Genomic DNA, 43,401 nt, shown 5'->3' with positions numbered 1-43,401 from the left:
GTGCGAGCGCCGTGTCGCGGCGTTCTACTGGAACCGAGGGCCGTCTGACATGCGAGGTTTGACCACGCTCGCACCCGAACCTACCTTCGTCAACACGGGCGTACACACGGTCCGTTGCTCACCTGTTTCTCGTAGTGAGGACGGTGCCTGCCATGAGTGCCATGGACATCTCCTTCCTCGGTGGCCCCCGCCCCCAGCGCGGTGTCGGAGTGGTCGCCCCGTTCGACTTCGCGCTGGACCGGGAGCTGTGGCGCTGGGTCCCCGACGAGGTCTCGCTGCATCTGACCCGGACGCCGTTCGTCCCGGTCGAGGTCAGCCTGGATCTGGCCCGCCTGGTCAGCGAACACGAGACGCTGAGCGACGGCGTCCGCACCCTGACCGCGATCAGTCCCGAGGTCGTCGCCTACGCCTGCACCTCCGGCAGTTTCGTCGGCGGCATCGCGGGCGAGCGGGCGATGTGCGCGGCCATGACCCGGGCGGGCGCGGTGCCGTCGGTCACCACGTCCGGGGCGCTGCTGGAGGCGCTGACCGAGCTGGGGGTGCGCCGGGTGGCGCTGGTGACGCCGTACACGGTGTCGGTGACGCGGGCCCTGGAGGACTACGTGGCCGAGGCGGGCGTCGTGGTCACGGGGTGCGCGTTCATGGGGCTGACGCGGCACATCTGGAAGGTGCCCTACCGCGACGTGGCCGAAATGGCGCGCAGGGCCGTGCGCCGGCGCCCGGTCGACGCGCTGTTCATCAGCTGCACCAACCTGCCCACCTACGACGTGATCCCCCAACTGGAGGCGGAGCTGCGCATGCCGGTTCTCTCGGCCAACCAGGTGACGATGTGGGCCGCGCTGCGCAGGGTGGGTACTCGCGCGGTGGGGCCTTATCAGGCGCTGATCGACCCGGCGGCGCGGCTCGACGAGGCGGCGCCGAGCGGACCCGTGCTTCCGGACGTGCCGGATGTTCCTGAGCAGGAACAGCAGTAGAAAGGCTGACATGACCGCACTCGGATTTCTCTACCCGGGCCACTCCGCCGAGGACGACTATCCGCGCATCGAGCAGCTGATCGGCAGCGACATCCGGATCGACCTGGTGCACACCGACATCGGCGAGGACGCGCACCGGGTGGACGCCCTGCTCCGGATGGGCTCGGCGGAGCGCCTCGCGACGGGCGTCGAGGCACTGCGGCTGACGGGCGCCGAGGCGGTCGTGTGGGCGTGCACGTCCGGCAGCTTCGTCTACGGCTGGGAGGGCGCCCACGACCAGGTGCGCAGCCTCGCCGTCACGGCGGGCATGCCGGCGTCCTCGACGTCCTTCGCCTTCGTGCACGCGGTACGGGAGCTCGGCGTGCGGCGGCTGGCGGTCGGGGCGACGTACCCGGACGACGTGGCCGCGCTCTTCGCCCGGTTCCTGACGGACGCGGGCGCGGAGGTCACGGCGCTTCGCGGCTCCGGGATCATCACGGCGGCGGAGGTCGGGACCTGGGGCGAGGCCGAGGTGTTCGCGCTGGCCAAGGAGGCGGACACGGCGGACGCCGAGGCGGTGCTCCTGCCGGACACGGCCCTGCACACGGCCGCCCACATTCCGGCCCTGGAACGCGAACTCGGCAAGCCGGTCCTCACCGCGAACCAGGTCACCGTGTGGGAGGCCCTGCGCCTGGCGGGCCGCCGCGTGAACGCGCCGGCCCTGGGTGCGCTGTTCACCCGGGAGCCGATCGTGCAGGTGTAGTCAGCCCGTCCGGCGTTTTTTGAGCGGGGGAGGGGAGGGACGGCGGGGGCGAAGGAATAAACCGGAGACTGCCTCCTGTTAACAGCTGACGCACACCGCACAGCGAAACGGCAGGAGGAACCGGTGACGGCAGACGAGATCCGAGGCGAGGTACAGGGCAACGCGCCCGTCCCCCTCTCCGTGCTGGACCTGGTCACGGTCAGCGCAGGCCGTACCGCCACCGAGGCCCTGCGCACCAGCGTGGAGCTGGCCCGGCTCGCGGAGTCCCGGGGCTTCCATCGCTTCTGGGTCGCCGAGCACCACTCGATGCCCGGCGTCGCGTCCTCGTCGCCCGCGGTGATCCTCGCCCACCTGGCCGCCCACACGGACCGCATCCGCCTCGGCTCCGGCGGCGTGATGCTCCCGAACCACGCCCCGCTGGTCATCGCGGAGCAGTTCGGCACCCTGGAGGCCATGGCCCCCGGCCGCATCGACCTGGGCCTGGGCCGCGCCCCCGGCACGGACGGGGCCACCGCGGCCGCCCTGCGCCGCACGGACCACCTGAACGAGGGCGCCGACGACTTCCCCGAGCAGCTCGCCGAGCTCACCCGCTTCCTCGACGACGACTTCCCCGACGGCCACCCCTACCGCCGTATCCACGCCGTCCCCGGCCCGGTCCAGGCGACCTCGCCCGGCGGCGTCCAGTCCCCGCACCGCCCGCCGGTCTGGCTGCTGGGCTCCTCCGGCTTCAGCGCCCGCCTGGCCGCCGTCCTCGGGCTGCCCTTCGCCTTCGCGCACCACTTCTCGGCGCGCAACACCGTCCCGGCCCTGGAGCTGTACCGGGAGTCCTTCCGGCCGTCCGCCGTCCTCGACCGGCCCTACGCCCTCATCGGCGTCTCCGCCCTCGCCACCGACGAGGAGAAGGAGGCCCGCCGCCAGGTGAAGGCCGCCGCCCTCAGCATGATCCGCCTGCGCACCGGACGCCCCGGCCTCATCCCCACCCCCGAGGAGGCCGAGGCCCATGAATTCAGCCCGATGGAGCGCGAGTTCGCCGACTCCTGGAACGCCAACGTCGTGCACGGCACTGTTGACGAGGTCCGGGCCGGCCTCGACGACCTCCAAAAGCGCACCGGCGCCGACGAGTTGATGATCACGAGCAACGCGCCCGGCACGGACGTGCGCCTGCGCTCCTACGAACTCATCGCCGACGCCTACGGATTGCCGGCCGCCTGACCGGACCCCGCACGCCACACCCGGCGCACGTCAGACGCGTGCGCCCATCAGCTCGGAGATACGATCCGGCGACACCGGCCGCGAGTACAGCCACCCCTGGCCGGTGTCGCAGCCGATCCGGCGCAGCCGCGAGGCCTGCGCCAGCGTCTCCACGCACTCCGCGGTGACCGTCAGACCCAGCCGGTGGGCCAGCTGGATCATCGCCTCGACGACGACCTCGTCGGCCGGGTTCGGCGGGACGGCGGCATTGTTGTCGCTCTCGTACTGGAAGCCCCGTACGAAGGAGCCGTCCAGCTTCAGCACCGAGACCGGCAGCCGGCTCAGGTACGCCAGATTCGAGTAGCCGGTGCCGAAGTCGTCGATGGCGATGCGCACACCCATGTCGCTGAGCGCCTGGAGGTCCTGGAGGGGCCTGCCCGACGAACCCATCACCGCGGACTCGGTCAGCTCCAACTGGAGCAGATGCGGCGCGAGTTCGGTCTCCTCCAGGATCCGCGCCACGTCCGCCACCAGGTCGGAGTCCCACACCTGGCGCACGGCGACGTTCACGCTCACGAAGATCGGCGGCTCGTCGGGGTGCGCCACCTGCCAGGCGCGTGCCTGGCGGCAGGCGGTCGCGAGGACCCAGCGGCCCAGCGGCACGATGGACCCGTCCTCCTCGGCCAGTCCGATGAACCGATTCGGCGCCAGTACGCCGAACTGAGGATGATTCCAGCGGACAAGCGCCTCGACACCGCGCAGCCGGCCGTCCTCCATCCCCACCAACGGCTGGTACTCCAGGGCGAACTCACCGCGATCGACGGCCGCACGGAGGGTCGCCGCGAGGGCCTGGCGGGTGATGAGGTGGGCGTTGCGCTCGGGGTCGAAGAGCGTCCAGCGGTCCTTGCCGTCGGCCTTCGCCCAGTACAGCGTCGTGTCCGCGGCCTGCATCAGGGCGGTCGGCGTGGTGCCGGCCGCCTGGCGTTCCACGACGCCGATCGAGGCCGACACCGACAGGCGCCGGCCGGACAGGTCGAAGGGGGCCCGCAGCGCCTCCAGCAACGACTCGGCCAGGTCGGCCAGTTGCTCGGTGCCCGTCGAGTCCTCGACGAGCAGAGCGAACTCGTCACCGCCGAGCCGGGCCACCAGGGGCGGGCTGGAGCGGGCGTAGCCGGCCTGTTCCGCGCAGCGCGTGAGCCGCTCGGCCACGGCCGCCAGCAGCTTGTCGCCGACGCGGTTGCCGAGGGTGTCGTTGATCGCCTTGAAACCGTCAAGGTCCAGGTAGCACAGGCCGATTCGGCCGGTGGTGCCGCTCTCCTCGTACGACTCCACCTCCAGCGCCGCCGTCAGCCGCTCGAAGAACAGCGTGCGGTTGGGCAGCCGGGTCACCGGGTCGTGCATCTGCAAGTGCCGCAGCCGGGCCTGGAGTTCGCGGTGGGCGCTGATGTCGGCGACGGAGAGCAGGACACCGCCCGACTCGTCGCCGGGCAGCGGCGCGACCGTGACCCGGACCCACAGGGAGTGGCCCTCGGGGTGCTTGATGCGGCGCGTGCACCGCAGTTCGGCCTGACGGCCGCGCAGCACCTCGCGGTACGTGTGCCAGGTGCGCGCGTCGGAGGCGAGGTCGACCAGGTCGGCGGCGGCGGTCCCGGTCAGCTCCTCGGCGGGTGTGCCGAGCAGGTCGGCGAAGGTGGAGTTGGCGTCGGCCACCAGGCCCTCGCGGTCGACCACGGCCATCGCCAGGGGCGCGGCGGAGAAGGCCGAGGAGTAGGGCGGCGAACCGGTACCGGGGGATGGCTGTGCGTTACTCTCTGTCACGGCTGGCCCGATGAGGTCTGCCGCGGGTGTCGGCCCTTCGGACGTTCCGCTCACCGCTCGCTCCCGCAGTGCACTCGATCTTCGGATGGGTCTCATCGCAATGGTCGGCCGGGTGGATGGGGGACGGCCGAGGGGCCGTGTCCATGCAGGAAAAGTGTCAGGAAAGTGTGCCGATCATAGAGGCTGGTCCCGGGCCCTTCCACCTACTGTCCAGTGTTCCCGCGCAAGGCGCGCATCCGACAGATCGTTTCTGCCCGCACCTGGACGGCTTCTTCGAGCCCCCGACCGCTTGTGACGTTCCGTGAGCGATTCGGGGGTGTCGATTCATGCGAACCCCCGGCTCGCTCACCCGTCCGGTGCAGCACAACAGGACGTAGTACGACAATCCGACACAGGCTGGGTGCGGTGTCCCGCGAACCGCTCCCGGAGGTCCACGTGCCGCGTCAGAACCCCCTGCTCCGTGGGATGGGTCTGCTGCGGGACCGGCCCCGACTGCGCAGTGCCGCCGCCGTGTTCACCACGATGTCGGCACTCGCCGCGACCTCCCTGGTCGTCGGCCCGTCGGTCGCGGAACCGTTCGACACGGCACCCTGTGCCCTCCAGCGCACCGACGCCCATCACTCCGAGGGCCTGGACACCTGGAACGCCGCCTATCCGCGTCCGGCCCGCAAGCTCGACGCGGTCATGGTGTTCCTGTCCTTCCCGGACTCGGCCCCCCTGACGACCCCCGCCGAACTGACGGCCGACCACTTCCCGGCCACCACCCACTTCTTCGAACGGGCCTCCTACGGCAGGTTCACCCTGCGCCCGCACCCGCTGCGGCACTGGCTGCGCATGCCGCGACCGTCGACGGCGTACGCCATACAGCGTGACTGGCGTGTCTCCGACCGGGCCGCCTACCTGCGGGACGCGCTCGCGGTGGCGGACCTGCAGGTGGACTTCTCCCGCTACGACGTCGTCTACTTCGTCGCCGACCCGGACGCGCCCGGCGTCGACTCGGACGCCACGAAGGTCGTCAACCTGGAGACACCGCTGCGGGCCGACGGCACGGACATCCGGCGTGTCGTCACCGTGTTCGAGAACCATCCGCCGGACCGGCTGGTCCTCGCGCACGAGACCGGCCATGTCTTCGACCTGCCGGACCTGTACCACCGTCCGGTGGACGGCAAGGGCGACTGGGACACCTACGTCGGTGACTGGGACCTGATGGGAAGCCAGTTCGGCATGGCGCCGGATCTCTTCGGCTGGCACAAGTGGAAGCTCGGGTGGCTGGAGCCACGACAGGTGGTGTGCGTGCAGGGCAGCGGCGCCGGGTCCGCCCGGCTGACGCTGGAGCCGCTGTCGGCGGGGCCGGGGCCTGCGGTGCGCACGGGTGCGGCCGGGGCGGGCAACGCCTTCGGCGCGAACGGCGACTACGACTCCTACGCCTCGCACGGCGCCGTGCCGGGGTTCGGGCTGGGCAACGGCATCAAGCTCGCCGTCGTCCGTACGGGTGCGGACAGCGCCCTCGCCTTCGAGGTGCGCGGTCAGGTGGGCAACGACGCGCAGACCTGCCGGCAGGGGTTGCTGGTGTACCGGGTGCGCAGCCGGACCGAGTCCGGGGGCGGGCCGGTCGAGGTGATCGACGCCCATCCACACAGCGAGGCCTGCTGGGAGGAGTCGGTGTACCCGCCGCTCGCGGACGCGCCGGTCGGACTCGGGGAGAGCATCAGCGGGTCCGGGGTTCGAGTCCCTGGCGGCGCACAGACAGTGAAGGCCCCTCGCAACCGCGGGGGCTTTTCGCATTCCGGGTGACTCCCCCCCCCGTCCTGGGTCCTCCCGAGTCCCACAGGAACGGCTTCGACGCCGTCGAGAGGGGCGCCGCGAGAGCGAGGGGCTTTCGCATGGTGCCGCCTGCCCGTCGCCACCCCCGCGCGGGCACTACCCCGCCCCGCCAGTCCTGCTCGCCGTTGCGATCTTCACCGTCCAGGCTCCCGAGGCCGTCCGCCAGGGACTCGAACCCCGGACCCGCTGATGCTGCATTTCCCGGGGGGTAACCCCCGGACCCCCAGCCGCGCCTGCYGGACCCGGGGGGTCTGGGAGGCGCGGGAGGCCGCGGGGGGAGTCACCCGAAATGCGAAAYGCCCCCCGCGGTTGCGAGGGGCRTTCACTGTCTGTGCGCCGCCAGGGACTCGAACCCCGGACCCGCTGATGCTGCATTTCCCGGGGGGTAACCCCCGGACCCCCAGCCGCGCCTGCYGGACCCGGGGGGTCTGGGGGCSCGGGAGGCCGCGGGGGAGTCACCCSAAATGCGAAAAGCCCCCCGCYGTTGCGAGGGGCCTTCACTGTCTGTGCGCCGCCAGGGACTCGAACCCCGGACCCGCTGATTAAGAGTCAGCTGCTCTAACCAACTGAGCTAGCGGCGCCTGCTGACGTCGTAGACCTTAGCATCCTGATCCGCGTGGGGAAAAATCGATATCCGAACGGCAGCGCGAGCCGCCCGCACGGCTGCCCAGAGCATGACCTCGGGGCCCGGCAGCCAGGGATTACGGGTGTCCGGGGCAACCAGCCAGCGGGAACCGCAGGGGGCCGGGGGTGCGGCGTCGCGATCCATCGGGGCCGGGACCGTCACCGCGTCGCCGGTGCCGTGGCACAGCAGCGACGGGATGCCGTCCGTGCGGCCGAACTCCTCCCAGCGCAGCAGCGAGGGCAGCCGCTGGGCGGTGCCCGGCGCGGCGAACATCAGGATCCGCCCCCGCAGGACGGCCACCGGTCCGGAGCCCGGGCCCTCGTCCCACAGCCGGGCGAGCATCCGGCGCCCGAAGAGCGCGGGGGCGCTGACGACGTCGAAGGCGGAGCCGCAGGGCAGGACCACCGGGGCCGCGGGGCGCTCCTCCCAGAGGGCGAGCGTGCTGCGCGGATACGTTCCTGCCGAGGCGAGCCAGGCGGCGCCGTCGGGGGTGGTCCCCGAGGTGACGTCGAAGCGGTCGTCGGAGAAGAGGTCGTCCCGTGTGCTGCTCATGACGTCTACATCTACCTGGCGTGATGGACCGATCCCGGAGGGTTGTCGAAAAGCCGGACAGGAGAGGGTGGGAGCGGGTATCTTGCCCGCCTGGCATATGCCAAAGGGTGGCTGTGGGTGAACGCCGTGGCGCTGCCGGTCACACCGGGTCGACGTGCCCCGGCCCCTCGACGCCCCGCATCAGATCCCTGCCGAACTCCACCATCTTCTTGGCGTAGTCCTCGGTCCACTCGGCCTGCTCGGCGATGTCGGCGGGCGTCAGCCGGTCGAACCGGCGGGGATCCGCCAGCTGGGCCGCCGCGATGGCCTGGAACTCCACCGCGCGGTCCGCGGCCGCCCGGAACGCCTGCGTCAGCTCGGTCGACCGCGCCAGCAGCGCACGCGGGTCGTCGATCGACTCCAGGTCGAAGAAGTGCTCCGGGTCCTCTGCCACCTGCGCGGGCTCGAAAAGCAGGGGCGCGGGGCGTAGCCGCGGTTCGTTCCGACGCGGCGTGGGCTCCGCCATGTCTTGTCCTCCTCGTACGTCACCGATCTCGTCGGTCACCTGCTACCCGACTGTGGTCCGGTCCACCGTCCATTGTCCCGCGCCTGCGCAAGTGGGCGTAGGAACAGGTCGAACAGCGCCGTCCCCCTCAAGGCCGCCACGGCACTCGATGTTCCGAGAGCCTGGCCAACACCGCGTGATTCGCCTCCCAACCGTCAGGGAACTTCACCACCGTCCCCAGCTGGACCGGCTCCGTCGACGGATAGTCGTCCAGGAGCTCGCTCACCCCCGCACGGCACACCACGATGCACGCGTGCCGGTGGCGGGAGGCCAGGACGCACAGGCGGCCCGTCTCCAGGTGGAAGGCGGTGGCGTCGGGGCGGCCGGAGAGCGGGTGCAGGACCACGGTCACGTCGTACTCGCGGCCCTGGAGCCGGTTCGCGGTGTCGACGATGACGTCCGTCACGCCCAGCTCGGCCAGCGCCGAACGGACGGCCGCCGCCTGGTCCCGGTGGGCCGTGCCGACGGCGATCCGGTCGGCGGTCAGGGGCGCGGCGTCGGGTGAGCGCTCCGACGTCGCCGCGCCTCCCCGGTCCAGCAGACGTCGTACGACCGTCGCCAGCGCGCGGACCGCCTCGGGATCGGTGCGCGGGGTGTGCCGGGCCGGCAGCTCCAGCAGCCCCCAGCCCGACTCCGCCGCCTCGTCGATCACCCGGTCGGGGCCCGAGCCGTCCGACGGGACCGCGAAGGAGAGGTGACGGTCGCCGTGGTCGGTACCGCTGCGGAAGGGGGTGTAGGGGTAGAAGGCGTCGGAGACCAGGGGCGCCGCCGACGCCGGGAGGCGCCAGGACACCGGCAGGCGGTGCTGGGGCAGCTCGGGGTTGTGCGCGAGAAGGGTCGTCACGGCGGACCCCGAGGGGTCGTACGACAGGCCCGCCCACTGCTCGCTGCCGACGATGGCGAAGGGGTCCAGCTGGCCCGGGTCGCCGACGAACAGCGCCCGTTCGAAGAGGCCGGCCACCGCGAGCAGGGAGTCCGAGCGCATCTGGTACGCCTCGTCGACGATCGCGTGCCGCCAGGGCTCGTCGACCTTGACATGCGCCCACTTGGCCGCGGTGGACACGACGACCGCCAGGCCCGCGAGATCGGCCGCCTTCGCCGACTTGCGTACGTTCGCCAGGTCGTCCAGCGCCTTGTCGTACGGGTCGGCGTCGCTGCTGTGCAGCCGCCCCACCGGCAGCTCCGGGTCCTTCTCGGCGAGCCGGAGCACCAGGTCGTCGACCTGGGCGTTGGTCTGCGCGACGATCATCAACGGGCGCCCGGCGTCCGCGAGTTCCAGGGCCGCGCGGACGACGAGCGTGGACTTGCCGGCGCCGGGCGGCGAGTCGACGACGACCCCGCGCGCCTCGCTGTGCAGGGTGTTGTGGAGGATCGCGTCGGTGGCCTCGGCCGCCGCGGCACCGGGGTCGAACACGACGGTCACAGCACGTCCTCCTGGGTCGGCGCATCGGCGGCCTCGGGCACCTGTTCCCCGGGCGGCCCGCCGTGCGTCCACGGCGTCTGCTCGGGTTCGGGCAGCTTCGCGCCGCCCCGCTGCTCGTGCTCGAACAGCGTGAAGCAGACCAGGTCGCCCTTCTGCGGCACAGACCCCTCCTCCGGCTCCTTGCCGCGGCCCATCTTGTCCAGCACACGCAGGACGAACAGCGCGCCACCGTCCTCGTCGAGGTCGCCCTCGTGGCCGACGAACTCCGCCGACTGCGGCTTCCCGCCCAGGGAGCGGAACACCTTGGCCCGCTCGCCCAGGTGCGGCCGGTCGTCCGTGCGCACGGTGACCAGGGGCCGCGGGCTCGGCCGCTTGCCCTCGCTGTACGCCATCACCACATCGGTGACCTCGCCCGCGAATGCCTCCCCGGTCAGCCGCCGCCCCGCCATCACCAGAGGATCGTCGAGCGCCTCCTGGGCCTCCAGACGGGCCTGTTCCCGCTCCCGCGCGGCGAGCTTGTTCGCGGCGGTGACCGCGTCGTCGCGGCGCGGCTGCGGGGGCTCACCGGCGAGGACACGGTCGCGGTGGGCGGTGAACGACCAGCGGTCGCGGGTCCACCGCTCCTCCACCCGCCCGGCCTGCGGCAGCTCGCGCAGCAGGTCGAGGCCCCGCCACACCGCGTCCCAGGTGGGCCGGGTCCGGCTCGCCACGAGGGCGCGGATCTCCCGCTCGGCGGCGGTGAGGTCCCCCAGCCGGTCGTCCGCCTCCAGCCCGTCCTCGGCGGCGGCGAGTGCCGTACGGGCGCGGTCGTAGCGCTCGATCGCGGGGGCGAGCAGCTTGTTGTCGAAGGCCGGGTCGGTGGCGGGACCGGCGGGCGGGCACAGCAGCTGGCCGTCCCGGTCGCGCGCCAGCTCCGCCCGCAGCGCCGCCTCGGCGCCCGTCTCGCCCTCGGGAGGGTCGATCCAGGCGAGCAGCGCGCCCAGGTGCTGGTCCTCCAGCGTGGACTGGCCGGTCGCCCAGTGCCGGGAGAGCAGGTCCGTCATGGCCGGCAGCAGCGAGGAGCCGGGCACGCGGGCCCGCTCGCCGAAGTGGGTCAGCCAGCGGCCGAGCAACGGCACGCGCGGGGGCGCGGGATAGGGAGTCTCCGGGTCCTGCTCCGCCGTACGCCTGAAACGCATGGAGCGACCCAGGAGCCGTACGAATGCGATGCCCGCGCGGCTCGGCATGATCAACTGCGGGGCGTCCGCGCACAGTTCGACCTCGACCTTGACCCGCTTGCCGGTCTCCGGATCGGTCTCGCTGCGCTCGGCGGCCTCCACGTCCTCGGCGTAGGCGTCGATGTACGGCAGGACGACGTCCGCCAGCTCGGACAGGAACGCGAACCTGAGGTCCCGGTCGCGCGGCTGCGGTACGACCAGCAGGTGCGGGGCGTCCCGGTCCGTGCCGACCAGCGCGCCGAGCGGGGCGCCGGCCTCACCGGCGGTGGTGAGGGGCACGAAGACGAGCGGGCGCTGCGACAGGTGCCGGTGGCGGACGGTCGCGGTGGGCTGGGCGCGACCTGTGCTGACGGCTTCCAGGCGGGCGAGGGTGGAGATCAGCGACACGCGGCCACCACCTGGTCGCCGAGGGCCTCCGCACGCAACCGGGCCGCCCTGCGCAGTGCCGCCACCGCCGGGTCGTCCGGGTCACCGGACTCGCCGCGGGACGCCGACAGGACGTCCTCGACGGTGGTCAGGCCGCCCAGCTCGGCCCGCACCGAGCGGCCCAGCGAGGTAACGGCGCCGGACGCCAGGGAGCGGGCACGGCAGTGGAAGGCCAGCTCGCAGGCGGACAGGCACTCGGGCGCGTACGTCGCCGGGACCGACTCGACGGCCGCCGTCAGGTCGGCCGCGGGCAGCTCGGGGGAGAAGCAGGTGCCGGCCGGGAGCGCGTCGGCGATGTCCTCGATGCGGGTCAGACGGTCCAGCTGGCGGGCGGTCACCGCGCGCTGCTTGCGCACGTCGACGGCCGAGGCGGTGGGCAGGTTGGAGAAGTCCTTGGGGCAGACCAGCAGGATGCGGTGGCGCACCCGCGGGGCGGGCTCCAGCCGGGCGGCGAGCTCCTCCAGCGCCAGCACGTACACCGCCGCCTGCCGTGCGGCCGCGCCCACCTTCGCCGGGTCCGCCGAACCGTCCAGCATCGGGAAGGACTTGATCTCCACGACCGTCCAGCTGCCGTCCGGGTGCACGACGACCGCGTCCGGCTCCAGGAAGGCGGGGGAGCCAGCGACGTCCAGCGCGAGCATGGGGTGGTCCAGCAGGGTCCACTCGCCGAGCGCCTCCGTGGCCTCGCGCAGCGCCAGTGCCGTACGGGCCGTGCGGCCCTCGGGGCCGGTCGCGGTGAGCTCGGGCACGCGCGCGGGGGCGGGCGGTTCGGCGCTGCGGTCCAGCTTCTCGCGCACCAGGCGCAGCAGCTCCGCGCCGCCGTCCGCCTTGACCTTGGCCTCGAAGGCATTGCCACGGGTGAGGGCGAACTGTGACTGTCCGAAGGCCGACGGCGAGCCCAGCGCGCCCGCCAGCGCCGCCTTGTTCACCCCGGCGCCGTCCAGGATCGCGCGCCGCTTGCAGCCGGGGTTGGCGGCGAGAGCGGCCAGGGCGCGCGCGTCCAGCGCCTTGGCCGGTACGTCGGGACCGCGCAGCTCAGCGAGCCGGTGCCGCAGCGCCGTCCCCCGCGTCCTGGGAAGAGGCACTCGGCTCGGCTCCGGATCCGAACCGGGACTCGCGCTGCCGTGGAATTCGCTCACCCGCGGAAGTCTGGCATCCGCCACTGACAATCGAGGAAGAAGTGGCGCCGGAACCCACCGTGACGGGGGCGACGGCGTCCCTTGCGACCGCGTTCCTCGCGACCGCGCCGGCGGCTGCCGCGACAGGCGTGGCCCCCACCCCGAACCGCTCCCGCGCCCGGTCCGTGATCCGCATCACATACGGCGCCAGCAGCAGCCCGACGCCCATCACGGCAGCGCCCGCGACCGCGTCGAGGAAGTAGTGGTTGGCGGTGCCCATCACCACGATCGTCGTGATCAGCGGGTAGGCGACCGCGGCGACCTTCGTCAGGCGCGTCCCGCCGAACCGCCACAGGATGACCCCGCACCACAGCGCCCAGCCGACGTGCAGGCTCGGCATGGCCGCGTACTGGTTCGTCATGCCGCCGAGGCCCTTCGGCGCACTGGCCTCACCGGCCCACCAGCCGTAGGAGCTGTACTGGGCCATCGTGTCGACGAAGCCGTGGCCGTCGGCGAGCAGCCGGGGCGGGCAGGTCGGCAGGAGGGTGAAGCCGATCAGGCCTATGAAGGTCGACGTCATCAGCCAGGTGCGGGCCGCGCGGTAGTGCACGGTGCGGGACCTGAAGAGCCACACCAGGAGCACGGGCGTGATCAGGTAGTGCAGTGACGCGTACCAGAAGTCGGCCGGGACGCCGAGCCAGGGCTCACTGGTGAAGAGGCGGTTGAGAGGGTGCTCCGCGTTGAGGTACAGGGCCTTCTCGATGTCCAGTATCGCCAGGCCGTGGTCGACGGCGGAGCTGACATCACCCCGGGCGAGCAGTCGGCCCGCCGAGTAGCAGGCGTAGACCAGCAATATCAGCGGCAGCTCGGTCCACCAGCGCAGGCGGGTCCGCGGCGTCGCCTCCACGCCAGCTGTCTCGGCGTGCGGCATCCGATCGCCTCCCCCTTCATCTCACCGCGTCCGGTGGACGGTCGCACCACTTTACGGTGTATGCGTGCGCCCCCTTCGGGCACCCTGGACCACTAGACGCAGAGATCGCCCACCGGGTTGCCCCGGCACAGCGTGCGCGATGATGGACGGGTTCCGCCTCTCATTTCTCCCGGAAGGCCCCCGCAATGGCACCGCGCATCCTGCTGGCCCGGCACGGACAGACGGCGTGGTCGCTGTCCGGGAAGCACACCGGCAGGACCGACGTGCCCCTCCTGGAGGAGGGCCGCCGGGGCGCGAAACTGCTCGGCGAGCGCCTGCACCGGCAGCCGTACGACGGGCTGGACGGGGTCGAGGTCCGCACCAGCCCGCTGTCACGCGCGCGTGAGACGTGCGAACTCGCCGGCTTCGGCGAACGCGCGCGTACCTGGGACACGCTCATGGAGTGGGACTACGGCGCCTATGAGGGCATGACACCGGCGGACATCCAGGCGATCCGCCCGGGCTGGCTCATCTGGCGCGACGGTGTGCCCGAGGGGGAGACCCTGTCCGAGATGACGGCCCGCGCCGACGAGGTGGTGGCCTGGGCCCGCGAGGCGGACCGGGATGTCCTGGTGTTCGCGCACGGGCACATCCTGCGGTCCATAGGCGCGCGCTGGCTGGGGCTGCCGCTCGACTTCGCGGCCCGCATCAGGCTGAACCCGACCTCACTGTCGGTGCTGGGGTGGGCCTACGGCGAGCCGGCGATCGAGAGCTGGAACGACTCGGGTCACCTGGCCGGCTAGCCCACGCACAGACCCGCCCCGCCGGTCACGCCGGACGGGGCGTCGACGCGTGCCGCTCCAGGAACGCCGATACCCCGCTCGCCCGCCGGTGGGGCAGCAGTACCCGGGCCGTGCCCGCGAGCATCGTCTGGACCCGCGACGACTGCACCAGGTCCAGGAGGTCCAGCACCCGCATCCCGGCCGCCGCCGCCTCGTCGGGGCGTCCGCCCCGCGCCAGGTCGTCCGCCAGCTGCGCGGTGTACAGGGCGATGTTGCGCGTGAAGTGGGGATCCTGCAGCTGGGCCGCCCGCCCTGCGTGCCGCGCCGCCCGCTGCCAGTTGCCCAGCGTCGACCAGCACTGCGCCTCCAGGACCTCCAGCTCGGCCTCGCCGTAGAAGCTCATCCACTCGGGGTCGGACTCCGAGCGGCCCCGCTCGAAGAGGGCGTGCGCACGGGCCAGGGACTGCTCGCAGCCGGTGCGGTCGGCGAGCCCAGCCCAGCCGCCGGCCTCGCGCAGTGCGAGCAGCGACATCAGCCGGGAGGAGCCCAGGGAGCGCCCGACGCGTTGCGCGGCCTGGGCTGCCCGCACCGCCTCACGGGGCCGGCCCGCGTCCCGCGCGAGGAAGGACGTGTTGCAGAAGGCGTGGGCCTCCAGAGCCGGGTCGCCCGCCATCCGGGCCGTCGCGAGCGCCTCCGCGTAGTGAGAGCGGGCGTCGTCGAAGCGGCCCGAGTCGTGGGCCAGCCATCCCACCGAGATGGCCAGTTCACCCGCGCCCGCGTGGAGCCGGTCGCTGGTCGCCTGCCGGGTCGTACCGGCGTCGAGCAGTGCGTAGGCGGCCCGCAGTGGCGCGGCGGCGCGCCGGTAGAGGCCGTCGGCGCCGTGCCGGTCGTCGAGCAGCCGGATGCGGCGTACGGCCTCTTCGAGCGCGTCCGCCTCACGCCCCCCGACACGTCGGACGGGACGCTCCGCGGCCGCGGCTTCGTAGGCGAGCCCCAGGGGGCTCAGCGAGGCGGCGGCTACCGTGGCGCCCCCGCCGGTCATGAATGCGCGACGTAGCACGTCGCTCTCCTCGTGGTTCTCGTGGTTCTGCGCTGTGCCGTACGCGTCACACGGGTCGTACGGGTCCTGCGGGTTCAGTGGGTCATACGGCTCGTGGGCCCCTTGCGTCTCACCGGTGGCGCACGCCGGGCTCGTGGTGCGTGCCAGGGGCGCGTCCTCGTCGGCGTGCGCCCGGCGTCCGCGTACGGACGAGCGGGGCGCAAAGCCCAGGTCGGTGAGTGTGCGGCCGGGGAACATGTGCAGGAACACCCGTTCGTACGCATAGTTGGGGCAGCGGATCTCGCCGGCCTCGACCCTGCCCACGTAGCGCGCGTCACAGCTGACCAGCTCCCCGATCTCGCGCGCGGCCCGTCGCACCGCCGCGGCGAACTCGGCCGGCGAGCGCTGTCCGCGCAACTGCCGGAACGCGAAGTTCGGCCTCGGTGGCCTGGTGGGCTGGGACGAGGTCAGCTCTGACGACGCCATGGCCGGGTCCTCTCGTGCGAACCGTCGAACCATGCCGGGACGAGGACGAGTTGAACCGAAAATTCGTGTGACGCCCTTGCGTCCGGCGGGCAAGAACGTACCTGCTGTAGCGGAGCCACCACGCAGGGTTTGGCTACAAACCGGATATCTCATACGTGATCTGCCATGAACTGCCATCCTTTGCGGCTGACTTCCGCCGTAGCCGTTGACGTCGCGCCGCGTTGAACTCTTCGGACTGCAAAAGGGGTTCCGTGGTGGAGGTCGGGATGGAGACCAGCCAGAGAGTCGTTCCTCGTACACCGTCGACAGCGGCGGGGCACGCGCCGACCGCAGAGTGCAGCGAGCCGCCGGGCGCGGGCTGCGACCCGGAGGCGGGCTGCGACGTGGTCAGCGTCCCGACCCGCCAGGGCCTGGAGGCGGTCGACATCCTGCGGCGGGGCGCCTGCGAGGCGGTGGGGCCCGTGCTGCACGACGACGGTGACGACACCCTCGGCTTCGTGGTCCCGCCGGGCACGGCCGCCGCCTGGGACGTGCCGGGCAGCACCTGCACGGAGACCGACGGGCGCGGGCTGAGCCTCGACCTGAACGTCGAGCCGCCGGTCGAGGGCTCGGACTGGCTCCTGCCGCCCGGGGAGGCGGACCTGGCGACCGATCCCGCGGTGCTGCGGGCGGCGCTGGGCGAGGCGGCCCGGCTGATCGAGGCGGCCGACAACTGTCGGTGACCGGCGCCCGGCGCCCGGCGCGATGCCGCGTCGCCGCCGTCCGCCCGCCCCCTCCGCGGCAGGCCGGTGATCAGGCACGTCCCGGCGGCAGGTGGGACCGCCCGGACCCCCTGATAATGGCCGAGTGGGAAAGTTCAAGAAGCCCCGGCGCTCAGCCGCCGAGCTCGCCTCCGTCGTCGAGAGCGTCGACGGCGGGCTCGCCGAGCTCATACCCGACCGCGACCGGGCGCGGGCCTGGACCCTGCTGATCGACGGGGCGCCGCAGTCGCACGTCGACCTGGACGACCCCGCCCACCTCTCCTTCGAGTACCAGCGCCGCCTCGGGCACGTCATCGACCTCGTCGCCCCGCCCGGCAAACCGGTACAGGCCGTGCACCTCGGCGGCGGTGCCCTCACCCTCGCCCGTTACGTCGCCGCCACCCGCCCCCGCTCTACCCAGCAGGTCGTCGAGCGCGACGCGGCCCTCGTCCAACTGGTCCGCCGCGAACTCCCCCTGGACCGCGCCGCCCGCGTCCGGGTGCGGTCCGCCGACGCGCGCGAAGGGCTCGCCAAGGTGCCCGACGGCTGGGCCGACCTCGTCATCGCCGACGTCTTCAGCGGGGCCCGCACCCCGGCCCACCTCACCTCGACGGAGTTCCTCGACGAGGTCCGCCGCGCGCTGCGGCCCGGTGGCTGGTACGCCGCCAACCTCGCCGACGGGCCGCCGCTCGCGCATCTGCGGGGCCAGATCGCCACCGCCGCCGCCCGGTTCGCCGAGTCGGCGCTGGTGGCCGACCCGACGGTGCTGCGCGGCAAGCGCTTCGGCAACGCGGTCCTCCTCGCCGCCGACCAGCCACTGCCGGTCGCCGAGCTGACCCGCCGCGCCGCCTCCGACCCGCACCCGGGCCGGGTCGAACACGGCCGGTCCCTCACGGACTTCACCGGGGGCGCCGTACCGGTCACGGACGCGGCGGCGGTGGCCTCACCGGCGCCACCGGCGTCCGTCTTCAGGTGAACTCGGCCCCGCGGTGAGTCAGTAGTTCCCGATCTCCACCCGCGGCGGCCCGTCGTGCCACGTGCAGAAGACCGACACCCGGTCCGCGCCCGCGCCGAACTCCACCCGGATCCACGTCTCCGTCTTCCACACCTGCATCGACCAGCCCGAGCCCGGGGTGGCGGAGACGAGGGTCGCGGAGGCGTCGCCGATGTCGAAGACCACCCGGCCGCCGTCGGTGTCGTAGCTCTTGACCTGGCCGGACGTGGTGGGGGAGGGGGCCGGGGTGCTCGCCGGCGGCTTCGAGGGAGTCGGCGTGCGGGGCGTTCCGGTCGGCTTCGGCGAGGGGCTCTTCGACGGGGTCGGCCGCTTCGGGGACCGCGTCGACGACGCCAGCGGCTTCGACTCCTGCGTGGTCGCGTCGGCCGCGGTGATGGGCAGGGCGCGCGGGCGGTCGTACACCGTGCCCGCCATCACCGTGTGGACACCCCACCACGACAGCGTGACCGCCGCGCCCGTGGCGAGCGACCAAGCCAGTACGTGTACGAGTCCTCTGCGCATCGCGGGCCATACTGCCTCACGCGTCCCAGCAGTGTCGCCCGGTTGTCCACAGGGAGCGAGTTGTCCACAGGCCCGGACCAGGCTCGGTGGCATGGCGTACGGTGCGGCGCATGGCAAGTGTGCTCGTGGTCGAGGACGACCCGTTCGTCCGCTCGGCGCTCATCCGGCACCTGACCGACGCGGCGCACACCGTACGCAGCGTCGGGACGGCGCTCGAGGCGCTGCGGGAGGTCGCCCATCTCCGTTTCGACGTGGTCATCCTGGACCTCGGTCTGCCCGATCTGGACGGCTCCGAGGCCCTGAAGATGCTGCGCGGAATCACCGACGTCCCTGTGATCATCGCCACCGCACGGGACGACGAGACGGAGATCGTCCGGCTGCTGAACGCCGGGGCCGACGACTACCTCACCAAGCCCTTCTCGGTCGAGCACCTCTCGGCCCGCATGGCGGCCGTCCTACGGCGGTCCCGTGCCGCCGCCGGTGACATGCCGCCGGAGACGGTGCTGCGCGTCGGCGGCCTGACCGTCGACCCGCTGCGCCGCCAGGCCGAGCTGGACGGCGTCCGACTCGACCTCACCCGACGCGAGTTCGACCTGCTCACCTTCCTGGCCACCCGGCCCGGAGTGGTCGTACCCCGCAAGGAACTGCTCGCCGAGGTGTGGCAGCAGGCGTACGGCGACGACCAGACGATCGACGTCCATCTGTCATGGCTCAGGCGCAAGCTCGGGGAGACGGCGGCGCGACCGCGCTATCTGCACACCCTGCGCGGCGTCGGGGTGAAGCTGGAACCACCCGGTGGGGAGCGCTCGCGATGAGATGGGCCCTGGTCAAGGTCTGCCTGGCGGTCACCATCATGGTCGTGGTCGCCTTCGCCGTCCCGCTCGGACTCGTCATCCGGGAGATGGCCCGCGACCGAGCCTTCTCCAACGCCGAGCGGGAGGCCGCCGCCGTCGCCCCGGCGCTGTCCATCACCACCGACCGGGACCAGCTGGAGCGGGTCGTCGCCTCGGCCGGGTCGGACGCGGGCATGGCCGTGCACATCCCGGCGTCCGCCGACAAGGCGTCCGGTGACACGGCCGCCGTCGACCTCGGCCGGCAGCGCGCCGCCGACGGCGACATCGCGACCGTACGGCGGCTCGGCCGCGCCTCGACCTCCGAGGTCCCCGGCGGTTCCACGCTGCTCCAGCCGGTCGCGCTGAGCTCCGGCGAGATAGCCGTCGTGGAGGTGTACGTCCCCGAGGCGGAGGTCACCAACGGGCTCACCACGGCCTGGACGGTGCTCGCCGGGGTCGGTCTCGCGCTGATCGTGGGGTCGGTCGCCGTGGCCGACCGGCTGGGTGTGCGGATGGTGCGGCCGGCGCGGCGCCTGGTCGAGGGCGCGCATGAACTGGGGGAGGGCAAGCTGGGCGCCCGGGTGCCCGAGGACGGGCCGAAGGAACTGCGGCTGGCGGCCGTGGCGTTCAACTCGATGGCCGACCAGGTCGTGCAACTCCTGGCGAACGAGCGGGAGTTGGCGGCCGACCTGTCCCATCGCCTGCGCACCCCGCTGACCGTGCTGCGGCTGAACGCGGCCTCGCTCGGGGACGGTCCGGCCGCCGACCAGACCCGCGCCGCCGTCGCCCAGCTGGAGCGCGAGGTCGACACCATCATCCGTACCGCCCGGGAGGCCAAGCCGCAGACGGTGGCCGCCGGTCCGGGCGCCGGGTGCGACGCGGCGGAGGTCGTGCGCGAGCGCATGACGTTCTGGTCGGCGCTCGCGGAGGACGAGGGCCGCAAGGTGCGGGTGGCCGGGGTGGACCGGCCGGTGCGCATCCCCGTGGCCCGGGCGGATCTGGCGGCCGCGCTGGACGCCCTGCTCGGCAATGTCTTCCGGCACACCGCCGAGGGCACGGCGTTCGCGGTCGACGTGCACAACGGCGAGGACGCGGTGATCGTGCTCGTCTCGGACGCGGGGCCCGGAATATCCGACCCCGAGGCGGCGATGGCGCGCGGGCGGGGCTCGGGCAGCGCCGGGTCGACCGGGCTCGGGCTTGACATCGTGCGGCGGCTCGCGGAGTCGACGGGCGGGGACGTACGGATCGGGTCGTCCGTGCTCGGTGGCACCGAGGTGCGGATCTGGATCCAGCTGGATGGCAGGGAGCCGGTGCGCCGCGGGCACCGCAGCTCGATGCGCCGGCGCCGGCCCGGCAGATTGGTCTCTACCTTTAACCGTCCCCGATCCCTTCCTTAAGGGCGCCATAAGCTCCTCAACCGCCGTCCGGATCAGGCACTTTGCCCGATTCGAGGCCGCTAGCGTGCTGCCGCACCCCACCCCCGAACAGCAAAGGCAGACACGCGATGAGCACGCACCGGCGCAGGGTCAGCGGCAGGAGCAAGGCGATAGGTGGTCTCGTCGCAGCGGCCGCGGTCGGCGGGGGCGCGATCGTGTTCACCGGCACGGCGCAGGCGGCCGGCATCGGAGCGGCGTACACGAAGACCAGCGACTGGTCGACGGGCTACACCGCGCAGTACGTCGTCACGAACAACAGCGGCCGGACGAAGAAGGACTGGACGCTGGAGTTCGACCTGCCGGCGGGCTCGAAGCTGAGCTCCCTGTGGAACGCCGAGTCGGGCGTGAGCGGCCGGCACGTCACCGTGACGCCGCCGAAGTGGGACACGGACGGCCTGGCCGCGGGCGAGTCGGTGACGGTCGGCTTCGTGGTCAACGGCACCGCCGCCCCGACGGGTTGTCTGATCGACGACGCGAAGTGTTCCACGGACGACACCGCGACCCCGGAGCCGACCGGCCGCCCGACGCAGGCACCGACACCGACACCGACACCGACGCCGACAACGACGGCCAAGCCCACCCCCACCCCCACCCAGTCAGCCCACGCAGACCCCCGGCACCGGCACGCCGGCCACCGCCGGCTTCGCCCCGTACATCGACACCTCCCTCTACCCGGCCTTCGACATGGCGGCGAGCGCCGAGGCGACCGGCGTGAAGAACTACAACCTCGCCTTCGTCACCGACGGCGGCGGCTGCACCCCGAAGTGGGGCGGCGTCACGGACCTCGGCGGCGACGCGGTGGCCGCGCAGATCGGTGACCTGCGCGCCAAGGGCGGCGACGTCCGCGTCTCCTTCGGCGGCGCGGCCGGCAGCGAGCTGGCCACGACCTGCTCCTCGGCGGACGCGCTGGCGGCGGCGTACGGCAAGGTCGTGGACGCCTACAAGCTGACCAAGGTCGACTTCGACGTCGAGGGCGGCGCGCTGCCGGACGGCGCGGCCAACACACGCCGCGCCCAGGCGATAGCAAAGCTCCAGCAGCAGCACCCGGACCTGGACGTCTCCTTCACCCTCCCCGTCATGCCGGAGGGCCTGACCCAGCCCGGCGTCGACCTTCTCTCCGACGCCAAGCAGAACGGCGTGCGGATCGACACCGTCAACATCATGGCGATGGACTACGGCCCCGCCTACAGCGGCGACATGGGCACCTACGCCGAACAGGCCGCCACCGCCACCCAGGCCCAGGTCAAGAGCGTCCTCGGCCTCTCCGACAGCGCCGCCTGGAAGACCGTTGCCGTCACCCCGATGATCGGTGTCAACGACGTCACGACCGAGATCTTCAAGGTCGACGACGCCACCCAGCTGGTGAACTTCGCCAAGTCCAAGGGCCTCGGCTGGCTGTCGATGTGGTCGGCCACCCGGGACAAGCAGTGCGCGGGCGGCGAGAAGCCGGCGGCCGACGCGACATGCAGCTCGATCCTCCAGGACAAGTTCGCCTTCTCGAAGGCGTTCGCGGCCTTCGGCAAGTAGCGCCGGGTCACCAACAGCCAACCAGAGCACGGGGGTCACGCGCCCCGGCCGGTCTTCCCCCCATCCGGCCGGGGCGCGGCACGTCCCCTCGGCGTGCCGCGCCCCTCCCCCGGTCGAGGACCCCGTTCCCTAGAACACCTCGTCCACCGCCGGCAGCGCCCCCGCCCGAGCAGCCTTCCCGTACCAGTACGCGCTCGACTTCGGCGTCCTGGCGAGGGTCGCGTAGTCGACGTACACCGCCCCGAACCTCTTCTCGTACCCGTACGCCCACTCGAAGTTGTCCATCAGGGACCACAGGTAGTAGCCCCGGACGTCCGCGCCGTCGGAGATCGCGCGGCGGACCGCGCCGAGGTGGCCGTGGAGGTAGGCGATGCGCTCCGGGTCGTGGACGCGGCCGTCCGGGTCGGGCTTGTCGTCGTAGGCCGCACCGTTCTCGGTGACGTACAGCGGCAGGCCCGGGGCCTCCCGGCTGTAGCGCATGATCAGCTCGTGCAGGCCCGTCGGGTCGATGGTCCAGCCCATCTCCGTGCGCTCACCCGGGGTCTGGTGGAACATCACGTCGTCCGCGCCGGGCCACGGCGAGTGTTCGCTCGCCCCATGGCCGTCGGCGCGCGGGCCGTTCACGTCGGACTCGGCCGCGGAGACCAGCGCGGGGGTGTAGTAGTTCAGGCCCAGGGCGTCCAGCGGCTGGTTCATCGCCGCCAGGTCGCCGTCCTGGACGTACGACCAGTCCGTCAGCAGCTCCGTCGCCGTGTACAGGGTCTCGGGGTAGGCGCCGTGCAGGATCGGGCCGTGGAAGATCCCGTTGGCCAGGTCGTCGATCTTGCGGGCCGCCGCCAGGTCCGCGGGGTCCTGCGAAACCGGCCGCACCACCGAGGAGTTGAGGCTGAGCGCCACCGAGTTGCGGGCCGGCATCACCGAGCGCAGGGCCTGCGTGCCCAGGCCATGGGCCAGGTTCAGATGGTGGGCCGCCCGCAGCGTGCCCGCAGGCTCGGTACGGCCCGGCGCGTGCACACCCGAGCCGTAGCCCAGGAACGCGCTGCACCACGGCTCGTTCAGCGTGATCCACTGCTCCACCCGGTCACCGAGCGCCTCGCCGACGATCTGCGCGTACTCGGCGAACCGGTACGCCGTGTCCCGCTCCGGCCAGCCGCCCGCGTCCTCCAGCTCCTGGGGCAGGTCCCAGTGGTAGAGGGTGACGGCGGGCTTGATGCCGTGCGCGAGCAGTTCGTCCACCAGGCGGCGGTAGAAGTCCAGGCCCACCTGCACCGCAGGGCCCCGGCCCGTCGGCTGCACCCGCGACCAGGAGATCGAGAAGCGGTACGCGTTCAGGCCGAGGTCGGCCATCAGCGCCACGTCGTCGCGGTAGCGGTGGTAGTGGTCGACAGCGATGTCACCGTGCTCGCCGCCGGCGGTCCGGCCCGGCGTATGGCTGAAGGTGTCCCAGATGGAGGGGGTGCGGCCACCCTCCCGCACCGCCCCCTCGATCTGGTACGCGGAGGTCGCGGCGCCCCAGAGGAACGCGGGGGGAAAGGACGCGGAGGACATGGGCTCTGGCATGGAAGCGCTCCCATTGGAGGTCGTGGAGACCGACGGGTACGGGTAGGAGGGGGGAGAGGGGAAAGAGGGAGGAAACCCGGGGCCGGGGCGGCGGTGACCCGGCCCCCGGGGGCATACGGCCGAAGCGGACGCGCGGGCGTCAGCCCTTGATCGCGCCCTGCATGATGCCGCCCACGATCTGCTTGCCGAACAGCAGGAAGGCGATCAGCAGGGGCAGCGTGCCGAGCAGGGCGCCGGCCATGATCACGGCCTGGTCGGGGACGTAACCGGTGCCCAGGGAGTTGAGGGCGACCTGCACGGTCGGGTTCTGCTGGTTGAGGGCGATGATCGGCCACAGGAAGTCGTTCCAGGCGAACACGAAGGTCAGCAGGCCGAGCACGGCCATCGCGGGCCGGGCCGCCGGGAACACCACGTGCCACACCACCCGCAGACTGCTCGCGCCGTCCACCCGCGCCGCCTCGATCAGCTCCGTCGGCAGCGCCTGCACCAGGTACTGCCGCATGAAGAACGTACCGAAGGCCGTGCACAGCGTCGGCAGGATGACCGTCTGGAGCTGGTTCGACCAGCCGAGGTCGGACATCCACAGATACAGCGGTACGACGGCCAGCTGCGGCGGGATCATCATCGTGCCGATCGTCAGCATCAGCAGAACCCCGGAGAACCGGAACCGCAGCTTGGCGAAGGCGAAGCCGGCGAGCGTGGCGAACAGCACCGTGCTGACGGTGATCGTGGCCGCGACGAACGTGGTGTTGAACATCGCGGTGCCGAGCCCGGCCTCGTCCCAGGCCCGCTCCATGTTCTTGAACAGGTTCCCGCCGAACCACAGCGGCGGCGGGGTCTCCGCGAGCCGCCGGTCGGTGCGCGAGGCCGCGATCGCCGTCCACACCAGCGGGGCCAGCGAGACCAGCGCGAAGACGGCCAGGACGACGTAGGTGAGCGGGCCGGCGTGCAGCTGCTTGCCCGCGCCCATCACGCGGGGGCGCCGGGGCTGTCGTACCTTCTGGGGCTCTGCCTGAGGAATCGTCAGTTCACTTGCTGTCATTGGGACTTCCTCAGCCGTCGGGAGACCAGCAGTTGGATCACGGCGACGATCAGCAGGATCAGGAACATCGACCAGGCGATGGCGGACGCCTTGCCGAGGTTGCCGATGATCCAGCCCTGGTCGTACATGTACAGGCCGAGCGTCTGGTACTGGTGCTCGGAGCCGCCCTTCGAACCGCTCACCCCGCCGAACAGCAGGGGCTCACCGAAGAGCTGGGTCGCGCCGATCGTCGAGACGACCACCGTGAACAGGATCGTCGGCCGCAGCTGCGGGATCGTCACATGGATGAACTGCTGCCAGCGGTTGGCGCCGTCGATCGCCGCGGACTCGTAGAGGTCGGTCGGGATCGCCTGCATCGCCGCCAGATAGATCAGCGCGTTGTAGCCGGTCCAGCGCCAGATCACGATCGACGACACCGCTACTTGCGAACCCCAGTCGGACTCACGCCAGTTGACCGGGTCGATGCCGACGAAGTCCAGCAGCCAGTTGATCATGCCGCCGTCCCAGGAGTACAGCAGCACGAACACCAGCGTCGCCGCCGCCACCGAGGTGGCGTACGGGGTGAGCATCACGACCCGCCACACGGTCGAGCCGCGCAGCTTGTAGTTGAGCAGGTGCGCCAGGCCGATGGCCATCAGCAGCTGCGGGACCGTGGAGATCACGCCGATGGTGAAGGTGTTCCCCAGCGCGTTCCAGAAGAAGTCCGAGGTCAGCAGGTTCTGGTAGTTGTCCAGGCCCGCCCAGGACTGGCCGTCCAGGTTCGCCAGCTGCACGTCGTGCAGCGAGTACCAGGCCGTATAGAGGAGCGGGATCAGCGAGAACGCCCCGAAGACGATGAAGAAGGGGGCGACGAACGCGTACGGCGACGCCTTCATGTCCCAGCGGTACAGCCGGCTGCGCCAGGAATCCTTCCCCGGCGGCGGCGTACCGCGACCGCGAGCGCGGCCGGCCGCGCCCGGCTGGTCACCGGGCGCGGCGTCGGCGCTCGACGCGGGATGCGCGAGGGCCTGCTTGGAGCTGCTCACTGGCCGAGCACGTCCTTGATCTCCGCGGAGGCGGCGTCCCAGCCCTCGTCGGGGCTCTTGCCCTTCTGCTCGACCTGGAGGATGCCGATGTCGGTCAGCGCGGTGTTGATCGCCTGGTCCTTGATGCCGAAGTACTGGGTCGGGATGGTCTCGGCGGAGGCCGAGAAGATCTCCGTGATCGGCGCGTCGGAGAAGTACTCCGTCGTGGCGGAGGCCGGCTTCAGGGTCGAGTACGCCGACGGGGTCGACGGGAAGCTGGCCTGCTTGGCGAAGACCTTCGCCTGCTGCTCGGGTGCGGTCAGCCACTTCGCCAGCGCGACGGCCTCCTTCTGGTGCTTGCTCGCCGTCGGCACGCCGAGGAACGAACCGCCCCAGTTGGCCGCGGTCGGCGCCGCCGCCACGTCCCACTTGCCCTTGCCCGCGTCACCGGACTTCTCCAGGATGTAGCCGATCATCCAGGCCGGGCAGGCCACCGTGGCGAAGGTGCCGTTCGCGTAGCCCTGGTCCCACGGCTTGTCGAACTGCTTCAGCTTCGCCGACATGTCGCTGGTCGCCACCTCCATGGAGACGTCCCAGGCCTGCTTGACGCCCTGGGACTTGTCCCAGTCGACGGTGCCGTCGTCCTTGTAGTAGCGCTCGGTCCCGCCTCCCAGGGCCGCGTTGTAGACCGAGGAGGCCGAGTCCACGAACTTGGTGCCCTTCAGCGCCTTCTTCATGTACTCCTTGCCGACGTCGACGTACTTGCCCCAGTCGCCCTTCCACTGCTCGGCGAGCTTGGTGCGGTCGGTCTCCAGGCCGGCCTTTTCGAACAGGTCCTTGCGGTAGCAGATCGCCATGGGCCCGATGTCCGTCCCCAGCCCGATCAGCTTGCCGTCCTTGGTGGTGGCCTGGGCGTTCTTCCAGTCCAGCCACTGGGACTTGTCGACCTCCTTGCCGAGGTCGACGAACTTGTCGGCCTGCGTCTGCACGGCCTCGGTGACGTTCATGACCTCGATCGCCTGGATGTCGTCGGCACCGGCGCCGGCCTGCAGCCGGGTGAGGACCTTGGGCCAGTAGACGTCGGTACGGGTGGTGACGTTCTCCTTGATGGTGATGTCGGGGTTCTGCTTCATGTACTCGTCGTAGAGGCCGGCCTGCTTGTAGCCGAAGGTGCCGAAGGTGCCGATGGTGAGCGTGGTCTTGCCACCCCCGCCGTTGCCACCGCCCTCGTTCGAAGAGCCGTCGTCCGAGTCCTCGGCGCAGCCGGCGAGCAGCCCTGTCGTCAGCGCGGCCGCGGCCACGAGGGCCATCAGCCGGCGGGACCCGCGGGTACTCGTGCGCATTGCGTCCTCCTGTTGCCTGACGTGCCGACCCCCCGGCCAACTGCACTGTTGGGCCCGTTAGTTCGTCATCTTGCGTCGCTGCGGCGCGGGCGGGGAACGTGCGGGATGTGTATGTGTCAGGTACTGTGGGAGCGCTCCCACCTGTGATGTGTTGAAGGTTCGTCGGTCCGGGCGGGGGTGTCAAGGGAGTGGACGCGCAGAGATGCGTTCAGTTATCGGGCCGTTAACTGGACCCACTTCAGCCCGTCCCGGGGTCCCCCTGCTCGAACGGCGTGGGGGAGTTTGAGACGCGGCTGTTAAATTCCAGGCCGGCGTATGGACAACGGCGGGAAGGCGGAGCCCATGGCAACCCACGGAGCGCGGGGCCGGAGCGGCGGCCGACCCACCCTCGAAGAGGTGGCGGCCCGGGCGGGCGTCGGCCGCGGCACCGTCTCCCGGGTGATCAACGGCTCGCCCCGGGTCAGCGACGCGACCCGCGCGGCGGTGGAGGCGGCGGTCGCGGAGCTCGGCTACGTCCCGAACACGGCCGCCCGGGCGCTGGCGGCGAACCGCACGGACGCCATCGCGCTGGTCGTGCCCGAGCCGGAGACCCGGTTCTTCGCGGAGCCGTACTTCTCGGACATGCTCAAGGGCGTGGGCGCCGAGCTCGCGGACACCGAGATGCAGCTCCTGCTGATCTTCGCGGGCAGCGACAAGGAACGGCGCCGCCTGGCCCAGTACCTGGCCGCCCACCGCGTGGACGGCGTCCTGCTGGTCTCGGTCCACGCGGACGACCCGCTGCCCGACCTGCTCTCGCAGCTGGAGATCCCCGCGGTGATCAGCGGCCCAAGATCCGCCGCGGAGAGCCTGACCTCGGTGGACTCGGACAACTACGGCGGTGCCCGCTCGGCGGTGGAGCACCTGATGGACCGCGGCCGCACCCGCATCGCCCACATCACCGGCCGCCTCGACGTCTACGGCGCCCAGCGCCGCGTCGACGGCTACCGCGAGGCCCTGCGCGACGCGGGGCGCGCGGCGGACGAGCGGCTGATCGAGCCGGGCGACTTCACCGAGGAGGGCGGCGCCCGCGCGATGCGGGCCCTCCTCGAACGCTGCCCCGACCTCGACGCCGTCTTCGCGGGATCGGACGTCACGGCGGCCGGCGCCCGCCAGGTCCTGCGCGAGGCGGGCCGCCGTATCCCGGACGACGTGGCCCTCGTCGGCTACGACGACTCCGCCATCGCCCGCCACATGGACCCGCCCCTGACCAGCGTCCGCCAGCCCATCGAGGAGATGGGCCGCCGCATGATCGACCTGCTCCTCACCGAGATCGCGGACCGTCGTCCGGCGGCGTCGAGGGGCCTGGAGCGCACACAGGCGGTCCTGGCCACGGAGTTGGTGACACGGGCTTCGTCGTGAGGGGGCGGGTTCCGCCCGGGCCCGGCGCGCGGTCAAGGCCGGTGCAGCCGACGGAGCCAGCGAATCTCGCCGTCCTGTCGGTGCTCGGTCGGGGCCATGCCGGCCGCCGTCGCGACCGAGGCCGAGGCGCGGTGGGCGGGGTGGATGTGGGCGACGACCGTATGGACGGCGCCCCGGCTCAGCCAGGCGACCAGCGCGCGGGCCGCCTCGGAGGCGAAGCCGCGCCGCTGCCACGGCGCTCCGATCACCCAGGCGATCTCGGCGCCGCCGTCCACGGTGATCGTGGCCTGGACCGTCCCCACCAGGCAGGACTCGGCGCGCAGCCACAGCGCCCAGTTGCACCAGGAGACGGCCGGGTCGGGGGAGCCGGCGACGAGACGTTCGTAGCGGGTGCGCAGGGCGTCGGGGGAGAGCGGGGTCCCGCCGATGAAGCGGTGCAGCGCCGGGTCCGACAGCACGACGGCCYTCTCCTCGGCGTGCTCGACGCGCAGGGGGAGGAGGTCGAGACGGTCGGCGGCGAGGGGCTCGGCGGCTACGCGGGGCTCGGACATCGTCGGCAGCCTAGGGCCTGCCCCCGAGGCGATCGGCGGGTTGACCCGATGTTCACCGTGCTTCCGGGCACCCTCATCGCCAACTCCGTGCCAGTGCTGGGTGAGAAAAAGAATCAGCCGGTGACTTCTTTGACGAAGTCACCGGCTGATCATCAGGGTGAGTGACGGGACTCGAACCCGCGGCATCCTGGACCACAACCAGGTGCTCTACCAGCTGAGCTACACCCACCATGCCCGGTTGTTGACTTCCGTAGAGTCCCCGACCGGCCGAGAAAAAGTGTACAGGGTCCGAAGGGGTGCTCGCGCACGCCTTTTACGGCGCCTTTGCGCGACCCCCCTCGCACGCCTACTGAGCAGGGAGAACGTGCTTCGCGGCGATCGACTTCGCGGTGTCGGAGTCGGGGCCGGGCTGGGGCACGAAGATGGCCTCGCGGTAGTAGCGGAGCTCGGCGATGGACTCGCGGATGTCGGCGAGGGCGCGGTGGTTGCCGTTCTTCTCGGGGCTGTTGAAGTAGGCACGCGGGTACCAGCGCCGGGCCAGCTCCTTGATGGAGCTGACGTCCACGATCCGGTAGTGGAGGTAGTCCTCCAGCGTCGGCATGTCACGCAGCAGGAAGCCGCGGTCGGTGCCGACGGAGTTGCCGCACAGCGGCGCCTTGCCGGGTTCCTTGACGTGTTCGCGGACGTAGCTGAGGACCTGGTCCTCGGCGTCCTTGAGGGTCGTACCGGCGGCGAGTTCGTCGAGGAGTCCGGACGCGGTGTGCATCTGACGCACCACCTCCGGCATCGTCTCCAGCGCCGCGTCCGGCGGGCGGACGACGATGTCGATGCCCTCGCCGAGGATGTTCAGCTCGGAGTCGGTGACGAGGGCGGCAACCTCAATGAGCGCGTCGTCGGACAGCGAGAGGCCGGTCATCTCGCAGTCGATCCACACCATGCGATCGTTCATGCGACCACCCTAAGGCTGACGTCCCCTTGTCGGGTGCCCCGCGTCGGTGTGGACGTCACCGGGGCCGGCGCCCCCGGACCCCTGCTTCGGCCCTGAAGGGGCCTCGGGCTCGGACGCCGGACGGGCACGGTTGGGCAGCCCGTCCGGCGTTGTGCGGCGTTACGCGGTCACGATCCGCTGCGCTGGCCCGGCAGGCTTGCCCGGCTCGTCGCGTAGGCCTCGCGGCCGTTGTCCGATGCCACCGACAGGGGCGCCGAGGTGCCCAGGGGCGCGGGAGTGCGCCGGGTCTGGAGCGGGACCGGGCCGGCGTCCGGGTACGCGGAGGGCGGTGGGCCCTGTGGCGCGGTCGGCCCGACCGGCGGCTCCGCTTCCGTCGGCTTCTCACTCTGCGGGCGCCGGGCACGGTAGGCCGCCCGGTACGCGGCCGGCGACGATCCGAGCTGGCGGCGGAAGTGGCCGCGCAGCGCGACCGGCGAGCGGAAGCCGCAACGGCCCGCGACCTCGTCCACCGAGTAGTCGGACGTCTCCAGCAGACGCTGGGCCTGCAGCACCCGCTGGGTGATCAGCCACTGGAGCGGAGCGCTGCCGGTCAGCGAGCGGAAGCGGCGGTCGAAGGTCCGGCGGCTCATGTACGCGCGTGCCGCCAGCGTCTCCACGTCGAACTGCTCGTGCAGGTGCTCCAGCGCCCAGGCGACGACCTCGGCCAGCGGGTCGGCGCCGATCTCCTCTGGTAAAGATCGATCGAGGTAGCGCTCCTGACCGCCGGATCGGCGCGGCGGGACCACCAGACGGCGGGCCAGAGCTCCGGCCGCCTCGTTGCCGTGGTCCGTCCGCACGATGTGGAGGCACAGGTCGATGCCCGCCGCTGTGCCCGCCGACGTCAGGACGTCGCCGTCGTCGACGAACAGTTCGCGCGGATCCACGTGCACCGACGGATAGCGCTTGGCCAGCGTCGGTGCGTACATCCAGTGTGTCGTCGCGGGGCGGCCGTCCAGCAGGCCGGCCGCCGCGAGGACGAAGGCGCCGGTGCACAGCCCGACTATGCGGGCGCCTTCCTCGTGCGCCCGGCGCAGTGCGTCGAGCGCATCCTCGGGCGGTGGAGAAGTGATCGAGCGCCAGGCCGGTACGACGACCGTGCCCGCCCTCGAGATCGCCTCCAGGCCATGTGGCGCGGTGAGTTCCAGGCCCCCTGTGGTCCGCAGCGGGCCTTCCTCGCCTCCGCACACCAGCAAGCGGTAGCGCGGTACGCCGGCGTCCTGGCGGTCTATCCCGAACACCGACAGCGGTATGGAACTCTCGAAGATGGGGCCGCCGCTGAACAGCAGCACCGCGACGATCTCCTTGCGGCGTCGCCCGGAAAGCTTCCGGGCCGCGGCTTCCGGCGCGGCAGTGGAGTCGTGGCTCATACTGCTAAGCCCCCCTCGGTGGTCGCGGCTCCTCGGTTGTGTCGCTCCTGCACGTTTCCCCTCGGTCCTGCACGAGTCCCCCGCCGTAGACAGTCAAGATCGAATCTACTGTGTCGCGTCGCGCCTCAGTGGCCGGTTCGGCACTCGGCACATTGTCGACTTGGCAACTTGGCGTGAAGCATTCGATCACGAAGCGTTGCACTCGCGGGCCGTGCAGGGAAGTGCGCCTTGTCGCAGTGGCCAATCCACGTAGGGTGCGCAGGCCCCCTGAGGCCCTTTCTCTGCAGGTGGAACGGGGGTTGGGGGGTGTTCCGGGCAGGGGATGCATGCGCGCCAGAAGTTGGCTGAAAAGTAGCGTGCCCGTGCGTGAAAACCGGTCAGCCGACCGGTGTATTTCCCCCAGTGTGACGTCCGCCTCTATGGGCCCCCGTTCCCGTCCTGTGATGGCGTCCGCGACGCCGGGGTGACGGGCCGTGGAGCTCCTCCTGCCGCAGCCGTGTCGCGCCGCGCTCCGACTGGCGCAGCAGCAGGCGGCACACGGCCGTGACGGCCGCGAGACCGACGGCCGTGCCGGCGGCGCCGGCGAGCGAGGTGCCGTACCAGAGGAGGACCACGGGGACCAGGACGCAGCTGAAGGCCGCCCAGCGGACCACGTCGGTGACGCTGTCCTCGGCGGTGGTGCGAGGTCCGGACATGGATATGTGCTCCTGGGCTGCCTGGGCGGTGGCTCGTGGTGATCAACGCGGGCGGGGGCGGTCGGTCACTGGTGGAGGGCCGTCCATGCGGCAAGACGTCAGTGAATCCTGTGCAAACCGCCTGTACACCGCAGCAACCATTGCGTTACGGGCGTCCCCTCGTGCATGCTCCCTGGAACCCGCACCGACCGTGCGTGAGTATGTGGGCTAAGGAGGCGTGCCGCCGTACCCTTGGGGTATGGGGTTGGGAAGACCATTCCCGGACACAGCTCCGCCGCACACTGCTGCATCCACAACGAGCTCCGCTCGCGGGCCCACCCATATAAGGATCAATACGCCGAGACAGCCATGGCCGGTCACGAATTCTTCGAACCTGCGGACCGCAAGCGGCCGGTAGCCGACCCCACGGCGTCCGAGCCCCTGGCGGCAGAAGAGCCACGCCATTCCTGCGACCCCGCTTTCAAGCACGGTGTCGTCGTCGGCTTCGACGGCTCCACCTCCAGCGAGCGCGCCCTCGCCTATGCCATCGGCATGGCCCATCGCTCCGGGTCGGGCCTGATCATCGTCCACGTCGCCAACCGGCTGCCCACCACGGTGTGGGCCGGCTGCGAGCCGCCGGTCTTCGTCGATGTGCCCGATCACCGCACCGAGGTGCTGGGTCTCGAACTGGCCTGCGCGGACTATCTAGCCGAAGTGCCCTGGATCCTCGTCGAGCGCGGCGGAGACATCTGCCACGAGCTCGAAGAGGTCGGGCAGGAGTACGAGGCGGACGCGATCGTCGTCGGCTCCACGCAGGGCATCGTCGGCCGGATCTTCGGGTCCGTCGCGGGGCGGCTCGCCAAGCGGGCCAAGCGTCCCGTCGTTGTCATTCCGTAACTCGCCGTTGTCCCAGGTGAGATGAGCCGTTCGGGACGTCGGACTCCTTTGTGCGGTGCGTGAACCTACTCGCGCGTAGAGGTGTTTGTGCCTTTGTGAAGGGCATATATCGCACACCGCACAACTGCACATGCATGAAGGGAGCCCGCCGTGGACAACGACGTCTCTGCGGGAAGCGGAATCACCACCGTGGTCGGCCGACTCGCCCTCGGTATCACCCTGTTGGCCTTCGGGCTGGGGTACGCCGATGTGATCGACGGCGTGTCGGCCGCTGACGCCGTATCAATCGCCCAGTACGTGGGCGGCATTGCCCTCTTCGTCGCCGGCCTGATGGCCTTGCGCGACCGTGACTCCGCGAACGGGACCGCGTTCGTGGCGCTCGGCGCACTATGGTTCACCTGGGCCGTCGGCGCCGACAATCAGGTGTCCGCCAATGCCGCGGGACTCTTCCTGCTGCTCTTCGCCCTCGTGGCGCTGTCCCTCACACTCGCCGGTGGCGACCAGCTCGGTCAGGGCGCCTACGGGCTGTTCTTCGTCGGCCTGCTGCTCATGGCCATCGCAAGCTTCGCCGACAACGACGGGCTCACCAAGGTGGGCGGCTGGTTCGCCGTCGCCGCGGGTGCGGTGGCGTGGTACGCCGCGACTGCGGCCCTGGCCCACTGGCCGACGGCACTTCCTCGACGCGCTGCGGGCCGGGGGGTGACGGCCGCCGGTTAGCTGCGCAGGCTGGGGGTTGGGCGGCCCCCGGCGATGTAAACGGACCCCCCGTGAATGGTGGCATCACGTGGGGGTCCGTCTTGTGCGTTGGCCTGTGCGGGTCTGTGGGGGCTGGTCGCGCAGTTCCCCGCGCCCCTAAAGGCCAAAAGCCAAAAGCTAAAGCCAAAGGCCAAAGGCCTCTACTCCACCGTTACCGACTTGGCCAGGTTCCTCGGCTTGTCGATGTCCCGTCCGAGCGCCAGCGCCGTGTGGTAGGCGAGGAGTTGGAGCGGGATGCCCATGAGGATCGGGTCGAGTTCGTCCTCGTTCTTCGGGACGACGATCGTCTGGTCCGCCTTCTCCTGGGGCTGGTGGGCCACCGCGAGGATCTTGCCGCTGCGGGCCTTGATCTCCTCCATGGCGGCGCGGTTCTTCTCCAGCAGGTCGTCGTCGGGGACGATCGCGACCGTCGGCAGGGCCGGCTCGATCAGGGCCAGCGGGCCGTGCTTGAGCTCGGAGGCGGGGTAGGCCTCGGCGTGGATGTACGAGACCTCCTTGAGCTTGAGGGAGGCCTCGCGGGCGACCGGGTAGCCCCGGACACGGCCGATGAAGAGCATCGAGCGGGCCTCGGCGTAACCCTGCGCCAGCTTCTCGATCTCGCTCTCCTGCTCCATGATCTCGGCGATCTGGGCGGGCAGCTTGCGCAGGCCCTCGATGATCCGCTTGCCGTCGCGGACCGAGAGGTCGCGGGTGCGGCCGAGGTGCAGGGCGAGCAGCGCGAAGGCCACCGTCGTGTTGGTGAAGCACTTCGTCGAGACCACGCAGACCTCGGGGCCCGCGTGGACGTAGATGCCGCCGTCGGCCTCGCGGGCGATCGCGGAACCGACCACGTTGACCACACCCAGCACCCGCGCGCCCTTGCGCTTCAGCTCCTGGACGGCGGCGAGGACGTCGTACGTCTCACCGGACTGGGAGACCGCGATGTAGAGGGTGTCGGGGTCCACGACCGCGTTGCGGTAGCGGAACTCGGAAGCCGGCTCGGCGTCCGCGGGGATGCGGGCCAGCTCCTCGATCATCTGGGCGCCGATCATGCCCGCGTGGTACGAGGTGCCGCAGCCGAGGATCTTCACGCGGCGGATCTGGCGGGCCTCGCGGGCGTCCAGGTTCAGGCCGCCGAGGTGCACGGTGGAGAAGCGGTCGTCGATGCGGCCGCGCAGGACGCGGTCCACGGCGTCGGCCTGCTCGTGGATCTCCTTGTGCATGTAGGTGTCGTGGCCGCCCATGTCGTAGGAGGCGGCCTCCCACTCGACGGTGGTGGGCTCCGCGGTCGTGCGGGTGCCCTCCGTCGTGTAGGTGCGGAAGTCGTCGGCCTTCAGGGTGGCCATCTCGCCGTCGTCCAGCGTCACGATCTGCCGGGTGTGGGCGACCAGGGCTGCGATGTCCGAGGCGACGAACATCTCCTTCTCGCCGATCCCGAGGACGACCGGGGAGCCGTTGCGGGCGACGACGATGCGGTCCGGGAAGTCGGCGTGCAGGACCGCGATGCCGTACGTGCCCTCGATGAGGCGCAGCGTCTCGCGGACCTTGTCCTCCAGCTTCTCCGCCTGCGAGCGGGAGATGAGGTGGACGAGGACCTCGGTGTCGGTCTCGGAGAGGAACACGACGCCGTCCGCCTCCAGCTTGCGGCGCAGGTCGGAGGCGTTGTCGATGATGCCGTTGTGGACGACGGCGACCTTGCCCTCGGCGTCCAGGTGCGGGTGGGCGTTCACGTCGGAGGGGGCGCCATGGGTGGCCCAGCGGGTGTGGGCGATGCCCGTGGTGCCCTTGAAGCGCGCGGGGACCTTGGCCTCCAGGTCGCGGACCCGGCCCTTGGCCTTGACGGTCTTCAGGCCGGCCGCCTTCGGGGAGGTGACGGCGATGCCGGCCGAGTCGTAGCCGCGGTACTCCAGGCGCTGGAGACCCTCCAGCAGCAGGGGCGCCACGTCACGCTTCCCGATGTATCCGACGATTCCGCACATATATATAGGTATCCCTAGCCGTAGACGATGCGGCGGAGCTGGCGGAGCGTGAGCTCCGCCGGTGCCACCGCCCGGTATTTCAGGTCCGCCTCGATCCGTTCGAAGATCGTCGCGTTCACCAGGCCCTGGGCCTGGAGCTCGCGGTGGCGGCGACGGACGAACTCCTCGGTCGTCTCGTCGAAGTAGGCGAGCACGTCCTGGATCACCCGCAGTGCCTCGCCCCGGTTCAGGGGCGTGCTGCGGGTCAGGTGATCAACAAGGTCGTCGTGCACTCGGTAGATCCTGGAGTATGGGGGATCGGTTCGCAAGAATCCTGCCCGATTTCGGGCAAGAGCGTGTCAGGGGCCCTTGGGAGAGTTATGGAACGCCCATGGGTGTTCGTTGGGCGGTTGTTCCGCGGGGGGATGTGTGCAGCGGCCAGCTTGTGACGCCATGGACATTCCTCGCATGGGTGTACCCCAGCAGCTGGTCGAGCGCATGAGCATGGCCGAGCAGCACGAGTACCTGCGCACCAAGTTCTCGCGGCGCACGATGATCAGAGGCGGCGCCGTCACCCTCGGCGCCGTCGCGGGTGGCACGTTCGTGCCGGGCGCCACCGCCCAGGCCGCCACCAGGACCCGGCCCCTCACACAGACCGAGACCGTCGACGGCGCCGTCGTCGCCCCCTTCGGCCGCCACCTCGCCTTCGGCAACGACGCGCGCACCGAGATGACCGTCTCGTGGCAGGTGCCGGTCGCCGTGAAGAAGCCGTTCGTCCGGATCGGCGCCCACCCCTGGGACCTCTCCCGCAAGATCGAGGCCGAGGTCCGCACCCTCTACACCCCGGCCGGCGTCGGCGCCAGCGCCGACCACACGCAGTACTACGTGCACGCCAAGCTGAGCCACCTGCGTCCCGGCCGGACGTACTACTACGGCGTCGGTCACGCCGGCTTCGACCCGGCCGAGCCGCACCTGCTCGGCACCCTCGGCACCTTCACCACCGCCCCCGCCCACAAGGAGTCGTTCACCTTCACGGCCTTCGGCGACCAGGGCGTCAGCTACCACGGCCTCGCCAACGACAGCCTGCTCCTGGGCCAGAACCCGGCCTTCCATCTGCACGCCGGCGACATCGCCTACGCCGACCCGTCCGGCGCCGGCAAGACCGCCGACACCGGCTTCGACTCGCGCGTGTGGGACCAGTTCCTGTACCAGACCGAGTCGGTCGCCAAGTCGGTGCCGTGGATGGTCAGTTACGGCAACCACGACATGGAGGCCTGGTACTCGCCCAACGGCTACGGCGGCGAGGAAGCCCGCTTCTCCCTCCCCGACAACGGGCCGGACAGGAAGAACCTGCCGGGCGTCTACTCCTTCGTCTACGGCAACACCGCGGTCATCTCGCTCGACCCCAACGACGTGTCGTACGAGATCCCCGCCAACCTCGGCATCTCCGGCGGTACGCAGACCAAGTGGTTCGAGGCGCAGCTCAAGAAGTTCCGGGCCGCCCACGACATCGACTTCGTCATCGTCTTCTTCCACCACTGCGCCTACTGCACCTCCACCGCGCACGCCTCGGAGGGGGGTGTGCGCCAGGAGTGGGTGCCGCTGTTCGAGAAGTACCAGGTCGACCTCGTCATCAACGGCCACAACCACCAGTACGAGCGCACCGATGTGATCAAGGGCGACAAGGTCACCAAGAAGCTGCCCATCGGCGGCACGGCCTACCCCGAGAGCGAGGGCGTCGTGTACGTCACCGCGGGCGCGGCCGGCCGCAGCCTGTACGCCTTCACCGCGCCCGACTCCTACGAGGGGCACGAGAACGAGGTCGACTCCGTGGCCTCCTTCGTCAACCTCAAGGACGGCAAGCAGAGCGAGACCGTCGCCTGGTCGCGGGTGCGGTACCTGAACTACTCGTTCCTGCGCGTGGACGTGAACCCCGCGCCCCGGGGCCGCTATGCCACCCTGAAGGTCCAGGGCATCGCCGAGACCGGTGACCGGATCGACCACTTCACGGTGGCGCGCAGGGCCAAGTAGGCCTGCTACATCCGCTTCAGAACCGCCTGCTTGGCCATCGTGAACTCCTCGTCCGTCAGTACGCCGGTGCGATGGAGCTCGCCGAGTTCGCGCAGGCGGCGCAGGAGGGCGTCGTGGTCCTGCGCCACGGGGTCCTCCTGCGGTACGGCGGCCGCGACGGGCGCGGCCGGATGCGGCAGGCGGGCCTGCACCGCAGCCGCGATCAGGGCCATCAGCGGGTCCTTCTTGAAGCCCCACAGCTCCACGGCGTTGGGGTCGTACTTGGGCGGGGCCTTGGTGGGCGAGTTCCGGACGGTGAAGCGGAGGTGGCCGTTCTCCAGACCCGCCGCCGGATGCCACTCCACGGCCGCGATGTCGGTCAGCGCGAGGGAGCGGGCGCCGGCGGCGGCCTTGGCGTCCTCCGTCTTCCAGTTCCACTCCAGCCGGACGCGCTCGCCGTCGAAGCTGGCGGTGGCGTCCCCGGCGGCGACCGACAGCGGGACCGAGGGGCCCGGCACCAGGTACGCGTCGACCGGGTCGGCCGGGACCTCGTCGAGGAGCAGGGCATTGCGCACCTCGTCCACGAAGTACTCCGCGACGCCGTAGCGGTCGGACTCCACGATCAGCTGGTACGGGTCGTGGGGCTCGGTCAGCCGGCCGCCGGTGGCGTGCAGCAGCGGGTCGGCGCCGTCGCGCAGGCGCAGCCGCAGCCGCCCGGCCTTCTTGCCCTGCTCGAAGGAGACCCCCGCCAACGCCCCCAGGGGGAGGACCAGTTCACCCAGCGTCTTGCGGAACAGGCTGACGTTCTTGTCCCGTCCGGGAGTCAGCCGCAGTGCGTCGCCGTCGAAGACCCACGTGCCGTCCTTCTGGATGATTTCCGCCATGGGGTGGATTGTTCCACCAGTCTCACGAGAGAGTGGTCCAGACCTCTTGGAGCTCAAGGGCTCAACGGCTCATGGAAGGGACGGCTTTGTGAGACAGCGCCACAGATCGTTTCGCCTTCTCGGTTCCCTGCTGCTGGTCGCGATGGGCGTCTCCGTGACGGGAGCCGCGCCCGCGCAGGCGGCATCGCCCTCCCCGCTCGACCGGGTGGTCCCCGCGCCCGCGTCGGCCACCGCGAGCGGATCCCCCTATCGCATCACGCGCGACACACACATACGCGTGGACGACTCCCGCGAGTCCCGCCGCATCGGCGAGTACCTCGCGACCGTCCTGCGCCCCTCCACCGGCTACCGCCTCCCTGTCACCGCCCACGGTGGCGGCGGGATCCAACTGCGCCTGACGAAGGGCCCGTACGGCGCCGAGGGCTACCGCCTCGACAGCGGCAGCAAGGGCGTCACCATCACCGCGGCCCAGCCCGCCGGCCTCTTCCACGGTGTGCAGACCCTGCGCCAGCTGCTCCCGGCGGCCGTCGAGAAGGACTCCGTCCAGCCCGGCCCCTGGCTGGTCGCGGGCGCCACGATCAAGGACACCCCGCGCTACGGCTGGCGCGGCGCGATGCTGGACGTCTCCCGGCACTTCTTCACTGTCGACCAGGTCAAGCGCTACGTCGACCAGCTCGCCGCGTACAAGATCAACAAGTTGCATCTGCACCTCAGCGACGACCAGGGCTGGCGCATCGCCATCGACTCCTGGCCGCGCCTGGCGGCCTACGGTGGCTCGACCCAGGTCGGCGGCGGCCCCGGCGGCCACTACACCAAGGCCGACTACAAGGAGATCGTCCGGTACGCGTCCTCCCGCTATCTGGAGGTCGTCCCCGAGATCGACATGCCCGGCCACACGAACGCCGCGCTGGCATCCTACGCCGAGCTGAACTGCGACGGCGTCGCGCCGCCGCTCTACACCGGCACCGACGTCGGCTTCAGCTCGCTGTGCGTCGGCAAGGACATCACGTACGACTTCGTGGACGACGTGATCCGTGAGCTGGCCGCGCTCACGCCGGGCAAGTACCTCCACATCGGCGGGGACGAGGCGCACTCGACCAGCCACGAGGACTATGTGAAGTTCATGGACCGCGTGCAGCCGCTCGTCGCCAAGTACGGCAAGACGGTGGTCGGTTGGCACCAGCTGACCGGAGCGACTCCGGCGAAGGGCGCGATTGCCCAGTACTGGGGGCTGGACGACACCAGTGCGCAGGAGAAGGCGCAGGTCGCGAAGGCGGCGCAGAACGGGACGGGGATCGTGCTGTCCCCGGCCGACCGGATCTACCTCGACATGAAGTACACGGCCGATACTCCGTTGGGCCTGGACTGGGCCGGATTGGTCGAGGTCAAGCGGTCGTACGACTGGGATCCCGGCAACTACCTTCCCGGGGCGCCCGCTTCGGCAATCTGGGGCGTTGAGGCTCCGCTGTGGACGGAGACGATCACGAAGTCGGCCGACATCGAGTACATGGCCTTCCCGCGGCTGGCCGGTGTCGCCGAGCTGGGCTGGTCGCCGGCTTCCACGCATGACTGGGAGGCGTACAAGGTGCGGCTTGCTGCGCAGGGGCCGCGGTGGGAGGCGTTGGGGATCAGCTACTACCGATCGCCTCAGGTGCCTTGGCCTACGGCGTGAGCGCGGTGATTCGGCTGCGGGCCGGTGGGGGTTGATCGCGCAGTTCCCCGCGCCCCTAAAAGAAAGGGGCGCGCACGCCCCGGACGTATAGACGTGCACCCCCGGAGGACCGTACTCCGGGGGTGCACGCCTGTCTCAGGGGGCCGTGGTTACAGCCCTGCGATGGGGTTCTTCAGGTTGCCGACCAGTTGCAGTGCGCCCGCCGGGTCCGCCAGGTCGACCATCTGCTTGTTGTTGCGCAGCTGGAGGCGGTTGAGGCAGGACAGGGCGAACTCGGGGGCGAACATGTCGTACTGCTTGAACTTGTCGGCGAGTTCGGGCACCGAGTGCTGGTAGTCCCGGGTGACCTCGGCGACCGTGCGCCAGAAGTCCTCCTCCTCCAGGATTCCCTCGGCCGCCAGGTTCGCGGCGAGGAAGCGGAAGAAGCAGTCGAAGACGTCCGTGAAGATGGACAGGAGCTTCTTGTCCTCGGGGACCTCCACGCGCAGCCGCTCGACCGTCGGCGGCAGTACCGCGTCCGGGTCCATGACGGCGATCTCCTCGGCGATGTCCTTGTAGATCGCGCGCTCGACGACGCCGTCCTTCAGGGCCAGGATGACGTTCTCGCCGTGCGGCATGTACACGAGGTCGTAGGCGTAGAAGCTGTGCAGCAGCGGGGTGTAGTACGCCTTCAGGTAGCGGCGCAGCCACTCCACCGGCGTCAGCCCCGACTGCTCGATCAGTGCGCCCGCGAAGGAGGCGCCCTCGTGGTCGACGTGGACGAGGGAGGCCATGGTGGCCAGTGACTCGCCGTCGCGCAGGGAGGACACCGGGCTCTCCCGCCACAGGGCCGCGAGCATCTTGCGGTACGGCGAGTAGCGGTCCGTCGCCGCCTCGTACTCCAGGTGCCGGTAACCGACGGCCGCGCGCTCGCGGATGATCGACAGGCCGGTCTCGCGCAGCACCGGGTCGTTGTCGATGAGCTGGGCGAGCCAGTCGTTGATGGCCGGGGTCGCCTCCATGTACGCCGCCGAGAGGCCGCGCATGAAGCCCATGTTGATGACGGACAGGGCCGTCTTCACGTAGTGCTTCTCGGGGCTGGACCGGTTGAAGAAGGTCCGGATGGACTGCTGGGCCAGGTACTCGTCGTCGCCCTCGCCCAGGACGACCAGGTGCCCCTGGGCGACCTCGGCGGCGAAGGTGACCGTGAGCTTGTTCCACCACTGCCAGGGGTGGACCGGGATGAGGAGGTAGTCGGCGGGGTCGAGGTCCTGCTCGCGCAGGACGCCGTTGAAGCGCTCGACGGTCTGCTCGCCCAGTTCCTGGCGTACGAAGGACTCGTAGTCGATGCCGACGCCGGCCGTGAACGCGGCGCGCGAGCGGTGGGCCGCGAGCCACACCAGGCGGACCGGGCTCGCGGTCTCGGGGGCGTACGACAGGTACTCGTGGATACCGAAGCCGAGCCGCCCGTTGTTGGCGACGAAGCAGGGGTGGCCCTCGGTCATGCCGGTCTCGATGGCCTGGAAGCCGGCCTTCGCGAGCTCGGCGACCGGGACCTGCGGCTTGGTGAGCTTGTAGCAGGTGCCGGAGAGGGTGGAGGAGATCTCCTCCAGGTAGACCGGCAGGACCTCGTCGCTCAGGCCCAGGGACTTCTGCAGCTCGATGAAGAAGTCCAGGGCGGCGAGCGGGAGTTCGGCGCCGTCCCGGTGACGGGTGATCGAGTCGGCGTCGACCTGCCAGTGGTCGAGGGCCCGGATCACCGCTTTGAAGGTGTACCGCGTCAGACCGTCGTCGCTGCGGACGATGTACTCGCCGTCGCCGGTGGCCTCCGGCGTGATGAGGCGCTCGTGCGCGAACTCGGCAAGGCCCTTGCGGATCAGGAGGCGGTTGGCCCGCGCCCAGCGGTGGGGGGACAGATGCGCTACGGCGTCGGACAGGGTCATACGGCTACTCCTCGGGCGGCCAGGCTGTGCCTGTTAACGAAGCGTTCGCGCGTGCAGAAGCTGAGCAGCGCCTTTTTCTCCGGCTTCTGGATCTCGCGCTCGGGCACGAAACCGACGGCTTCGTTCAGGGCGTGGACGGCCTTGTTGGAGACGTCCGGCTCCACGACGACGCGCTGCACCGCCGGGTCCTCGAAGAGGTTCGCCATGACGGCGGTGATGACGGACCGGGTGAAGCCGCGGACGGGCTTGTCGGTGGGCGGCGTGAGGAAGTGCATGCCGATGTCGCCCGGCTGCGGGTCGTACAGGCCGACCAGTTCGCGGTGGGCGGGGTCGTAGTACTCCATCAGGAAGGCCGGTTCGCCGTCCTGCAGGCCGAGCAGCGCGTGATGGTGCTCGTCGGCCGCGATCTCCATGTACGCGCGCTCGACGTCCTCCAGCTTCGCGTCCTGCATCATCCAGAAGGCCGCCTTGGGGTGGGTGACCCAGGCGTACAGGAGCTCGGCGTCGTTCAGGGGGTCGAGGGGGCGGAACGTGAACGTCATACGGCGAACTCCTGGAACGCGATCGTCTTCTCGACCGGGTAGTACTCGGTGCCGAGCAGCTCGCGGATGATGTACGCGTTCCGGTACGGGCCCATGCCGAGGTCGGGGCTGGTGATGCTGTGCGTGTGGACGCCGGCGTTCTGCAGGAAGACCCCGCGGCCGGTGACGTCGACGGCGTAGTTGCGGGCGACGTCGAAGTTGCCGTGGGAGTCGTAGACCAGGCGGTCGCGCACGGGCTTCAGGAACTCCGGCTCGGCGTACTTGTAGCCGGTGGCCAGGACCAGGCCCTGGGAGTCGAGGTCGAAGTCCCTCTGCTGCTCCTCCTGGCGGAAGGACAGCGTGTAGGTGCCGTTCTCGTACCGGGCGCTGTTCAGCGAGGAGTTGGTCAGCAGGCGCGTGGGCACGGGACCGCCGAGGTTCTTCTGGTAGAGCAGGTCGAAGATCTCGTTGATCAGATCGCCGTCGATGCCCTTGAACAGGCCCTTCTGCTCGGCGGTGAGGCGGTAGCGGGTCGCCTCCGGCAGCTCGCGGAAGTAGTCGACGTACTCCGGGGACGTCATCTCCAGCGTGAGCTTGGTGTACTCCAGCGGGAAGAAGCGCGGGGAGCGGGTGACCCAGTTCAGCCGGTAGCCGTGGACGTCGATCTCGCTGAGCAGGTCGTAGTAGATCTCCGCCGCGGACTGCCCGGAGCCGACCAGCGTGATCGACTCCTTCTTCTGGAGCTCCGCCTTGTGCTGCACATAGCGGGAGTTGTGGAGGAAGTCGCCGCCGAGGTCCCGGCAGGCCTCGGGTATGTAGGGCGGGGTGCCCGTGCCGAGGACGAGGTGACGGGCGCGGTAGGTGTCACCGGCGGTCGTCGTCACGAGGTAGAGACCGTCCTCGAACGTCACCTCGGCGGTCCCGTGCCCACGCGCCTGCTGACCAACTCCTCGCTGAACAGCGCCCGGTACGAGAACGGCACCTACACGCTGTCCTTCCGCCAGGAGGAGCAGCAGAGGGACTTCGACCTCGACTCCCAGGGCCTGGTCCTGGCCACCGGCTACAAGTACGCCGAGCCGGAGTTCCTGAAGCCCGTGCGCGACCGCCTGGTCTACGACTCCCACGGCAACTTCGACGTCGCCCGCAACTACG

36 protein-coding genes, 2 tRNA genes and 3 pseudogenes are annotated in these 43,401 nt (G+C 70.9%); 16 read left to right on the top strand and 25 right to left on the bottom strand.

From position 1 onward, the window contains the following. Positions 1-161: 161 nt before the first annotated feature. The 3 genes from EAO75_RS36895 to EAO75_RS36885 all read left to right on the top strand — a co-directional run bounded on the left by EAO75_RS36895 (position 162) and on the right by EAO75_RS36885 (position 2,928). Positions 162-974 carry an aspartate/glutamate racemase family protein gene (locus EAO75_RS36895; RefSeq protein ID WP_148000501.1) on the top strand — a complete coding sequence of 271 codons (813 nt, stop codon included), beginning with the start codon at positions 162-164 and terminating at the stop codon, positions 972-974. A 10-nt stretch (positions 975-984) separates the two neighbouring features. Next, entirely contained in the window at positions 985-1,716 is a 732-nt protein-coding gene (locus EAO75_RS36890; RefSeq protein ID WP_147999480.1) for an aspartate/glutamate racemase family protein, read from the top strand. A 123-nt stretch (positions 1,717-1,839) separates the two neighbouring features. Beyond that, positions 1,840-2,928 (top strand): LLM class flavin-dependent oxidoreductase, encoded by a 1,089-nt coding sequence (locus tag EAO75_RS36885; protein ID WP_147999479.1) that lies wholly within the window; start codon positions 1,840-1,842, stop codon positions 2,926-2,928. 30 nt (positions 2,929-2,958) lie between these two features. On the opposite strand, the gene EAO75_RS36880 is transcribed toward EAO75_RS36885, so the two are convergent. Next, entirely contained in the window at positions 2,959-4,779 is a 1,821-nt protein-coding gene (locus tag EAO75_RS36880; protein WP_410092615.1) for a putative bifunctional diguanylate cyclase/phosphodiesterase, read from the bottom strand. A gap of 351 nt (positions 4,780-5,130) precedes the next feature. Here EAO75_RS36880 and EAO75_RS36875 point away from each other — a divergent pair, with 351 nt between their 5' ends. Continuing rightward, positions 5,131-6,519 carry a M6 family metalloprotease domain-containing protein gene (locus EAO75_RS36875; protein WP_187284737.1) on the top strand — a complete coding sequence of 463 codons (1,389 nt, stop codon included), beginning with the start codon at positions 5,131-5,133 and terminating at the stop codon, positions 6,517-6,519. Positions 6,520-7,056: 537 nt separating this feature from the next. Here the strand turns inward: EAO75_RS36875 and EAO75_RS36870 are convergent. The 7 genes from EAO75_RS36870 to EAO75_RS36840 all read right to left on the bottom strand — a co-directional run bounded on the left by EAO75_RS36870 (position 7,057) and on the right by EAO75_RS36840 (position 13,385). Next, positions 7,057-7,130: transfer RNA gene (locus EAO75_RS36870), tRNA-Lys, on the bottom strand. Further along, on the bottom strand, positions 7,121-7,726 hold the full coding sequence (locus tag EAO75_RS36865; protein WP_147999477.1) for a bifunctional DNA primase/polymerase: 606 nt from the start codon (positions 7,724-7,726) through the stop codon (positions 7,121-7,123). The genes EAO75_RS36870 and EAO75_RS36865 overlap by 10 nt, the downstream gene beginning before the upstream one ends. 139 nt (positions 7,727-7,865) lie before the next feature. After that, complete coding sequence (locus EAO75_RS36860; RefSeq protein WP_147999476.1) at positions 7,866-8,231, bottom strand: hypothetical protein; 366 nt, start codon at positions 8,229-8,231, stop codon at positions 7,866-7,868. A 127-nt stretch (positions 8,232-8,358) separates the two neighbouring features. Beyond that, complete coding sequence (locus tag EAO75_RS36855; RefSeq protein ID WP_147999475.1) at positions 8,359-9,693, bottom strand: AAA domain-containing protein; 1,335 nt, start codon at positions 9,691-9,693, stop codon at positions 8,359-8,361. Beyond that, a complete protein-coding gene (locus tag EAO75_RS36850; protein WP_147999474.1) occupies positions 9,690-11,297 on the bottom strand; it encodes a hypothetical protein in 1,608 nt (535 codons plus the stop codon). Before EAO75_RS36850 ends, EAO75_RS36855 begins: the two co-directional genes overlap by 4 nt. Continuing rightward, positions 11,288-12,421, bottom strand: a complete 1,134-nt coding sequence (locus tag EAO75_RS36845; protein WP_147999473.1) for a hypothetical protein — start codon at positions 12,419-12,421, stop codon at positions 11,288-11,290. The genes EAO75_RS36850 and EAO75_RS36845 overlap by 10 nt, the downstream gene beginning before the upstream one ends. Next, positions 12,372-13,385 (bottom strand): phosphatase PAP2 family protein, encoded by a 1,014-nt coding sequence (locus tag EAO75_RS36840; protein ID WP_147999472.1) that lies wholly within the window; start codon positions 13,383-13,385, stop codon positions 12,372-12,374. Before EAO75_RS36840 ends, EAO75_RS36845 begins: the two co-directional genes overlap by 50 nt. Before the next feature lie 185 nt (positions 13,386-13,570). Between EAO75_RS36840 and EAO75_RS36835 the strand changes: the two genes are divergently transcribed. Then, positions 13,571-14,167, top strand: a complete 597-nt coding sequence (locus EAO75_RS36835) for a histidine phosphatase family protein (protein WP_147999471.1) — start codon at positions 13,571-13,573, stop codon at positions 14,165-14,167. Positions 14,168-14,192: 25 nt separating this feature from the next. Here EAO75_RS36835 and EAO75_RS36830 read toward each other — a convergent pair whose 3' ends face one another. Continuing rightward, a complete protein-coding gene (locus tag EAO75_RS36830; RefSeq protein ID WP_147999470.1) occupies positions 14,193-15,671 on the bottom strand; it encodes a hypothetical protein in 1,479 nt (492 codons plus the stop codon). Positions 15,672-15,937: 266 nt separating this feature from the next. Here EAO75_RS36830 and EAO75_RS36825 point away from each other — a divergent pair, with 266 nt between their 5' ends. Both EAO75_RS36825 and EAO75_RS36820 read left to right on the top strand, forming a co-directional pair. After that, complete coding sequence (locus EAO75_RS36825) at positions 15,938-16,393, top strand: hypothetical protein (protein WP_261989573.1); 456 nt, start codon at positions 15,938-15,940, stop codon at positions 16,391-16,393. A gap of 124 nt (positions 16,394-16,517) precedes the next feature. Then, positions 16,518-17,387 (top strand): spermidine synthase, encoded by an 870-nt coding sequence (locus EAO75_RS36820; protein ID WP_147999469.1) that lies wholly within the window; start codon positions 16,518-16,520, stop codon positions 17,385-17,387. Positions 17,388-17,405: 18 nt separating this feature from the next. Here EAO75_RS36820 and EAO75_RS36815 read toward each other — a convergent pair whose 3' ends face one another. After that, positions 17,406-17,927, bottom strand: coding sequence for a hypothetical protein (locus EAO75_RS36815; RefSeq protein ID WP_147999468.1), 522 nt, complete (start codon positions 17,925-17,927; stop codon positions 17,406-17,408). 110 nt (positions 17,928-18,037) lie between these two features. On the opposite strand from EAO75_RS36815, the gene EAO75_RS36810 reads away from it, so the two are divergent. From EAO75_RS36810 to EAO75_RS36800, 3 genes and pseudogenes are all read left to right on the top strand, one after another. After that, positions 18,038-18,742, top strand: a complete 705-nt coding sequence (locus tag EAO75_RS36810) for a response regulator transcription factor (protein ID WP_147999467.1) — start codon at positions 18,038-18,040, stop codon at positions 18,740-18,742. Then, positions 18,739-20,157: a sensor histidine kinase gene (locus EAO75_RS36805; protein ID WP_147999466.1), complete on the top strand. Its 1,419-nt coding sequence runs from the start codon at positions 18,739-18,741 to the stop codon at positions 20,155-20,157. The genes EAO75_RS36810 and EAO75_RS36805 overlap by 4 nt, the downstream gene beginning before the upstream one ends. Before the next feature lie 107 nt (positions 20,158-20,264). Further along, positions 20,265-21,723 (top strand): annotated as a pseudogene (locus tag EAO75_RS36800) (cellulose binding domain-containing protein). A 129-nt stretch (positions 21,724-21,852) separates the two neighbouring features. Here EAO75_RS36800 and EAO75_RS36795 read toward each other — a convergent pair. The 4 genes from EAO75_RS36795 to EAO75_RS36780 all read right to left on the bottom strand — a co-directional run bounded on the left by EAO75_RS36795 (position 21,853) and on the right by EAO75_RS36780 (position 26,672). Beyond that, positions 21,853-23,283, bottom strand: coding sequence for a GH1 family beta-glucosidase (locus EAO75_RS36795; protein WP_147999465.1), 1,431 nt, complete (start codon positions 23,281-23,283; stop codon positions 21,853-21,855). Between the two features lie 139 nt (positions 23,284-23,422). After that, positions 23,423-24,325: a carbohydrate ABC transporter permease gene (locus EAO75_RS36790; RefSeq protein WP_187284736.1), complete on the bottom strand. Its 903-nt coding sequence runs from the start codon at positions 24,323-24,325 to the stop codon at positions 23,423-23,425. After that, complete coding sequence (locus EAO75_RS36785) at positions 24,322-25,350, bottom strand: carbohydrate ABC transporter permease (RefSeq protein ID WP_147999464.1); 1,029 nt, start codon at positions 25,348-25,350, stop codon at positions 24,322-24,324. The genes EAO75_RS36790 and EAO75_RS36785 overlap by 4 nt, the downstream gene beginning before the upstream one ends. Beyond that, the gene (locus EAO75_RS36780; protein ID WP_147999463.1) at positions 25,347-26,672 is read right to left on the bottom strand and encodes an extracellular solute-binding protein; all 1,326 of its coding nucleotides are present in this window, start codon (positions 26,670-26,672) and stop codon (positions 25,347-25,349) included. Before EAO75_RS36780 ends, EAO75_RS36785 begins: the two co-directional genes overlap by 4 nt. A gap of 342 nt (positions 26,673-27,014) precedes the next feature. Between EAO75_RS36780 and EAO75_RS36775 the strand changes: the two genes are divergently transcribed. Next, positions 27,015-28,070, top strand: coding sequence for a LacI family DNA-binding transcriptional regulator (locus EAO75_RS36775; RefSeq protein ID WP_147999462.1), 1,056 nt, complete (start codon positions 27,015-27,017; stop codon positions 28,068-28,070). A 32-nt stretch (positions 28,071-28,102) separates the two neighbouring features. Here the strand turns inward: EAO75_RS36775 and EAO75_RS36770 are convergent, their stop codons facing one another. The 5 genes from EAO75_RS36770 to EAO75_RS36750 form a co-directional block, all read right to left on the bottom strand. After that, positions 28,103-28,621, bottom strand: a complete 519-nt coding sequence (locus EAO75_RS36770; RefSeq protein WP_147999461.1) for a GNAT family N-acetyltransferase — start codon at positions 28,619-28,621, stop codon at positions 28,103-28,105. A 156-nt stretch (positions 28,622-28,777) separates the two neighbouring features. Then, positions 28,778-28,850: transfer RNA gene (locus tag EAO75_RS36765), tRNA-His, on the bottom strand. 117 nt (positions 28,851-28,967) lie between these two features. Further along, positions 28,968-29,570, bottom strand: a complete 603-nt coding sequence (orn, locus tag EAO75_RS36760) for an oligoribonuclease (protein ID WP_147999460.1) — start codon at positions 29,568-29,570, stop codon at positions 28,968-28,970. A gap of 167 nt (positions 29,571-29,737) precedes the next feature. Continuing rightward, positions 29,738-30,976: a GlxA family transcriptional regulator gene (locus EAO75_RS36755; protein WP_147999459.1), complete on the bottom strand. Its 1,239-nt coding sequence runs from the start codon at positions 30,974-30,976 to the stop codon at positions 29,738-29,740. Positions 30,977-31,353: 377 nt separating this feature from the next. Continuing rightward, on the bottom strand, positions 31,354-31,671 hold the full coding sequence (locus EAO75_RS36750; protein ID WP_147999458.1) for a hypothetical protein: 318 nt from the start codon (positions 31,669-31,671) through the stop codon (positions 31,354-31,356). A gap of 348 nt (positions 31,672-32,019) precedes the next feature. Here EAO75_RS36750 and EAO75_RS36745 point away from each other — a divergent pair, with 348 nt between their 5' ends. Then, on the top strand, positions 32,020-32,547 hold the full coding sequence (locus EAO75_RS36745) for a universal stress protein (RefSeq protein ID WP_147999457.1): 528 nt from the start codon (positions 32,020-32,022) through the stop codon (positions 32,545-32,547). A gap of 150 nt (positions 32,548-32,697) precedes the next feature. After that, positions 32,698-33,264 carry a GPR1/FUN34/YaaH family transporter gene (locus EAO75_RS36740; RefSeq protein ID WP_147999456.1) on the top strand — a complete coding sequence of 189 codons (567 nt, stop codon included), beginning with the start codon at positions 32,698-32,700 and terminating at the stop codon, positions 33,262-33,264. Positions 33,265-33,443: 179 nt separating this feature from the next. Here EAO75_RS36740 and glmS read toward each other — a convergent pair whose 3' ends face one another. Beyond that, the gene (glmS, locus tag EAO75_RS36735) at positions 33,444-35,261 is read right to left on the bottom strand and encodes a glutamine--fructose-6-phosphate transaminase (isomerizing) (protein WP_147999455.1); all 1,818 of its coding nucleotides are present in this window, start codon (positions 35,259-35,261) and stop codon (positions 33,444-33,446) included. Between the two features lie 14 nt (positions 35,262-35,275). Continuing rightward, the gene (locus EAO75_RS36730; RefSeq protein ID WP_147999454.1) at positions 35,276-35,533 is read right to left on the bottom strand and encodes a hypothetical protein; all 258 of its coding nucleotides are present in this window, start codon (positions 35,531-35,533) and stop codon (positions 35,276-35,278) included. Positions 35,534-35,708: 175 nt separating this feature from the next. Between EAO75_RS36730 and EAO75_RS36725 the strand changes: the two genes are divergently transcribed. Further along, the gene (locus tag EAO75_RS36725; RefSeq protein WP_147999453.1) at positions 35,709-37,271 is read left to right on the top strand and encodes a purple acid phosphatase family protein; all 1,563 of its coding nucleotides are present in this window, start codon (positions 35,709-35,711) and stop codon (positions 37,269-37,271) included. A gap of 5 nt (positions 37,272-37,276) precedes the next feature. Here EAO75_RS36725 and EAO75_RS36720 read toward each other — a convergent pair whose 3' ends face one another. After that, the gene (locus EAO75_RS36720) at positions 37,277-38,134 is read right to left on the bottom strand and encodes a DUF4429 domain-containing protein (protein ID WP_147999452.1); all 858 of its coding nucleotides are present in this window, start codon (positions 38,132-38,134) and stop codon (positions 37,277-37,279) included. Positions 38,135-38,222: 88 nt separating this feature from the next. On the opposite strand from EAO75_RS36720, the gene EAO75_RS36715 reads away from it, so the two are divergent. Next, complete coding sequence (locus tag EAO75_RS36715) at positions 38,223-39,806, top strand: beta-N-acetylhexosaminidase (RefSeq protein WP_315987621.1); 1,584 nt, start codon at positions 38,223-38,225, stop codon at positions 39,804-39,806. Positions 39,807-39,955: 149 nt separating this feature from the next. Here EAO75_RS36715 and EAO75_RS36710 read toward each other — a convergent pair whose 3' ends face one another. The 3 genes and pseudogenes from EAO75_RS36710 to EAO75_RS36700 form a co-directional block, all read right to left on the bottom strand. Next, on the bottom strand, positions 39,956-41,728 hold the full coding sequence (locus EAO75_RS36710) for an IucA/IucC family protein (protein WP_147999450.1): 1,773 nt from the start codon (positions 41,726-41,728) through the stop codon (positions 39,956-39,958). Further along, on the bottom strand, positions 41,725-42,270 hold the full coding sequence (locus EAO75_RS36705) for a GNAT family N-acetyltransferase (RefSeq protein ID WP_147999449.1): 546 nt from the start codon (positions 42,268-42,270) through the stop codon (positions 41,725-41,727). Before EAO75_RS36705 ends, EAO75_RS36710 begins: the two co-directional genes overlap by 4 nt. Further along, positions 42,267-43,163 (bottom strand): annotated as a pseudogene (locus tag EAO75_RS36700) (lysine N(6)-hydroxylase/L-ornithine N(5)-oxygenase family protein); the annotation flags it as partial. The pseudogene EAO75_RS36700 and the gene EAO75_RS36705, both read right to left, overlap by 4 nt. Between EAO75_RS36700 and EAO75_RS36695 the strand changes: the two are divergent. Beyond that, positions 43,158-43,401: pseudogene (locus EAO75_RS36695) on the top strand (SidA/IucD/PvdA family monooxygenase); the annotation flags it as partial. The pseudogenes EAO75_RS36700 and EAO75_RS36695 overlap by 6 nt on opposite strands.

The organism is Streptomyces sp. UW30 (assembly GCF_008042075.1).
Classification (GTDB): domain Bacteria; phylum Actinomycetota; class Actinomycetes; order Streptomycetales; family Streptomycetaceae; genus Streptomyces.
The sequence above is the reverse complement of the archived record's forward strand: the minus strand, read 5'-3'. Positions and strand labels throughout refer to the sequence as shown.

Excerpts from the sequence above, each read along its gene's own strand:
- EAO75_RS36725 (WP_147999453.1), top strand. The coding sequence starts at position 35,709 with ATGGGTGTACCCCAGCAGCTGGTCGAGCGCATGAGCATGGCCGAGCAG.
- EAO75_RS36750 (WP_147999458.1), bottom strand. The coding sequence starts at position 31,671 with ATGTCCGGACCTCGCACCACCGCCGAGGACAGCGTCACCGACGTGGTC.
- EAO75_RS36840 (WP_147999472.1), bottom strand. The coding sequence starts at position 13,385 with ATGCCGCACGCCGAGACAGCTGGCGTGGAGGCGACGCCGCGGACCCGC.
- EAO75_RS36860 (WP_147999476.1), bottom strand. The coding sequence starts at position 8,231 with ATGGCGGAGCCCACGCCGCGTCGGAACGAACCGCGGCTACGCCCCGCG.
- glmS (WP_147999455.1), bottom strand. The coding sequence starts at position 35,261 with ATGTGCGGAATCGTCGGATACATCGGGAAGCGTGACGTGGCGCCCCTG.
- EAO75_RS36790 (WP_187284736.1), bottom strand. The coding sequence starts at position 24,325 with ATGACAGCAAGTGAACTGACGATTCCTCAGGCAGAGCCCCAGAAGGTA.
- EAO75_RS36815 (WP_147999468.1), bottom strand. The coding sequence starts at position 17,927 with ATGCGCAGAGGACTCGTACACGTACTGGCTTGGTCGCTCGCCACGGGC.
- EAO75_RS36810 (WP_147999467.1), top strand. The coding sequence starts at position 18,038 with ATGGCAAGTGTGCTCGTGGTCGAGGACGACCCGTTCGTCCGCTCGGCG.
- EAO75_RS36825 (WP_261989573.1), top strand. The coding sequence starts at position 15,938 with ATGGAGACCAGCCAGAGAGTCGTTCCTCGTACACCGTCGACAGCGGCG.
- EAO75_RS36775 (WP_147999462.1), top strand. The coding sequence starts at position 27,015 with ATGGCAACCCACGGAGCGCGGGGCCGGAGCGGCGGCCGACCCACCCTC.
- EAO75_RS36890 (WP_147999480.1), top strand. The coding sequence starts at position 985 with ATGACCGCACTCGGATTTCTCTACCCGGGCCACTCCGCCGAGGACGAC.
- EAO75_RS36805 (WP_147999466.1), top strand. The coding sequence starts at position 18,739 with ATGAGATGGGCCCTGGTCAAGGTCTGCCTGGCGGTCACCATCATGGTC.
- EAO75_RS36795 (WP_147999465.1), bottom strand. The coding sequence starts at position 23,283 with ATGCCAGAGCCCATGTCCTCCGCGTCCTTTCCCCCCGCGTTCCTCTGG.
- EAO75_RS36705 (WP_147999449.1), bottom strand. The coding sequence starts at position 42,270 with ATGACGTTCACGTTCCGCCCCCTCGACCCCCTGAACGACGCCGAGCTC.
- EAO75_RS36780 (WP_147999463.1), bottom strand. The coding sequence starts at position 26,672 with ATGCGCACGAGTACCCGCGGGTCCCGCCGGCTGATGGCCCTCGTGGCC.
- orn (WP_147999460.1), bottom strand. The coding sequence starts at position 29,570 with ATGAACGATCGCATGGTGTGGATCGACTGCGAGATGACCGGCCTCTCG.
- EAO75_RS36720 (WP_147999452.1), bottom strand. The coding sequence starts at position 38,134 with ATGGCGGAAATCATCCAGAAGGACGGCACGTGGGTCTTCGACGGCGAC.
- EAO75_RS36865 (WP_147999477.1), bottom strand. The coding sequence starts at position 7,726 with ATGAGCAGCACACGGGACGACCTCTTCTCCGACGACCGCTTCGACGTC.
- EAO75_RS36745 (WP_147999457.1), top strand. The coding sequence starts at position 32,020 with ATGGCCGGTCACGAATTCTTCGAACCTGCGGACCGCAAGCGGCCGGTA.
- EAO75_RS36835 (WP_147999471.1), top strand. The coding sequence starts at position 13,571 with ATGGCACCGCGCATCCTGCTGGCCCGGCACGGACAGACGGCGTGGTCG.
- EAO75_RS36830 (WP_147999470.1), bottom strand. The coding sequence starts at position 15,671 with ATGGCGTCGTCAGAGCTGACCTCGTCCCAGCCCACCAGGCCACCGAGG.
- EAO75_RS36755 (WP_147999459.1), bottom strand. The coding sequence starts at position 30,976 with ATGAGCCACGACTCCACTGCCGCGCCGGAAGCCGCGGCCCGGAAGCTT.
- EAO75_RS36710 (WP_147999450.1), bottom strand. The coding sequence starts at position 41,728 with ATGACCCTGTCCGACGCCGTAGCGCATCTGTCCCCCCACCGCTGGGCG.
- EAO75_RS36895 (WP_148000501.1), top strand. The coding sequence starts at position 162 with ATGGACATCTCCTTCCTCGGTGGCCCCCGCCCCCAGCGCGGTGTCGGA.